Source organism: Bacillus paramycoides (assembly GCF_038971285.1).
GTDB lineage: Bacteria > Bacillota > Bacilli > Bacillales > Bacillaceae_G > Bacillus_A.
Genome location: NZ_CP152427.1, coordinates 3,797,115 through 3,854,785, shown reverse-complemented (window position 1 = coordinate 3,854,785; position 57,671 = coordinate 3,797,115). Strand labels below are relative to the sequence as shown.

The 57,671-nt window shown below is 36.8% G+C and carries 60 protein-coding genes and 1 other annotated feature (2 of these 61 cut by a window edge); of the genes, 52 read left to right on the top strand and 8 right to left on the bottom strand.

The features are described from left to right. A protein-coding gene (locus AAG068_RS19750; protein ID WP_342715556.1) for a YugN family protein crosses the window boundary here: on the bottom strand, positions 1-85 show its beginning. It extends 281 nt beyond the left edge of the window; 85 of the gene's 366 nt are visible here — the first part of the coding sequence; the start codon lies at positions 83-85; its stop codon lies beyond the left edge, outside the window. A 207-nt stretch (positions 86-292) separates the two neighbouring features. On the opposite strand from AAG068_RS19750, the gene AAG068_RS19745 reads away from it, so the two are divergent. From AAG068_RS19745 to AAG068_RS19720, 6 genes are all read left to right on the top strand, one after another. Next, entirely contained in the window at positions 293-1,327 is a 1,035-nt protein-coding gene (locus AAG068_RS19745) for a CAP domain-containing protein (protein WP_342715555.1), read from the top strand. Between the two features lie 186 nt (positions 1,328-1,513). Further along, on the top strand, positions 1,514-1,963 hold the full coding sequence (locus AAG068_RS19740; protein WP_306183479.1) for a YlbD family protein: 450 nt from the start codon (positions 1,514-1,516) through the stop codon (positions 1,961-1,963). Between the two features lie 11 nt (positions 1,964-1,974). Next, positions 1,975-2,220, top strand: coding sequence for a YlbE-like family protein (locus AAG068_RS19735; RefSeq protein ID WP_001200991.1), 246 nt, complete (start codon positions 1,975-1,977; stop codon positions 2,218-2,220). Positions 2,221-2,302: 82 nt separating this feature from the next. Then, positions 2,303-2,875, top strand: a complete 573-nt coding sequence (locus AAG068_RS19730; protein ID WP_342719791.1) for a histidine phosphatase family protein — start codon at positions 2,303-2,305, stop codon at positions 2,873-2,875. Positions 2,876-2,991: 116 nt separating this feature from the next. After that, complete coding sequence (locus AAG068_RS19725; protein WP_342715554.1) at positions 2,992-3,441, top strand: YlbF family regulator; 450 nt, start codon at positions 2,992-2,994, stop codon at positions 3,439-3,441. A 119-nt stretch (positions 3,442-3,560) separates the two neighbouring features. Continuing rightward, positions 3,561-3,827, top strand: a complete 267-nt coding sequence (locus AAG068_RS19720) for a YlbG family protein (RefSeq protein ID WP_002080814.1) — start codon at positions 3,561-3,563, stop codon at positions 3,825-3,827. Positions 3,828-3,881: 54 nt separating this feature from the next. Here the strand turns inward: AAG068_RS19720 and AAG068_RS19715 are convergent, their stop codons facing one another. Beyond that, positions 3,882-4,271, bottom strand: coding sequence for a DUF7147 family protein (locus tag AAG068_RS19715; protein ID WP_342715553.1), 390 nt, complete (start codon positions 4,269-4,271; stop codon positions 3,882-3,884). Between the two features lie 503 nt (positions 4,272-4,774). On the opposite strand from AAG068_RS19715, the gene rsmD reads away from it, so the two are divergent. Both rsmD and coaD read left to right on the top strand, forming a co-directional pair. Further along, positions 4,775-5,341: a 16S rRNA (guanine(966)-N(2))-methyltransferase RsmD gene (rsmD, locus tag AAG068_RS19710; RefSeq protein ID WP_342715552.1), complete on the top strand. Its 567-nt coding sequence runs from the start codon at positions 4,775-4,777 to the stop codon at positions 5,339-5,341. Beyond that, positions 5,338-5,829: a pantetheine-phosphate adenylyltransferase gene (gene coaD, locus AAG068_RS19705; protein ID WP_000200598.1), complete on the top strand. Its 492-nt coding sequence runs from the start codon at positions 5,338-5,340 to the stop codon at positions 5,827-5,829. Before rsmD ends, coaD begins: the two co-directional genes overlap by 4 nt. Here the strand turns inward: coaD and ylbJ are convergent. Further along, positions 5,821-7,050 (bottom strand): sporulation integral membrane protein YlbJ, encoded by a 1,230-nt coding sequence (gene ylbJ, locus AAG068_RS19700; RefSeq protein ID WP_342715550.1) that lies wholly within the window; start codon positions 7,048-7,050, stop codon positions 5,821-5,823. The two genes, coaD and ylbJ, sit on opposite strands and share 9 nt — an antisense overlap. Positions 7,051-7,163: 113 nt before the next feature. Here ylbJ and AAG068_RS19695 point away from each other — a divergent pair, with 113 nt between their 5' ends. Further along, positions 7,164-7,955, top strand: a complete 792-nt coding sequence (locus tag AAG068_RS19695) for a patatin-like phospholipase family protein (RefSeq protein WP_342715549.1) — start codon at positions 7,164-7,166, stop codon at positions 7,953-7,955. Next, positions 7,948-8,970: a SepM family pheromone-processing serine protease gene (locus AAG068_RS19690; RefSeq protein WP_342715548.1), complete on the top strand. Its 1,023-nt coding sequence runs from the start codon at positions 7,948-7,950 to the stop codon at positions 8,968-8,970. The genes AAG068_RS19695 and AAG068_RS19690 overlap by 8 nt, the downstream gene beginning before the upstream one ends. A gap of 27 nt (positions 8,971-8,997) precedes the next feature. On the opposite strand, the gene AAG068_RS19685 is transcribed toward AAG068_RS19690, so the two are convergent. Further along, positions 8,998-10,239, bottom strand: a complete 1,242-nt coding sequence (locus tag AAG068_RS19685) for a nucleotidyltransferase (RefSeq protein ID WP_342719790.1) — start codon at positions 10,237-10,239, stop codon at positions 8,998-9,000. Between the two features lie 153 nt (positions 10,240-10,392). On the opposite strand from AAG068_RS19685, the gene AAG068_RS19680 reads away from it, so the two are divergent. The 3 genes from AAG068_RS19680 (at position 10,393) to AAG068_RS19670 (ending at position 11,764) form a co-directional block, all read left to right on the top strand. Continuing rightward, complete coding sequence (locus AAG068_RS19680; protein WP_000872145.1) at positions 10,393-10,893, top strand: YceD family protein; 501 nt, start codon at positions 10,393-10,395, stop codon at positions 10,891-10,893. 61 nt (positions 10,894-10,954) lie between these two features. Beyond that, positions 10,955-11,128 (top strand): 50S ribosomal protein L32, encoded by a 174-nt coding sequence (gene rpmF, locus AAG068_RS19675; RefSeq protein WP_001984764.1) that lies wholly within the window; start codon positions 10,955-10,957, stop codon positions 11,126-11,128. Positions 11,129-11,257: 129 nt separating this feature from the next. Beyond that, a complete protein-coding gene (locus AAG068_RS19670) occupies positions 11,258-11,764 on the top strand; it encodes an RsfA family transcriptional regulator (RefSeq protein WP_342715547.1) in 507 nt (168 codons plus the stop codon). Between the two features lie 34 nt (positions 11,765-11,798). Here AAG068_RS19670 and AAG068_RS19665 read toward each other — a convergent pair whose 3' ends face one another. Then, the gene (locus tag AAG068_RS19665; RefSeq protein WP_342715546.1) at positions 11,799-12,272 is read right to left on the bottom strand and encodes an N-acetyltransferase; all 474 of its coding nucleotides are present in this window, start codon (positions 12,270-12,272) and stop codon (positions 11,799-11,801) included. Between the two features lie 295 nt (positions 12,273-12,567). Here AAG068_RS19665 and panE point away from each other — a divergent pair, with 295 nt between their 5' ends. From panE to pyrE, 39 genes are all read left to right on the top strand, one after another. Beyond that, positions 12,568-13,458, top strand: a complete 891-nt coding sequence (gene panE / locus AAG068_RS19660; RefSeq protein WP_342715545.1) for a 2-dehydropantoate 2-reductase — start codon at positions 12,568-12,570, stop codon at positions 13,456-13,458. Between the two features lie 79 nt (positions 13,459-13,537). Then, a complete protein-coding gene (gene bshC, locus AAG068_RS19655) occupies positions 13,538-15,154 on the top strand; it encodes a bacillithiol biosynthesis cysteine-adding enzyme BshC (protein ID WP_342715544.1) in 1,617 nt (538 codons plus the stop codon). A 368-nt stretch (positions 15,155-15,522) separates the two neighbouring features. Beyond that, a complete protein-coding gene (rsmH, locus tag AAG068_RS19650; RefSeq protein ID WP_166701987.1) occupies positions 15,523-16,455 on the top strand; it encodes a 16S rRNA (cytosine(1402)-N(4))-methyltransferase RsmH in 933 nt (310 codons plus the stop codon). Between the two features lie 15 nt (positions 16,456-16,470). After that, entirely contained in the window at positions 16,471-16,833 is a 363-nt protein-coding gene (ftsL, locus tag AAG068_RS19645) for a cell division protein FtsL (protein ID WP_342715543.1), read from the top strand. A 72-nt stretch (positions 16,834-16,905) separates the two neighbouring features. After that, positions 16,906-19,005, top strand: coding sequence for a penicillin-binding protein (locus AAG068_RS19640; RefSeq protein WP_342719789.1), 2,100 nt, complete (start codon positions 16,906-16,908; stop codon positions 19,003-19,005). Between the two features lie 81 nt (positions 19,006-19,086). After that, positions 19,087-21,003: a stage V sporulation protein D gene (locus AAG068_RS19635; RefSeq protein WP_342715542.1), complete on the top strand. Its 1,917-nt coding sequence runs from the start codon at positions 19,087-19,089 to the stop codon at positions 21,001-21,003. Between the two features lie 208 nt (positions 21,004-21,211). Next, positions 21,212-22,687: a UDP-N-acetylmuramoyl-L-alanyl-D-glutamate--2,6-diaminopimelate ligase gene (murE, locus tag AAG068_RS19630; protein ID WP_342715541.1), complete on the top strand. Its 1,476-nt coding sequence runs from the start codon at positions 21,212-21,214 to the stop codon at positions 22,685-22,687. Between the two features lie 22 nt (positions 22,688-22,709). Further along, positions 22,710-23,684 (top strand): phospho-N-acetylmuramoyl-pentapeptide-transferase, encoded by a 975-nt coding sequence (mraY, locus tag AAG068_RS19625; protein ID WP_000893058.1) that lies wholly within the window; start codon positions 22,710-22,712, stop codon positions 23,682-23,684. Further along, positions 23,685-25,037 carry a UDP-N-acetylmuramoyl-L-alanine--D-glutamate ligase gene (murD, locus tag AAG068_RS19620; RefSeq protein WP_342715540.1) on the top strand — a complete coding sequence of 451 codons (1,353 nt, stop codon included), beginning with the start codon at positions 23,685-23,687 and terminating at the stop codon, positions 25,035-25,037. It abuts the gene before it with no gap. A 90-nt stretch (positions 25,038-25,127) separates the two neighbouring features. Then, complete coding sequence (gene spoVE / locus AAG068_RS19615) at positions 25,128-26,219, top strand: stage V sporulation protein E (RefSeq protein WP_078419030.1); 1,092 nt, start codon at positions 25,128-25,130, stop codon at positions 26,217-26,219. Between the two features lie 105 nt (positions 26,220-26,324). Then, positions 26,325-27,419: an undecaprenyldiphospho-muramoylpentapeptide beta-N-acetylglucosaminyltransferase gene (murG, locus tag AAG068_RS19610; protein WP_342715539.1), complete on the top strand. Its 1,095-nt coding sequence runs from the start codon at positions 26,325-26,327 to the stop codon at positions 27,417-27,419. A gap of 61 nt (positions 27,420-27,480) precedes the next feature. After that, the gene (gene murB / locus AAG068_RS19605) at positions 27,481-28,386 is read left to right on the top strand and encodes a UDP-N-acetylmuramate dehydrogenase (RefSeq protein ID WP_342715538.1); all 906 of its coding nucleotides are present in this window, start codon (positions 27,481-27,483) and stop codon (positions 28,384-28,386) included. A 98-nt stretch (positions 28,387-28,484) separates the two neighbouring features. Next, positions 28,485-29,255: a cell division protein DivIB gene (gene divIB / locus AAG068_RS19600; RefSeq protein WP_000798232.1), complete on the top strand. Its 771-nt coding sequence runs from the start codon at positions 28,485-28,487 to the stop codon at positions 29,253-29,255. A 400-nt stretch (positions 29,256-29,655) separates the two neighbouring features. Beyond that, on the top strand, positions 29,656-30,963 hold the full coding sequence (gene ftsA / locus AAG068_RS19595; RefSeq protein ID WP_001087553.1) for a cell division protein FtsA: 1,308 nt from the start codon (positions 29,656-29,658) through the stop codon (positions 30,961-30,963). Between the two features lie 39 nt (positions 30,964-31,002). Beyond that, the gene (gene ftsZ / locus AAG068_RS19590; protein WP_098667524.1) at positions 31,003-32,157 is read left to right on the top strand and encodes a cell division protein FtsZ; all 1,155 of its coding nucleotides are present in this window, start codon (positions 31,003-31,005) and stop codon (positions 32,155-32,157) included. A gap of 413 nt (positions 32,158-32,570) precedes the next feature. Further along, positions 32,571-33,488, top strand: coding sequence for a sigma-E processing peptidase SpoIIGA (gene spoIIGA / locus AAG068_RS19585; RefSeq protein WP_342715537.1), 918 nt, complete (start codon positions 32,571-32,573; stop codon positions 33,486-33,488). A 19-nt stretch (positions 33,489-33,507) separates the two neighbouring features. Then, entirely contained in the window at positions 33,508-34,227 is a 720-nt protein-coding gene (sigE, locus tag AAG068_RS19580; protein ID WP_000976948.1) for an RNA polymerase sporulation sigma factor SigE, read from the top strand. 157 nt (positions 34,228-34,384) lie between these two features. Continuing rightward, positions 34,385-35,164: an RNA polymerase sporulation sigma factor SigG gene (sigG, locus tag AAG068_RS19575; protein WP_000197753.1), complete on the top strand. Its 780-nt coding sequence runs from the start codon at positions 34,385-34,387 to the stop codon at positions 35,162-35,164. 161 nt (positions 35,165-35,325) lie between these two features. After that, on the top strand, positions 35,326-35,610 hold the full coding sequence (locus AAG068_RS19570; protein ID WP_342715536.1) for a YlmC/YmxH family sporulation protein: 285 nt from the start codon (positions 35,326-35,328) through the stop codon (positions 35,608-35,610). 118 nt (positions 35,611-35,728) lie between these two features. Continuing rightward, positions 35,729-36,547 (top strand): peptidoglycan editing factor PgeF, encoded by an 819-nt coding sequence (pgeF, locus tag AAG068_RS19565; protein WP_342715535.1) that lies wholly within the window; start codon positions 35,729-35,731, stop codon positions 36,545-36,547. Beyond that, the gene (locus tag AAG068_RS19560) at positions 36,544-37,218 is read left to right on the top strand and encodes a YggS family pyridoxal phosphate-dependent enzyme (protein WP_342715534.1); all 675 of its coding nucleotides are present in this window, start codon (positions 36,544-36,546) and stop codon (positions 37,216-37,218) included. The genes pgeF and AAG068_RS19560 overlap by 4 nt, the downstream gene beginning before the upstream one ends. A gap of 19 nt (positions 37,219-37,237) precedes the next feature. Further along, on the top strand, positions 37,238-37,708 hold the full coding sequence (locus tag AAG068_RS19555) for a cell division protein SepF (RefSeq protein ID WP_097904417.1): 471 nt from the start codon (positions 37,238-37,240) through the stop codon (positions 37,706-37,708). A gap of 6 nt (positions 37,709-37,714) precedes the next feature. Beyond that, positions 37,715-37,978 carry a YggT family protein gene (locus AAG068_RS19550; RefSeq protein WP_029439626.1) on the top strand — a complete coding sequence of 88 codons (264 nt, stop codon included), beginning with the start codon at positions 37,715-37,717 and terminating at the stop codon, positions 37,976-37,978. A 15-nt stretch (positions 37,979-37,993) separates the two neighbouring features. Continuing rightward, positions 37,994-38,761 carry an RNA-binding protein gene (locus tag AAG068_RS19545; RefSeq protein ID WP_342715533.1) on the top strand — a complete coding sequence of 256 codons (768 nt, stop codon included), beginning with the start codon at positions 37,994-37,996 and terminating at the stop codon, positions 38,759-38,761. Positions 38,762-38,850: 89 nt separating this feature from the next. Next, positions 38,851-39,357, top strand: coding sequence for a septum site-determining protein DivIVA (gene divIVA / locus AAG068_RS19540; RefSeq protein WP_001131611.1), 507 nt, complete (start codon positions 38,851-38,853; stop codon positions 39,355-39,357). A 51-nt stretch (positions 39,358-39,408) separates the two neighbouring features. Next, positions 39,409-39,633, top strand: a binding site (T-box leader). A gap of 71 nt (positions 39,634-39,704) precedes the next feature. Next, entirely contained in the window at positions 39,705-42,470 is a 2,766-nt protein-coding gene (ileS2, locus tag AAG068_RS19535) for an isoleucine--tRNA ligase (RefSeq protein ID WP_342715532.1), read from the top strand. Positions 42,471-42,626: 156 nt separating this feature from the next. Continuing rightward, entirely contained in the window at positions 42,627-42,956 is a 330-nt protein-coding gene (locus AAG068_RS19530; RefSeq protein WP_342715531.1) for a molecular chaperone DnaK, read from the top strand. 124 nt (positions 42,957-43,080) lie between these two features. Then, complete coding sequence (gene lspA, locus AAG068_RS19525; RefSeq protein WP_001980603.1) at positions 43,081-43,539, top strand: lipoprotein signal peptidase LspA; 459 nt, start codon at positions 43,081-43,083, stop codon at positions 43,537-43,539. Between the two features lie 4 nt (positions 43,540-43,543). Then, complete coding sequence (locus AAG068_RS19520) at positions 43,544-44,452, top strand: RluA family pseudouridine synthase (RefSeq protein WP_000005838.1); 909 nt, start codon at positions 43,544-43,546, stop codon at positions 44,450-44,452. Positions 44,453-44,654: 202 nt separating this feature from the next. Continuing rightward, positions 44,655-45,197, top strand: coding sequence for a bifunctional pyrimidine operon transcriptional regulator/uracil phosphoribosyltransferase (pyrR, locus tag AAG068_RS19515; protein ID WP_001156491.1), 543 nt, complete (start codon positions 44,655-44,657; stop codon positions 45,195-45,197). A 146-nt stretch (positions 45,198-45,343) separates the two neighbouring features. Beyond that, positions 45,344-46,627, top strand: a complete 1,284-nt coding sequence (gene uraA, locus AAG068_RS19510; protein ID WP_342715528.1) for a uracil permease — start codon at positions 45,344-45,346, stop codon at positions 46,625-46,627. 148 nt (positions 46,628-46,775) lie between these two features. Continuing rightward, the gene (gene pyrB / locus AAG068_RS19505; RefSeq protein WP_342715527.1) at positions 46,776-47,690 is read left to right on the top strand and encodes an aspartate carbamoyltransferase; all 915 of its coding nucleotides are present in this window, start codon (positions 46,776-46,778) and stop codon (positions 47,688-47,690) included. Beyond that, positions 47,674-48,960: a dihydroorotase gene (pyrC, locus tag AAG068_RS19500; protein WP_342715526.1), complete on the top strand. Its 1,287-nt coding sequence runs from the start codon at positions 47,674-47,676 to the stop codon at positions 48,958-48,960. Before pyrB ends, pyrC begins: the two co-directional genes overlap by 17 nt. Next, positions 48,957-50,054 carry a carbamoyl phosphate synthase small subunit gene (locus tag AAG068_RS19495; protein ID WP_000828682.1) on the top strand — a complete coding sequence of 366 codons (1,098 nt, stop codon included), beginning with the start codon at positions 48,957-48,959 and terminating at the stop codon, positions 50,052-50,054. Before pyrC ends, AAG068_RS19495 begins: the two co-directional genes overlap by 4 nt. Further along, positions 50,039-53,257 (top strand): carbamoyl-phosphate synthase large subunit, encoded by a 3,219-nt coding sequence (carB, locus tag AAG068_RS19490; RefSeq protein ID WP_342715525.1) that lies wholly within the window; start codon positions 50,039-50,041, stop codon positions 53,255-53,257. Before AAG068_RS19495 ends, carB begins: the two co-directional genes overlap by 16 nt. Continuing rightward, positions 53,254-54,033, top strand: a complete 780-nt coding sequence (gene pyrK / locus AAG068_RS19485; protein WP_000983359.1) for a dihydroorotate oxidase B electron transfer subunit — start codon at positions 53,254-53,256, stop codon at positions 54,031-54,033. Before carB ends, pyrK begins: the two co-directional genes overlap by 4 nt. Further along, entirely contained in the window at positions 54,030-54,959 is a 930-nt protein-coding gene (pyrD, locus tag AAG068_RS19480) for a dihydroorotate oxidase B catalytic subunit (RefSeq protein ID WP_001081057.1), read from the top strand. Before pyrK ends, pyrD begins: the two co-directional genes overlap by 4 nt. Continuing rightward, positions 54,944-55,660: an orotidine-5'-phosphate decarboxylase gene (gene pyrF, locus AAG068_RS19475; protein WP_342715523.1), complete on the top strand. Its 717-nt coding sequence runs from the start codon at positions 54,944-54,946 to the stop codon at positions 55,658-55,660. Before pyrD ends, pyrF begins: the two co-directional genes overlap by 16 nt. Then, positions 55,657-56,289 (top strand): orotate phosphoribosyltransferase, encoded by a 633-nt coding sequence (gene pyrE, locus AAG068_RS19470; RefSeq protein ID WP_048530575.1) that lies wholly within the window; start codon positions 55,657-55,659, stop codon positions 56,287-56,289. Before pyrF ends, pyrE begins: the two co-directional genes overlap by 4 nt. 41 nt (positions 56,290-56,330) lie before the next feature. On the opposite strand, the gene AAG068_RS19465 is transcribed toward pyrE, so the two are convergent. The 3 genes from AAG068_RS19465 to AAG068_RS19455 all read right to left on the bottom strand — a co-directional run. Then, on the bottom strand, positions 56,331-57,008 hold the full coding sequence (locus tag AAG068_RS19465; RefSeq protein WP_342715522.1) for an HAD family hydrolase: 678 nt from the start codon (positions 57,006-57,008) through the stop codon (positions 56,331-56,333). A gap of 22 nt (positions 57,009-57,030) precedes the next feature. Continuing rightward, the gene (locus AAG068_RS19460) at positions 57,031-57,285 is read right to left on the bottom strand and encodes a YbeF family protein (protein ID WP_342715521.1); all 255 of its coding nucleotides are present in this window, start codon (positions 57,283-57,285) and stop codon (positions 57,031-57,033) included. A gap of 166 nt (positions 57,286-57,451) precedes the next feature. Further along, positions 57,452-57,671 carry the 3' end of a hypothetical protein gene (locus AAG068_RS19455; protein WP_342715520.1) on the bottom strand. Its footprint extends 1,166 nt past the window's final position, so the window shows 220 of its 1,386 coding nt (coding positions 1,167-1,386); the start codon falls outside the window, past its right edge; the stop codon is at positions 57,452-57,454.

Sequence of the window (57,671 nt, the reverse complement as noted above, 5' to 3'; positions counted from 1 at the left end):
GTACAAAATGGTTTTTCTCCATAATCTCTGTTAATAGTGTTAAATCAACGACTGCCCCATTAAATTTCGTATTTGTAAATTGCATATAATACCTCCTTTTTTAATGTTACATCATTATTTTTATAATAGTATGAATAATAAGAAAGTGCAATTCATATTGAGAGAAAAGGGATAATACAGACTTTTTTTGCAAAAATATGATATAGTGAAAAGAGTACGGTACACACAAAAAAAGGAAAGAAAAGGATTTGTGTATATCTCAATTTTATGTTTTGTGCAGGAGGTATATCGATTGAAGAAATTATTGCGTATCGTAATGATTACATTTTTAATTTTAGCTGTTGATTTATACGGGAAATTACTCGTTTCACAATATATATTAACCCCATCTCAATCAAAGCAAGAAAATAAAATTGTGAAAAAGAAAAAGCAAGTAAACGAAGACTCTTCCGATACTGTTTTAAATATGATTGGCGGGGACTCTGAAAATTTATTAGCAAAATGGGGAGAACCTTCTCGAATAGAGCCATCTGCTTACGGGTATGAATGGTGGGTATACAATCAAGATTTAGCTCAGTATGTTCAATTTGGGGTTGCTGAACGTAAAGTTGTAACGGCGTATGTTGCTGGTGAAGAAGTTAAGGTGCCACCTTATTATATAAATGAAAAGTATGAAGATGTGTATAAAAAGAATCCACTCTCTCATGAGATTTCGTTAAAAAGAGGAAAGAATAGTTATCAATTTGAGTTATCTGATACCGAAGTGATGGAGCAACCATTAATACCTGTAGAAGATGGCTGGGCACAATTATATTTTGATCATTTTACACATGAGCTTGTTGGCGTTCGTTATATGGATGACGAAACGTTGTTACGCCAAAGGCCTTATCAGCTTGTTTATTCAGGTGAATTACTAGCTGAACAACCATTGACTCCAGATAAAATGAAACAAATAGAGAATGGGAATATGCAACAAATTTTTGATTTAACAAATATTATTCGAAGTCGTCATGAGTTGCCGTTGTTAACATGGGATCAACAAACGGCAAATGTGGCTATCGGTCATAGTAAAGATATGAAGGATAATAATTACTTTTCACATGATTCACCTACATTAGGTACGTTAGGAGATCGTTTGCAGCGCGGGAAAGTAGGATTTCAACTTGCTGGTGAGAATATAGCGGCGCAACATAGTGACGGAATTGCGGCGTTGCAAGGTTGGTTAAATAGTGAAGGACATCGAAAGAATTTATTGAATGAACAATTTACAGGATTAGGTGTTGGCGTATACGATAAGTTTTATACACAAAATTTTATTCGGAAATAAAGTGAACCTGTAAGTTGTGGATGGAACACTTCCTAGATATTTACTTCATTTTCAATGAATTATAGATAGGAATCTGAACCTATGCAAATAGTAAGGAAAAAAGGTGCATGAATCGTCTAAAAATAGGCGAACCATGCGCCTTTTTTTTCTTATTATATAGTAGATATACATGAAGAGGTGAGGATTATGCCGACAACAAAAGGACCGTTACATCCATCGGTTCAACAGTTTAAAGAGTTTGTAAACCATCACCCTAAAATGGTTCATGAAGTTAGAAGTGGTCATAAAACTTGGCAACAGTTTTATGAAGAATGGTACTTACTTGGTGAAGAAGATCCGATATGGGCAACTTTTAGACCGGATGGAGCACCTGCTTTTTCTTCGGTAAAAGAAAAGAAAACAGAAAAAGGAAAAGAAAAAGATACTCGAACTGAAGAAGAAAAAACTGCTGATGTAATGGGACAAATGCTTTCTTTCTTTAAGAAGCTAGATGTGGAACAAATGCAACATCATTTAGCCAATGTGACAAGTGCTATCGGTAGTGTTCAACAAGTTTTTCAACAATTTCAAGGAAAACGCACGCAGCAAGAAGAGAGTACTTCCGAAAATAATCCATTTTTCTTTCAGAAGGATTAGGGGGAAAGCGGATGAGAGCAGAAATTATGGAGTTTATAAAGGCAGATGAGGATTTATCTCGCTATATTAGGGAGCAACCGTACTGGTATAGAAAGCTAACGCGAAACCCTGAAGAAAAAGAGGCGTTTGAGTTAGCGGCTATGCAACATTTCAAAAAAACGATACCAGATAAAGTTGAGAAATTCCAAAATCAATTGGCAGTTGCCTCCATTATGATTGATATGTTTCAGTATATGAAGCAGCAAAATACAACATAATTGGAAGGGAAAACTATGTCCGTCATGCAGAACTTTTGATACAATAGAAGCGGATTATTTAAAAAGGAGTTGCAGCATGAGCATGACGGAAATTTGTTTAGTTCGACATGGACAAACTGATTGGAATTTTCAAGAGATTATTCAGGGACGTGAAGATATTCCGCTGAATGAAGTGGGGAAGAAGCAAGCGAGTCAAAGTGCAGCTGCTTTGCAAACGGAGGCATGGGATGTAATTATAAGTAGCCCACTAACTAGAGCACAAGAAACAGCTAAAGAAATTGCAGGGGCAACTGGATTACAATCAATTTTATTAGATGAGCGATTTGTGGAACGTAATTTTGGTGAAGCTTCTGGGAAGCCGGTTGCGACTGTTAGGGAATTAATTGCAGCAGGGGAAGTAGAAGGTATGGAGCAAGATGAAGAGATTGTAGCTCGTTGTTTTGCTGCTGTAAAAGATGTTGCAGAAACTCATTCTGGCAAACGTATTATCATTGTAGCCCATTCACATGCGATAAAAGCAATTTTACATGCAATTGCTCCGGAAGATATTTCATTTAAGACCCCGTTAAAAAATGCATGTATTAGCTATGTGAAGGAAAATAGTGGGAAATGGGATGTTCTTAAATATAATATTGCAGAACATATTAATGTATAAATTTGTGTGGACATTATATAAAAAATAGTTAGAATGATTTCTTTCTGTTTAGTGAGACACTTCAATTAGTAGTTCTATTCTAAATGTGGTATGATGAATACTCGGAGGTGTCACTCATGATTGTAGCGACGCTGGAAAGCGTATTAATATTAGATAAGGCAGAGCAGCTTGCAAAAGCGATTATCTGTTCAGATATAGCAGAAGATTATCGTAAGTGTTATAAAGAATTGCATGAAGATATGGAAGTTCAGACGTTGATTCAGCAATTTACAGCGATGAAAGAACGATATGAGGAAGTACAACGTTTCGGTAAACACCATCCTGACTATACTTTCGTTTCGACGAAAATGAGGGAGTTAAAGCGTTCTGTAGACTTACATGATAAGATTGCAGCTTTTAAACGAGTAGAAACGGCTTTACAAAAGCTGTTAGATGAAGTTAGTGTAGCAATCGGTTCTGAGGTGTCTTCTTCCATCAAAGTTCCAACAGGAAATCCATTTTTCGATGCTGGTGGCTGTGGTGGCGGTTGTGGTACCGGCGGAGGTTGCGGCTGTAAAACGGGGTAAATCACCCCGTTTTTTAGAAGATAGAAGAAAACGTATACAGAGTTTGTCCTGTAATGTCATAAATTTTTGATTGGTTTTCATAAAATATATGTTTTTAAAAGGAGAAGATGGAGAAGATTATGTTCGGGCAACGACAAAGTATGATTGTTTATTTACATTCATTGAAACATGCCAAGATTTTAAGAAAATATGGTAACATACATTACATATCAAAACGTTTAAAATATGCAGTAGTATATTGTGATATGGAACAAATTGAGCATATGATGCAAAAGTTGAACAAACTTCCTTTTGTGAAAAAGATAGAACAGTCGTACCGCCCGTATTTAAAAACGGAATTTGAAAATTCACGTCCTGATCGGGCAAAAGAATACGATTATAGCTAATAGAAAAATCCCCTGCTAATTTTAGCGGGGGATTTTTCACTTGAAAATAACACTTTATTTCATTGGAGGAATGAAATTATTCATTCGTAAAATACCAATTAAATGATTGAAAAATAGTTCTTTTTCTGGGAAAGTTGTAGATGGTTTTACCGTAAAGGTAGTTACTTTTTTTCCAAGTTGTTCTGCTGTGTCTTCAAATAAGATGACGCGTTTACTTTTTTTATTTTCAAGTACAGGAATGCCTTCGCGACATATGTATAATGGTTGGAAATCACCAGTAGTAGTTGGTTTTAATATTACAACAAGTGAGCACACTTTTTTTTCGTTTTTAATCGTTTCAAATTGTAACATATGTGTTATACGTTCTTGATTTGCTTTGGCAATTTCAAGTAATTCATATAAATCAGAGTAGCCTTCTCCGAGTTCTATAAAGCGTTGAATCATATTTTTTCCTCCTCTTTCTTTTACTGTACCATCTCAATTTTTAAATGAAAAGTAGACAACGAAAAAAAACCCTGCAAAGCAGGGCCCTTCTTATACTAGCATGTACTAGTAAGAAGGAAAAGGGAGAGGAGAAACCGGAGGAAGAACTTATGGGGAAACGTAAGTCTTCTCCGCGGTTGGCAACAACATCGAAGGTGATGTTGTTATAATTATTTATGTCCAATCTAAATGAAGATATACATTATGAAATTAAATTTTATGTTGGGCTTTTTATTTTTCTTTTTTTTATTTTATGATAGGATAAAAAAGGTAAAGTGAAACGAATAGTTCGTGTTAGCGAATGGTGAGATGGATACATAAAAATACGGAGCGATTATTTTAAGTTAAGTTCTTCTAGTGTTCGTTGAAAGATGAATGGAATCGTATAGTTTGGTAGCGGTTACTGAGTGGAGAAAGGTTTTCAATAATTGCTCCATAGATTGAAATAAAGGTAGTGACAACAGATGAGAGTAGTTTCAGGAAAATGTAAAGGACACCCGCTTAAAGCGGTGCCAGGTAATACAACACGTCCAACGACAGATAAAGTAAAAGAATCAATTTTTAATATGATAGGCCCTTATTTTGATGGTGGTATCGCGCTTGATTTATTTGGCGGTAGCGGTGGTCTTGGAATCGAAGCTATAAGTAGAGGGATTGATAAAGCGATTTTTGTTGATCGAGACAATAAAGCGATAAAGGTAATCCATCAAAATTTAGAAAGTTGTAGAATACAGGAACAAGCTGAAGTATATCGAAATGATGCAGAACGTGCGATAAAAGCGCTTATAAAACGTGAAATGTCATTCAATCTTATACTAATTGATCCTCCATATAAAGATCAAAAAATTATATCTTTAATCAGTGTAATGGATCAACATGGATTGCTACATAACGATGGTTTAATTATGGCAGAGCATGGTAATGATGTAGTTTTACCCGAGTCAATAGGAAGACTTGTAAAAGTACGAGCTGAAAATTACGGCATTACAGCAATATCGATTTATAAGTATGAAGGTGAGGGGACGGAATGACAAGTATAGCTATTTCTTCGGGAAGTTTTGATCCAATTACCCTTGGGCATCTAGATATTATTAAAAGGGGAGCAAAAGTATTTGACGAGGTATACGTAGTAGTTTTAAACAACTCGTCAAAAAAACCTTTCTTTTCAGTTGAAGAGCGCTTAGATTTAATTCGAGAAGCAACAAAGGATATCCCGAATGTAAAAGTAGATTCACATAGTGGACTACTAGTCGAGTATGCGAAAATGCGTAATGCGAACGCGATTTTACGTGGGTTACGAGCGGTTTCTGATTTTGAATATGAGATGCAAATTACTTCTATGAATCGAAAATTAGATGAAAACATTGAAACCTTTTTTATTATGACAAATAACCAATATTCATTTTTAAGTTCGAGCATTGTGAAAGAAGTTGCGAGATATGGAGGAAGTGTAGTAGACCTTGTACCTCCTGTTGTAGAACGTGCTTTAAAAGAAAAGTTTCAAACCCCGTTAAAGTGAACGGGGTTTTTCTTTGTTGTTCCGAAAAAATAATAAGATGACATATACATATAAACAAAATAATGTAAATATTGGTCCGTAGTGTACAAAAGATGTCCAAATTTCATGCAGTATAGAAGAATGATTCGATAAAAAGACGGGGATATCTTTTTGCATAGGTGAAAAAGAGCTTACTTTTTCATAAAATGGTTTCCAAAATATAAAGGTGAAAATAGGAGCAAGGATACTTTGGATAATTCGTGCGAAAAAATAGGGTTTAAATCGTATGTCTGTTTCAGCTAATATGCTAGCAACTTGCGCCTGAATAGAAAGGCCGCTAAATGCTAAAATAAAGCTTGTTACCATCGCTTGCTGCAGGAGGGGTGTTTCATTTATTTGACTAATCATTTGGCTGCCGAGTGTCATTTCAAAAATGCCAGATAATATCGGAATACTAAATTCGGTAGTTAGTTGGAAGAATGATAAAATATGTTGCATAATAAAAGAGAGAGCTGCTGTAATATGAAATACAGTAATCATTTTATTTAAAACAGAGAATAAAATAATAAATCCACCAATCATAAGTAACGTTTGAATAGAAGAAACGATAGCGTCCCCAAGTAATTTTCCTATTGGTCTTTTTTCTTGCATACGTGTCTCGTGTAGGATTGAAAATGGGTTTTGAAAATGGCGTTTTTTAGTAGTATGTTTATCATGCATGGAAATGTTGTTATGACCGTAAAAACGCATCAGTAACCCGACGGCAAGGTTACTTACATAATGTGAAGCAGCTAATACAATTCCTAATTTCGGATTATTGAAAAAACCGATAGAAACAGCTCCAAAAATAAAAAGTGGATTGGATGAGTTTGTAAAAGATACGAGGCGCTCTGCTTCAATTTGTGTTAGTTGATTGCTTTTACGCAGTCTAGCGCTTAATTTTGCGCCAGCGGGGAATCCTGAAGCCATTCCCATTGCCCAAACAAATCCGCCTATCCCTGGCACGCGGAAAAGTGGTCGCATGAGTGGTTCTAATATAACGCCTATAAATTTTACAACACCAATACTAATGAGAAGTTCGGCAATGATGAAAAAAGGTAAAAGTGAAGGGAATACAACTTCCCACCATATATTTAACCCTCGAATGGAAGCTTGCAGAGCAGCTTGGGGGTGGAGTACAAGAGAAAAGGTTAAAAACAGTGTTGATATGGTAAGGAAAGCCGTTTTCCATTTTTCATACATGTAAGTAAATCCCCCTTTGTCCCAAAAAACGTTCATTTCAGTATACGTGGATACGTAGTGAATTTAGACCATAAGTATGAAAAAGGAATGAAAAAAATTAAAGGGTGAGAAAAATGAAAGAACCGAAAATTGGCTTAGCTCTTGGATCTGGGGGCGCAAAGGGTTTTGCTCATATTGGTGTTATAAAAGTTTTAAGGGAAAATGATATACCGATTCATATGATTGCAGGAAGTAGTATGGGGGCTTTAGTAGGTACATTTTATGCAGCTAGTTCAAACATTGAAAGACTGTATAAACTGGCAAATGTGTTTAAGCGGAAATATTATTTAGATTTTACGGTTCCGAAAATGGGATTTATTGCTGGAAAACGTGTCAAAGATATGATTAAAATGTTTACATATAATAAAAATTTAGAAGAGTTAGATATCCCGACGGCTGTTGTGGCTACTGACATCTTGAAGGGGGAAAAAGTAGTTTTTACAAGTGGTCCTGTTGCGGAGGCGGTGAGAGCTAGCATATCTGTACCTGGAGTGTTTGTACCAGAGAAAATAGATGGACGGTTATTGGTAGATGGCGGAGTAATTGATCGCATCCCGGTATCGGTTGTGAAAGAGTTAGGTGCCGATATTGTCATTGCTGTTGATGTATCCCCAATTAAAGTAAATGGAGAAGTTACGTCTATTTATGATGTAATTATGCAGAGTATTGAAATTATGCAACATGAGCTTGTGATGAATCGGCAAATTGCATCTGATTTAATGATGCGCCCAGCTGTGGAACAATTTAGTTCTCGTGCCTTTACGAACATTGAAGATATTATTCGGGTTGGAGAGGTAGAAGCGGAAAAACATGTTGCAAATATTCATTTATTAATTGAGCAGTGGAAGGAGAAACATAATGTTTAAGCGTTTTCGGTTTATATATGCAATTTTAATAGGGGTTATATTGGCGATATTACTTGTTTACGTACGTTTACCGTATTATGTAACAAAACCAGGAATGGCTGCCAAATTAGAGCCTTACGTTCAAGTTGAAGGGGGAACGAAAGAATCTGGTGATTTTATGCTTGTTACGGTTTCGATGGGACCGGCAAATGTGGTCAATTTAATAGCGGCACAGTTTAATAAATATACACATATTTCAAAAGCGGAAGAAATATTGCAAAAAGGTGAAAGTGATGAAGAATATCAATTTCGTCAAAATTATGCGATGAAAGATTCGCAAAATGCGGCGATTTATAATGCTTATAAACGTGCAAATCGTACTGTTTCTTTTGAAAATAAAGGTGTATTGGTTGCTGGTGTAGCGAAAGGGATGCCGTCAGAAGGGAAGCTTAAACTTGGAGATGTCATCATTGCCGTTGATGGAAAAACATTTGAAAAGACGGAGCAATTTATTGAATATATGACAGGGAAAAAAGAAGGAGATACAGTAAATATTGAATATAAGAGGAATGGAAAACAGCTAAAAGAAAATTTAAATGTAAAGACTATTCCGAATGGAAATGGTCGTGTTGGTATAGGTGTTTCTATCGTTACGGAAAGAGAATTAGTGGTTGATCCGAAAGTGAAAATTGACTCTCATGAAATAGGCGGGCCATCGGCAGGTTTAATGTTTACATTAGAAATATATAATCAACTGGTGGAAGAGGATCTAACAAGAGGGCATGAAATAGCTGGAACAGGTACGATTAATGAAAAGGGAGAAATTGGCCCGATTGGTGGTATTCAGCAAAAAGTGGTCGCTGCGAGTGATGCGGGTGCTGAAGTGTTCTTTGCACCAAATGAAAAAGGTGCGGAGAAATCGAATTATAAAGATGCACTTGAGGCTGCGAAAGATATTAAAACAAAAATGAAGGTTGTACCAGTTGATACGCTGGATGATGCATTAATGTATTTGGAAAAAATGGGCAAGAAATAAAAACCTCTCTGAAAAAGAGAGGTTTTTTTATAGGAATTTTGCAGTTGTTTCATCATACCGAATTGGATGGTATGTTGCATCTTGTTTTAGTAGTTGTGTTCGTAACGGTTCTTGCATGATGGAGAAATATACAGAATTGGCTTTTCGCTCAATGTGTAAAGTAGGATGATCAAATGTTTTTGTATGGGTAAGGATTGGAAGCTCTATTTTTTTCTTGTTTTTTGAAAGGTAAGTTTGTCCTTTTTGTGACATGCCTAGTAGACGAATGTACGGTGCATGCTGTTCAATATTTGCGCTATGTATTTCTTCTTTTGTTGTATTTGTTAAAATGTGTGTACAAGCTCTTTGCAGTCTAGTCCACGTATAACGCTTCGTTTTTAATGCTTCCATGAATGAATGGAAGGAGGAACTGCTTTGTATTTTTGATAAAATACGATGCTCTAAACCTTCTTCAATTTCATATATATGTCGTAAGTCGTCTGGAGACATCGTCATAAGTTTGTATTTGAAAAATGAAAAATATTGTTCCCAATTATGTAATGTCCCGTAGTTTTGTTTATAATTTGCTAAAAGAGAAGCAGTCGCTTCGGGGATAAAAGGCTCAATTTCTGTAAAGGAACTATTTTCGCTAAAAAGTTGTTTGCGAATACTTGTTGCGCTTGCAATATGTTGGTCGTTAAAAGTTTCATCATGATAATGAGATGCGAATCTTTTTATCGTTTGTGCTTGCATAGAACTATTTTGCGACAGAATTGCTTTCATGTACTGAAAGCCTAAAATGTTATTTGGTTGTGACATGTCTATGTTTTTTTCGGAAGGTAAAATGTGGCGGAAAGCTTCAGAGGTAGCTTTTGCGTAACTATTACCTGCGTTCATAAATTGCTTTACAAGACGATTGTAAGTTTCTTCTTCATTTTTTTGCACAGAGATCGTGTTATAAAAATTTTTGATTTGTCCATCTTCACTACCGAAACAAATTTCAGAAACGTGTAGGGCGTTTAAAATAGAAATAGCGCCATTTGCAAAGGTTTCAGCCTTTTGTGTTGAGAAGGCATAAGGAAGCTCTACAACGAGGTCTACACCGCATGCTAAGGCCATTTTGGTGCGATACCATTTGGATACGAGTGCCGGCTCACCACGTTGTAAAAAAGGGCCACTCATAACAGCGATTGTTATATCAGTGTGTGTTAACTTTTTTGTTTGTTGCACATGATAATCATGACCGTTATGAAAAGGGTTATATTCAACGACAATACCACTGGCTTTTATGGTAATCTCTCCTTTCGATGTAGCATCTTTTTGAAAAACGTGATACTCTATATATTATTTACTATGATGACTTCATTATAGTGTAAAGAAAAAACATTGACAAATATAAAATGGCTAGCTATAATTTTGTTTGTTGCCTTGAGGTGATATGATATGAAATGGTCCATCCATCAATTGAATAAATTGAGAAATAAAGGATTGACATTGGATGAGATGGTAGATGTAAGTGAGCTAAAAGAGGTCGAGAAAGATATTCGTGAAATTAATCCTGTTCACGTAACAGGAAGAGTTGATTTTGGCTCCGGTAAGTTTACGTTCCATCTACATATAACTGGAAGCATGGTTTTACCATGTTCTCGCTCTTTAGTAGATGTGACATTACCATTTGACATTAAAACAACTGAGGTGTTCCAAACTTCACAAGAAGAATTTGAAACTGAAGCTGAAATTCATTGTTTAGAAGGAGAAGTACTTGACTTACTGCCCGTAATCAAGGAAAATATACTTTTGGAGATTCCAATGCAAATTTTCAGTGATGATGTTTCTGGTGGAGCACCGACGCAAGGTCAAGACTGGCAAGTGATTTCGGAAGAAGACAAAGAAAAGCCTGTTGATCCAAGGTTGGCAGGACTTGCAAAGTTTTTTGACAAATAATCGGAAGACTGGTTCAGGCCTTCATATGAAAATAACTATTTCTTTTAAGGAGGTGGGAAGAATGGCTGTACCTTTTAGAAGAACTTCTAAAACAGTAAAAAGAAAGCGTCGTACGCATTTCAAATTATCAGTACCTGGTATGGTAGAGTGCCCAAGCTGTGGTGAAGCGAAATTAGCTCACCGTGTATGTAAAGCATGCGGTACTTACAAAGGTAAAGAAGTAATCAGCAAGTAATTGCGGGAAATAAACGTAGAAGATATCTTCTACGTTTATTTTTTTTTGTCTTATTCTTCATTTGATGTATTCTATCTTTTCTAGTAACTGCATATGTTTAATAAAAAATGCATAGGGAGGACTAGAGAGATGGCGACAACAAGACAAGATGCTTGGACTGATGATGAAGATTTGCTTCTGGCAGAAGTAGTACTCCGGCATATTCGAGAAGGTGGAACGCAATTATCTGCCTTTAAAGAAGTGGGAAGACATTTATCTCGTACACCAGCAGCATGTGGATTTAGATGGAATTCTTACGTTAGAAAGCAATACAAAGAACGTATTGAAGAAGCAAAGCAACTGCGTAAAGTGGAAAATTATGAAGTGAAAGAGACGAAGGTGCTAGAGCCTGCGTCAATTACATTGAATGATGTTATTGATTTCTTGCAAAATTATAAAGATGAAAACTCTTTAATGGTGTTGCAACAGCAAATTGAATCGTTACAAACGGAGAAAGAGAGCCTGTTGGAGCGATTGTCAGTATATGAGGAAGAATATAGAACACTGCTTGATTATATCGATCAAAAAAGAAGTGTAATGGTAGCAGAAAGAAATAGTGCTCGTTCGAATGGAAAATTAGAGAAGTTAAAGAAATAAAAAAACAGCTGCTATGTAGCTGTTTTTTTATTTCTTATGCAGACTCTTCGTTTGTAACCGCATTCAAATTTGTCTCTGGGTTCCAAACATAAAAATCACCATCAGGTACTGATACAGGTTGGAAATTTAATTTATCCCAAAAACCAGCTGAATGGATACGTGCAATCGTTTTAATTGGGAATTGAAGCCCCTTCGCATAATTTACAAGCATTTCTCCGAATCCTTGTTTTTGGAAAGTTGGTAATACTTCAAGTTTATAGAGTTCTAGGTAAGTACCTGTAATTTCGAATGGTTCTCCGCCGTCCCTTTTCATGTATAGACTCATACGTGCAATGAGTGATCCGCCATAATAAATACCGTAGAATGGAGATTCACTATCGTTTTCAATAATATTTGCTTGTAATTCTTCTAACATGGAGAGTTCTTGAGCTCCGCAACCTTTAAATTTTTTAAACTCGTCTAATGTTTTATAATTGATGAGCAAGCGCTCAACTTTTGGGAATCCCATAACATCACATCCTTTTTTTGTCTCGTTGAATGCAGAAAAGTAAAAATATTTATAATAATATTATAACTCATTTTTTTATTTTTATGAAGATGATAGTATATTTCTTTTATTATTTTTTTGAGGATTTGCTAAACTAAGAGTAGGAGCATATTAATAAGTAGTATATACATATTGGAAGAAGAGGTGGCGTTTGTTCCTCTTTAGTTAATTATGAGTCCGTACCAATCGGGTGATTGCGGGATAAAAAGGGAGGGGAAAAAGGGACTTATGTATCGTGTTTATATGAGTTCCTTGTGTGAAAATGAAAATCGGAGTTGTGGGACCAGGAGCTATCGGTCTATTATATGCATTTTATTTACAAAAAAGTAATCAAGATGTTACGTTGTTTACAAGGACAGCTAGCCAGGCTGGCGAATTGAATATAACGGGTGTAACTTGTATTAGGGAGGGGAAACGCGAAACGGTATTCCCGCCTGTTTTACCAATAGAAAGTATGCTAGACCAACAGCTAGACTATATATTTATTGCTGTTAAGCAATATCATATAACTGACATACTACCTTTTGTACGAGGGGAATCCTCATTAATCTTTTTGCAAAACGGAATGTCACATCTTCATGCTATGCAGAAAATAGAGAATGAAAATATTGCAGTTGGAATTGTAGAGCATGGTGCGAAAAAAGAAGAAAGACATACCGTTTATCATACTGGGATAGGTGTAACAAAGTTTGGAATTGTGCACGGCCGGTCTAAACATTTTGAAAAAATGTTTAATTGCTTCCCTTTTCCTCATTTTCCGATTCAAATAGAAGATGATTGGAAGGGTGTTATGCACAAAAAATTAGTAGTAAATGTATGTATTAATCCATTAACAGCGTTATTACAAGTCAAGAACGGAGATTTGATTACGAACCCATTTTTTTATCAGATGATGGAGCAAGTATTTCACGAAGTCGTTTTTCTTGTTAAAGAAGAAAAAGAAATAGTATGGGAAATGGTACGTCACGTATGTGAAAGAACGTCTCATAATACATCATCTATGCTGGCAGATGTAAGAGCGAATAGACAAACGGAAATTGGTGCGATTGTTGGATATGTATTAGAAGAAGCTAGGAAACAGCGAAGATCCGTTCCGACACTCCAATTTTTGTTTGATGCAATAAAAGGGTTGGAAGTAAAAGTATAAGTGTAATTCTTTGCTTTTACGTGAAACATTGACTACAATGTGGATTGGTGAGAGAACAGGATACGAAAGGAAGAATTATATGGAGATAAAAGAAATCTCTGTTCCGCAACAAGGTGTTGTAGCGGACTATATGAACGGTAAAAAAGAGATACAGTCGTGTTTTGATTATATGTTAACAGAAGATGCTTTTAAACAGCGTGTACAAGATTTGCGTGAGAGGGAGTTTTTCCGCCAAGATTTAGTAACGCATTTATTAGAATATAATACGAAATTACAAGCGGGAGAAGCTACAATTCAAAATGTAAAAGAGCTTGGAGATGAAAATACATATGTTGTAATAGCTGGACAACAAGCTGGGTTATTAACAGGACCACTTTATACGATTCATAAAATCATTTCAGTTTTACAGCTTGCGAAGGAAAAGGAAGAAAGTTTAGGTGTGAAAGTTGTTCCTGTTTTCTGGATTGCTGGTGAAGATCATGATATGGATGAAATTAATCATACTTTCGTAACAAAGAATAAAAAAATAAAAAAGACTATTTTTCATGATCGTAATCCGAAAAAGGCGAGTGCTTCAGAGTCTGAGCTTTCTTTGGAAGACTGTAGAAAGTGGATTGAAGAAATTTTCAAAACATACCCTGAAACGAATTTCACAAAGGACGTACTTCGATTTATTGATGATTCTTTGGGGAAATCGAATACGTATGTAGATTTCTTTGGTCATCTTATTATGAAAATGTTCGTGAATTCTGGTTTAATTCTTGTCGATTCGCATCATCCTGAATTAAGAAAATTAGAAGTGCCGTTTTTTAAACAAATTGTAGGTAAGTATAAAGACGTACAAGAGGGACTTCATAACCAACAGGAAGTAATTAAAAAATTAGGATATAAACCAATTATTGAAACAAAGTCTAATGCAATACATATATTCATGGAAATTGATAATGAGCGAGTGTTGCTTGAAGACGATCAAGGAAGGTTTGTTGGGAAGGATGGAGCGTATTCCTTTTCATATGAGGAATTGATTGAAGAGATGGAAAGAAGCCCGGAGCGCTTTAGTAATAATGTTGTAACGCGTCCTCTTATGCAAGAGTATGTATTTCCTACGTTGGCGTTTATTGGAGGTCCAGGAGAATTAGCTTACTGGAGTGAATTACAACAAGTCTTCCATACTATCGGTTTCCGAATGCCGCCTGTCGTTCCGCGTATTACAATTACTTATATAGAGAGGGATATAGCGACAGATTTGCATGATTTACAATTGCAAGAGAGTGATCCGTTTTTAAATAACGTAGATAAGTTGCGTGATGATTGGTTATCTAATCAAATAGAGGAACCGATAGATGACCGATTTGTAGAGGCGAAAAAAGAAATAATTAATATTCATACGTCATTACAACAGTTTGTGAAGAAAATAGATCCAGGGTTAAGTGCGTTTGCAGGGAAAAATGAATTCAAAATTAATGAACAAATTGAACTGTTGGAAAGAATGTTGAAAAGAAATGTTGAGAAAAAACATGAAGTGCAACTAAACAAATTCCGTCGTATACAATTTGCACTCCGTCCATCAGGAGCGCCGCAAGAGCGTGTGTGGAATATATGTTACTATTTAAATCAGTACGGTTTAGATTTCGTTGATCGTGTAATGGAAAAACCGTTTTCTTGGAACGGAAAACATCATGTTATAAAACTATAGAATCTTGCTCTTAGGAGCAGGATTTTATTTTTATCTCGTTGAATTTACTGTGAAGTGAAATTTTTCTGAATTATCAATTTGAAAACAGTGAATATCGCAATTATGCAGGATACTTAAATATATGACAAAATAGCACAAAATGTAAACGTATTATTATCTTTTTCGACAGTTTTTTATTTAAATTCCCGCAAAAGATGATAAAATTTAGTATATAATAAAAGAAAATAGCGATTTGTATAGTATGCTGCCGTTGTAGGCAAGTTAAATGAGTCGTTCTTTCATAGTATTTCGTTTTCTAATCGTGAAACATGCGTTTAGAAGGAGAGATACATTCAACATAATTAATTGGAAAAAGAGTAGGTGCAACAATGTTTAAACACGTAACAGTGCTTTTGAAGGAAACAGTAGACGGCTTAGATATAAAGCCAGATGGTACATATGTAGATTGTACACTGGGGGGGGGAGGACATAGTTCTTATTTATTATCCCAATTAACTGAAGGCGGAAGATTAATCGCGTTTGATCAAGATGAGATAGCAATTCAAAATGCGAAAGAAAAATTCTCTTCATACGGTGAGCAGTTCATAACAGTAAAGAGTAATTTCCGATATTTATCTGAAAAACTACAGGAATTAGGTATAACAGAAGTAGACGGTATTCTATTTGATTTAGGTGTTTCATCCCCGCAATTAGATACACCAGAGCGTGGCTTTAGTTATCATCATGATGCACCGTTAGATATGCGAATGGATCAAGATGCCCCATTAACAGCATATGATGTTGTAAATAGCTGGTCATATGAACAACTTGTAAGAATTTTCTTCCAGTATGGTGAAGAGAAATTTTCAAAACAAATAGCAAGGAAAATCGAAGCATATCGTGAGAATAAAGCTATTGAAACGACAGGAGAATTAGTAGAACTAATTAAAGAGGGGATTCCAGCTCCTGCTCGTAGAACGGGTGGACATCCTGCGAAGCGAGTATTCCAAGCAATTCGTATTGCGGTAAATGATGAATTGAAAGTATTTGAAGAAGCGTTGGAATCTGCAATTGAGATGGTCAAGCCAGGCGGGAGAGTTAGTGTTATAACATTCCATTCTTTAGAAGACCGTATTTGTAAAACGACGTTTAAGCGAAATAGTACAACGCCACAATTGCCGCCAGGATTACCAATTATTCCTGACGAATTTAAGCCGAAATTAAAGCTTATTACGAGAAAACCGATTTTACCTTCTGATATAGAGTTAGAAGAAAATAATCGAGCGCGTTCTGCGAAATTGAGAATCGCTGAAAAACGATAAAAAGGGGAGAGAGGTATGAGTAACTTAGCTGTAAAGTACAAACAACAAGCACAAGAAGAGGTTCAGATTCAAACGCCCCCACAGCAGATGGTTCAGCCAAAAGCTAAAGCGAAGATTACAAGAATCGAAAAACTGTTGTATGTAGCGTTTATTGGCTTTTTATTGTATGCCTGTGTAGCGTTTATTGGAAATAAAGCAGGCCTTTATCAAGTTAATGTAGAAGCTGCGACGATAGAACAAAAAATTGTACAGCAGCAAAAAGAAAATCAAGAATTAAAGGCTGAAGTAGAGAAGTTAAGTCGTTATGAACGCATCTCTGAAGTTGCAAAAAAACACGGGCTAGAAATTAATGCGAATAATGTGAAAGGCCTCAAATAAGGCAATAGGTGTGAAGGGAAAATGAAGAGAACTATGACTAAATTTCATACCAATAAGGGAGCAGGGTATTTTATGATTTTATTCCTCCTGCTCTTTTTGCTGTTATTAGCCCGATTTTTTTACATACAAGCAACAGGATCAGTCCATAATCAAGACTTGGATGAACTTGCTAAGCAAAAACATAGTAAAACAGGAGTTCTGGAAGCAAATCGTGGGACGATTTATGACCAAAATGGTCATGTGTTAGCGCAAGACGCAAACTCTTATAAACTTGTAGCGGAATTAAAAGGCGCGAATCAGGTTGATGATAAAGAGGATACTGCAAAGAAAATTGCGGGAGTGCTCGGAACAGATGAAGAGAAGATTTTAGCTACGTTAAATAAAGAAGGCAGAAGTCAAGTAGAATTCGGGAAATTAGGTAGGGGCTTGACAAAAGAACAGAAAGATCAAATAGAAGCATTAAAATTGCCAGGTATATCTTTTATTACTGAAAATGCAAGGGTATATCCAAACGGTGATTTCGCATCTTATGTCGTAGGTCATGCGAGACCTGATGATAAGGGGATTGCTAAAGGGCAATTTGGTTTAGAAAAGAGTTTAGATAAGTATTTAGGAGCCTCTAACGGAAAAGTAGCTTATACAGGTGATCGTAAAGGTGTGTCTCTTGATGGTGGGAAAGTGAATGTAGAGGCACCTAAAAATGGAGATAATGTATATGTAACGCTTGACCAGCGTATTCAAAGTTATTTAGAAGACGCAATGAAAGAAGCGAGTAAACATTATGAACCAGAAAGTTTAATAGCAATTGTTGCGGATCCAAAAACAGGGAAAATATTAGGGATGTCTAGTAAGCCTAGTTATGATCCGAACCAAGAGAATAATAAGTATTTTTATAATGACGCAATTGCAAATGCATTTGAACCTGGATCAACAATGAAAATATTCACGCTAGCAGCAGCTATTAATGAAGGTGTGTATAAGGGACAAGATTATTATCAGTCTGGTACTTATCAAGTCGGAAACCGAAAAATAAAAGATCATAATGGAGGCGCTGGATGGGGATCTATCACATTTGATGAAGGGGTAGAGCGTTCTTCCAACGTAGCGTTTGCAATTTTAGGGGATCAAAAACTTGGCCCAGAACGTTTCCGAAAATATATTCATAGTTTTGGATTAGATGAAAAAACGAACATTGATTTACCTGGTGAAGGTTCAAATACAATTGTATTCGATCAGCAAATACAGCAAGTAACAACAGCTTTTGGACAAGGTTCTACTGTAACACCAATTCAGCTTGTGCAAGCTGCAACGGCGATTGCAAATGATGGAAAAATGATGAAACCTTATACAATTGACAAAATTGTAGATCCAATAACAGGGGAAGTAAAATTAGAACATAAGCCAGAAGAAGTGGGAAAACCTGTTACAAAAGAAACAGCAGCGCAAGTAAGACAGTTATTAGAACGCGTTGTTACATCACCAAAAGGAACAGGAACTGCTTATAAAGTCGATGGATATTCAGTTGGTGGTAAAACAGGAACAGCGCAAATTCCGGATGGAAAAGGTGGCTATATGACGGGAAGAGAGAATTATATATTCTCGTTCTTAGGTATGGCACCTATGGACGATCCGCAACTTGTTGTGTATCTAGCTGTTAAACAGCCAAAATTGAAAGATGATGAGAGCGGCGCGCAACCTTTAGCTGATATTTTTAAATATGTAACGAAGAATAGTTTAGAGTATTTAAAGATTAAGCCTAATGAAGTGAAAGATCCGAAGAAATATGTGAAAGAGCAGCAAACTGCTGTTCCAGATGTAACCGGAAAAACGATGGAAGAAGCGAAAAAAACTATTGATAAAGCAAAACTTCGTCCGATCGTATTAGGTGAAGGGAAAGTACAGCAACAAGTACCGAAAGCGACTGAACAAACATTGAAGGGTGACCGAGTCTTCTTAGTGGGAGATAAACCTACAATGCCAAATATACAAGGCTGGGCACTTCGTGATGTTATGAATTTAGCAAAAACATTAAAGCTTAACCTAAAACCTACTGGTACAGGATATGTAACCGAACAAAGTGTGCCAGAAGGAACATTGTTACAACCGGGTACAGAGTTAGGTGTAACACTTGTACCGCCACTTGAACCACAACAAGAAGCAGAAAAGCCGTAATGGTAAAAGAGAAGAAGTTCTAATTAAATAAGTACAAGCATATATTGGAACAAGCTAGACGTAAGGGAGGCTTGTTCCAAAATGCGTGTATCAAATGTAACAGTTAGAAAACGACTTATTTTTATACTTATATCAGGTATACTTATTTTCACTATCATTGATATTCGTCTTGGATATGTGCAATTTTTTCTTGGGAATATGTTAACGGATCGTGCGAAAGATTCATGGAGTCGTAATATTACTTTTGAACCTGAACGTGGGAAGATTTTAGACCGAAATGGTGTGGAACTTGCCACGAATAAAAGTGCTCCAACTGTCTTTGTTGTACCGAGGCAAATTGAAAAACCAGCAGAGACTGCAGAGAAGTTAGCTGCAGTATTAGGTGTGGAAAAAGATGAGATTTATAAGAGAATTACAAAAAAAGAATCGATTGTAAGGTTAGATAAAGGCGGAAGGAAAATATCACATGATAAAGCGAAAGAGGTACGAGGATTAAGTTTGAAAGGTGTTTATATCGCAGAGGACTCTATCCGGTACTATCCATTTGGTAACTTTTTATCACACGTATTAGGGTTTGCTGGTAGTGATAACCAAGGTCTTATGGGACTAGAAAAATATTATGATAAAGAGCTAAATGGTGATGAAGGTCATGTGCGTTTTTTTGCAGATGCAAAAGGGCAAAGGATGCCTAATGTTGGCGATGATTTCAAAAAACCAGAAGCTGGTTTGAATTTAGGCTTAACAATTGATGCACGTATTAATAGAATTATGGAAAGAGAAATGAATATCGCAGAGTCGACATATAATCCAGATGGTATGATTGCGATTGCGATGAATCCGAAAAATGGTGAAATTTTAGGTATGTCGAGTCGACCGAGTTTTGATCCGGCAGATTTTCAAAGTGTTTCTCCAGAAGTGTATAATAGAAATTTACCAGTATGGAGTACGTATGAGCCGGGTTCAACATTTAAAATCATTACGTTAGCCGCAGCTTTGAATGAAAATTTAGTAGACTTAGAGAAAGATACGTTTTATGATGATGGAGCAGCTGAAGTTGGCGGAGCAAGATTGAAATGCTGGAAAGCAGGAGGCCATGGTAGCCAAACGTTTTTAGAAGTAGTTCAAAACTCTTGTAACCCAGGATTTATCGAGCTGGGTGATCGTCTTGGTAAAGACCGATTGTTTAAATACATTCGTAATTTCGGCTTTGGACAGAAGACCGGAATTGATCTGCAAGGTGAAGGTAGTGGGATTTTATTTAATTTAGATAAAGTCGGTCCAGTCGAGCAAGCAACAACTTCATTCGGTCAAGGTGTTTCTGTTACGCCAATTCAACAAGTAGCGGCAGTAGCAGCGGCTGTAAATGGTGGAACTTTGTATCAACCGTATATAGCTAAAGAATTTATTGATCCGAAAAACAATCAAGTTGTAAGCAAAAAGACACCTGTAGCAAAAAGGAAAGTTATTTCCAAGGAAACTTCAGAAAAAGTTCGGTATGCATTAGAGAATGTTGTAGCAAAAGGATCTGGTAAAGGTGCTTTCATTGATGGGTATCGTGTAGGTGGAAAAACAGGTACGGCTCAAAAAGTGAAAGATGGTAAATATTTAGAGAATAATTATATTGTATCTTTTATCGGTTTTGCTCCAGCAGATGATCCGGAAATTGTTGTTTATGTTGCTGTTGATAATCCGAAAGGTGTAACGCAATTTGGTGGAGTAGTGGCAGCTCCAATTGTTGGAAATATTCTTCGGGATGCACTTCCTGTTATGGGAGTGAAACCGAGAACAAAACAAGTTGAAAGAGAATATAAATGGGGCGATATACCAACTGTGGAAGTTCCAAATTTAATTGGTATGAAAAAGAAAGACTTACAGACGCAACTCGTCGATTTGAAGCTTGATATAAGCGGAGACGGAGAGAAAGTCATTAAACAGTCCCCAGAAGCAGGAGCTAAAGTGAAAGAAGGCTCAAAAATTAGAATTTACTTCGGGAATTAAAGGTAACCTAGTACGTTTTATGGTACAATTGGTGGAAGTGAGTTCTCTAAAGAAGAGTTACTTAATTTGAGGCCGTAAGAGTCTCATTTATAAATAGGTCTATTTATTAGACGATAGTAGCACGTACCTCCTGTTTTACTTAATTAGGAGGTAGCGTGTTGCTTATTAAAAAAGAGATAAATACACAATGTAGAGAGGGTTTAGTGAAATGAAGTTGCATACACTTGTATCATGTTTGCATGATTTTCCAGTTGTTCCAAAAGAAAATCCAGAAATCACATCTATAGAAGCTGATTCACGTAAAGTGAAAGAGGGAAGCTTATTTGTATGTATGAAAGGATATACGGTTGATAGCCATGATTTTGCTAAGCAAGCAGCGGCACAAGGAGCGGCTGCTATTGTTGCGGAAAGACCAATTGATGTTGACGTTCCAGTTGTACTTGTGAAAAACACTTTTCGTTCGTTAGCGGTTTTAGCTGATTATTTTTATGGTCAACCAACACACAAGTTACATTTAATCGGGATTACAGGTACAAATGGAAAGACAACAACATCGCATATTATGGATGAAATTATGCGCGCACATGGTCATAAAACAGGGCTAATTGGAACGATTAATATGAAAATCGGTGATGAAACATTTGAGGTGAAAAATACAACGCCAGATGCACTAACACTTCAACAGACATTTTCAAAAATGGTTGAACACGGTGTGGATAGCACAGTAATGGAAGTTTCGTCACATGCTTTAGATCTTGGTCGTGTACACGGATGTGATTACGATGTAGCAGTGTTTACAAATTTAACACAAGATCATTTAGACTATCATAAAACGATGGAAGAATATAAACATGCAAAAGGGTTGCTATTTGCACAACTGGGAAATAGTTATAATCATAATCGTGAAAAATATGCGGTACTGAATAACGACGATGCTGTAACAGAGGAATATATGAGAAGTACTGCAGCAACTGTTGTAACGTATGGAATTGATACAACAAGTGATATTATGGCCAAAGATATCGTTATGACGAGTGGTGGAACTACATTTACGCTTGTAACGCCGTATGAAAGTGTAAATGTTACGATGAAATTGATTGGGAAATTTAATGTATATAACGTACTAGCGGCAACAGCGGCAGGACTTGTTTCTGGTGTAAGTTTAGAAACAATCCTTGATGTAATAAAGAAACTAGCTGGAGTTCCAGGACGTTTTGAAGTGGTTGATGGTGGACAGAATTATACAGTTATTGTTGATTATGCTCATACACCAGATAGTTTAGAGAATGTATTGAAAACAGCAAAGCAATTTGCAAAAGGCGACGTATATTGTATCGTCGGTTGTGGCGGCGATAGAGATCGAACGAAGAGACCGATCATGGCAAGTGTTGCAACAAAATATGCAACTCACGCAATTTACACTTCAGATAATCCAAGAAGTGAAGAGCCAGGGGCAATTTTAGATGATATGGTACAGGGTGCAAATGGAAATAATTATGAAGTAATTATTGATAGAAAAGAAGCGATATACCATGCAATTGCTAATGCGAAAGCTGAAGATATCATCATTATTGCTGGTAAGGGTCATGAAACATATCAAATTATTGGTAAAGACGTTCATCATTTTGACGATCGTGAAGTCGCTAAAGAAGCAATTACAGAGCGTTTAAACAACGAAGAGTAACAACGTGAGAGGAGGACTACATGTGCTTGAGCAAGGTTTATTAGTAACGGCTGGGGTAGCATTCTTAATTTCTGTTGCCCTTTCGCCATTGTTTATTCCATTTTTAAGAAAATTAAAGTTCGGACAGAGTATTCGTGATGAGGGACCAAAGTCGCATCAAAAAAAATCAGGGACACCGACAATGGGTGGTATCGTCATATACGTATCTATGATGGTCACTTCACTTATTATGGCGATTAAGTTTAATCATTTAGGTGCAGAGGTTTCATTATTACTATTAGTGACGTTTGGTTACGGATTGATTGGATTTTTAGATGACTACATAAAGGTAGTTAAGAAGAGAAATCTTGGTTTAACATCAAAACAAAAATTAGTAGGTCAGCTTGTTATTGCTATTGCGTTCTTTTTAATTGGAAAAGGGCAAGCGTTCCACACATACATCATGATTCCGGGAACGGATGTTAAGTTTGAATTAGGCTGGGCGTATTTTGTACTTGTACTATTTATGCTTATTGGTGGATCAAATGCAGTTAATTTAACTGACGGTTTAGATGGTTTATTATCAGGAACAGCTGCTATTGCATTTGGAGCGTTTAGTATTATTGCTGTAGCGCAAGAGCAATTTGGAGTAGCGATATTCTGTATGGCGGTTGTAGGAGCTGTACTTGGATTTTTAGTATTCAATGCGAATCCAGCGAAAGTGTTTATGGGAGATACAGGTTCTTTAGCTTTAGGTGGAGCCATTGCAGCTGTAGCAATTTTATTAAAACAAGAATTGCTACTTGTAATCATTGGTGGAGTATTCGTAATGGAAACTTTATCTGTTATTATTCAGGTTATTTCATTTAAAACAACAGGAAAACGTGTCTTTAAAATGAGTCCACTACACCATCATTATGAATTATGTGGTTGGTCAGAGTGGCGTGTTGTTGTGACGTTTTGGTCTGTAGGATTTTTATTAGCTGTGTTAGGAATTTATATCGGGGTGTGGATGTAATTGAAAACTGTAACTGAATTTCAAAATAAAAATATTCTTGTATTAGGCATTGCAAAAAGTGGTTATGCAGCAGCTACATTATTACAAAAATTAGGGGCGAATGTTATTGTAAATGACGGAAAGCCTTTAGCAGATAATGTACTTGCTGCAGAATTACAAGCAAAAGGAATGGACGTTGTATGTGGTGGTCATCCTTTAGAATTGTTAGAGAGAAATATTTCTCTTGTAGTAAAAAATCCAGGAATCCCGTATTCTAATCCAATATTAGTTGCTGCGAAAGAAAAGCAAATTCCGATTGTTACGGAAGTTGAATTAGCATATCGTATTTCAGAAGCGCCTTTTGTTGGGATTACGGGATCTAACGGTAAAACGACGACGACAATGCTTACATTTGAAATGCTAAAAGAAGGACAAAAGCATCCTATAATTGCAGGGAACATTGGAACTGTAGCGTGTGAAGTAGCACAGGATGCAAAAGAAAATGAAGTTGTAGTTACAGAACTTTCATCATTCCAACTGATGGGAGTAGAATTGTTCCAACCTAAAATTGCTGCGTTTTTAAATTTATTTGAGGCCCACTTAGATTATCATGGGACGAAGAAAGAATATGGTTTAGCAAAAGCAAATATTTTTAAGAACCAAACAGAAAATGATTATAGTGTAATAAATGCAGATGATGCAGATGTTATGGCTTTATCTGCTTATAGTAAAGGACAAAAAATACTATTTTCAACAACGAAAGAAATTGAAGATGGCGCGTATATAAAAGATAATGCTCTTTATTTTAAAGGTGAAAAAGTTGTTGAAGTAGGTGATATCGTTTTACCTGGTCAACATAATTTAGAGAATATTTTAGCGGCGATGAGTATCGCAAAATTATTGGGTGTTTCTAATGAAGCGATTACGGCGGTGCTAAAACGTTTTACAGGTGTAAAACATCGTTTAGAATATGTAACAACTATTAATAACCGTAAGTTTTATAATGACTCAAAAGCAACGAATATGTTAGCGACAGAGAAAGCTTTATCTGCGTTTACACAACCGACTGTGTTATTAGCGGGTGGGCTCGATCGTGGAAATGAATTCGATGATTTAATTCCATATTTCAAAAATGTTAAAGCGATTGTAACATTTGGACAAACAGCTCCAAAATTAGTAAGAGCTGCAGAAAAAGCGGGATTAGATACAATTGAAAGTGTCGATACTTTAGATGAAGCGGTAGTGAAAGCTTATGCTCATTCTACAGATGGCGATGTAATTCTTCTTTCTCCAGCATGTGCAAGCTGGGATCAATTTAAAACATTTGAAGAAAGAGGAGACATTTTTATACAAGCTGTGCATAAACTTATATAAAGTAAATCAAAACATCAGTAGGCTAACACCTACTGATGTTTTGTTACATAGGGCAAAAGTTTCTGCCTAAAGAGGTGGTGTTTATGGGGAATGAAGAAAACGCCTGATTTTATTCTCATCATCGTTACACTTGCGTTGTTAACAATTGGAATGGTTATGGTGTATAGTGCGAGTGCGGTTTGGGCCTCTTATAAAATGGGGGACTCATTCTTTTTTGCAAAAAGACAATTATTATTTGCAGGTCTTGGTGTAGTGGCTATGTTTTTAATTATGAAAATTGATTATTGGGTGTGGCGTACGTACTCAAAAGTAATTTTGCTAGTTTGCTTCATTCTTCTTATTCTCGTTCTTATTCCTGGTGTAGGACTTGTTCGAGGAGGAGCGCGAAGTTGGATTGGAATTGGAGCATTTTCCATTCAACCGTCTGAATTTATGAAGTTTGCGATGATTATTTTTTTAGCGAAATTTTTAGCGGAACGACAAAAATTAATTACCTCTTTTAAACGTGGTTTACTACCAGCTCTAAGTTTTGTATTTCTTGCTTTCGGAATGATTATGTTACAGCCAGATCTTGGTACAGGAACGGTAATGGTTGGGACATGTATCATTATGATATTTATCTCGGGAGCAAGGGTCTTTCACTTTGCGATGTTTGGTTTGCTTGGTGTAGCAGGATTTGTAGGGCTAATTGCATCAGCACCGTATCGAATGAAACGTATAACATCATATTTAGACCCGTGGTCAGATCCGCTTGGAAGTGGATTTCAAATTATTCAATCGTTACTCGCAATTGGACCGGGTGGATTATTCGGGCTTGGACTTGGACAAAGTAGACAAAAGTTTCTTTATTTACCTGAACCGCAAACAGACTTTATATTTGCAATCTTATCCGAGGAATTAGGTTTTATTGGTGGTTCATTTGTGTTATTATTATTTAGTCTATTATTATGGCGTGGGATTCGTATAGCTTTAGGAGCGCCAGATTTATATGGTACGTTTTTAGCAGTAGGTATTGTGGCGATGATTGCGATTCAAGTAATGATTAATGTTGGTGTTGTAACAGGGTTGATGCCTGTTACGGGTATTACTTTACCGTTTTTAAGTTATGGTGGATCAAGTTTGACATTAATGTTAATGGCAGTAGGTGTATTATTAAATATAAGTCGCCATTCTCGCTACTAAACCCTGTTTTATAAGACAGGGTTTTTCATATGTGTGCGAAGAAACAATATGTATATAGAAATAAATACGACTGAAATAAGAAAAAGAGAAGCGGAGGAGTTAGTAGTGCGTGTATTAGTAAGTGGTGGGGGCACTGGAGGTCATATTTATCCGGCTCTTGCTTTAATAAGAGAAATAAAAAAATTAAATCCGGAAGCAAGGTTTTTATATATTGGTACGGAGAATGGATTAGAGAGTACAATCGTGCCAAAAGCAGGTATACCGTTTCAATCTATTGTTATAAGTGGATTTAAGCGTAAAATATCGCTAGATAACGTGAAAACGGTGATGCGTTTCCTAAAAGGTGTACAAGATAGTAAGCGATATATTCGTCGTTTTAATCCAGATATTGTAATTGGAACGGGTGGATATGTATGTGGACCTGTTGTATATGCTGCGGCAAAATTAGGTATTCCAACTATTGTACATGAACAAAATAGTGTACCTGGTGTAACGAATAAATTTTTAAGCCGCTATGTTGATAAAGTTGCGGTTTGTTTTGAAGCGGCTGCAGAACATTTTCCACAGTCAAAAGTAGTCATGACAGGAAATCCACGAGCGTCAGAAGTAATGGATCAAAATGGAATGAAAGGAAAACGTTCAGTAGGTTTATCTCTTCCTAAAAAATCTGTGCTTATTTTTGGTGGAAGCCGTGGAGCTAGACCGATTAACGATGCTTTCGTAGAGGCAATTGAACAGTTTGGAAATAAAAGTTATGAAATATTGTATGTAACAGGTGAAGTTCATTACGACAAAGTGATGGAAGCAGTGAAGCAAAAAGGAAATCCGAGTAATGTTATTATTAAACCTTTCATTCATAATATGCCAGAGGTCCTTACAGGTGTAGATCTTGTTGTTTCAAGAGCTGGGGCAACAACACTTGCAGAATTAACAGCGTTAGGTAAGCCAAGTGTGTTAATTCCGAGTCCTTACGTAACAAACAACCATCAGGAAAAAAATGCACGTTCTGTTGTCGATAAAGGAGCAGCAAAAATGTTGCTTGAAAAAGATTTAACAGCTGAAACGCTTATTCGTGATATTGATGAGATTTTATTAGATGCACAAACATTACAAAATATGAAGTTGGCTGCCGGGCAATTAGGTATTCCAGATGCAGCAAATAAGCTATATGAAGTAATGAATAAGCTTGTAAAAAAATAACGTTAGGTAAACGCCCTGCATACTACTGTAATAAGGATACTTAGTATGGGGGAGATTGTTTATGGAGCAATTAGTAAATGAGCTTATAGAAGCCAATGTTGGCCGCGTGTTAGTAGATGAACCGTTAGCGCGTTATACGACTATGAAAATAGGTGGGCCAGCTGATATTTTAATTGTGCCAAAGCATGTTGCCGGTATTGAAAAAACGTTGCAGTTAGTAAAAAAATATAAAACAAAGTGGAATGTAATTGGGCGTGGTTCGAACCTTCTTGTATCTGATTTAGGTATAGAAGGTGTCGTTATTCGTTTAGGAGAAGGATTAGATCACTTAGAAGTCGAAAAACATAGAGTAAGAGTTGGTGGTGGGTATCCCCTTATTAAATTATCAACTTTACTTAGTCGTCAAGGGTTAGCCGGTCTGGAGTTTGCAAGTGGTATTCCAGGAAGTGTTGGTGGTGCAGTATACATGAATGCAGGAGCACATAAATCGGATATATCAAACATATTATCAAAAGCTCTTATTTTGTTTGAAGATGGAACAATTGACTGGTTAACGCATGAAGAAATGGAATTTTCCTATCGTACATCTGTATTGCAAAGGAAACGTCCTGGTATTGTTTTGGAAGCTGAGTTTCAATTACAGATAGGAGAGCGTGAGGGAATTGTAAGTGTCATGCAAAAGAATAAAGATTATCGCCGTGAAACGCAGCCATGGAATCATCCTTGTGCAGGAAGTGTGTTTCGGAATCCAATTCCATACTTTGCAGGAGATTTAATAGAAAAAGCGGGGCTTCGTGGTTATCAAATAGGTGGAGCTCAAATTTCTGAAATGCATGGGAATTTTATTATCAATACTGGTGGAGCCAGTGCGCAAGATGTATTATCTTTAATTGCATTAGTAAAGCAAACAATCAAGGATAAATTTAGCGTAGAAATGCATACAGAAGTAGAAATCATTGGAAGATAACGGTTATTCGTTCCGCTCATTATCATTTATGTTATAATAAGAAGATAAGAACGGCATGAGGAACATGCCGTTCTTTATGTTACGTAGGGGGATCGTACATGAAAAATAGTAAAGTGATTAAACTACAGGATCGTGTACCAAAGTTAAAAAATCAACAGAAAAAAAACAAGAAAAATGTTAATCATCGGTTGATTTTATACATATCAATTTTATTTTTATTAGTGCTCTTTTTAATTTATTTTCGGTCTCCGCTTAGCAATATAAAAAAGATAAGTGTGTTTGGAAATCATTATATGACAGATGAACAAGTGATGAAGGAATCAGGTGTGACATATGATACAAGTTATTTCCGAGTGACAGCACATAAAGCAGAAGAAAACTTAACGAAGCGAAAAGAAATTAAAGCAGTAAATGTAAAGAAACGTTTTCCAAATAAAATCGATGTTCATATTGAAGAATATTTAACGATTGGTTATATAAACAAAGATGGGAAATTACAACCGTTATTAGAGAATGGGAAAACACTTGATGTACTCCCGAACGGAAAACTGCCTGTTGCAGCGCCGATTTTTGAACCTTTTAAAGAGGAGAAAATGAAGGAGTTAATTGCTGAGCTTGAAAAATTAACACCAACTATTTTAAGGTCTATTTCTGAAATTCGTTATTCACCGACGAATGCCAATGAAGACCACCTTACTTTATATATGAATGAAGGGTATGAAGTGAGCACTACGATTCAAAATTTCGCAAAACGTATGGAAGCTTATCCACTTATCTTAAAAACAATTGAGCCGGGTAAAAAGGTATTAATTGACTTAGAAGTAGGGGCGTATACGAAAGAATTAGGAGCGGAAGAAAAAAAAGAATAGAATGATAGTTTTCACTACGTTATCGTAGAAAAAACGAAACGAATGTTCTGCTTGATGCATAGGGATTTACAAGAATGGTTCATTTGATGAAAAATATGTAAAAATTCTTAGATTCATACTAGGATTGGGACAAGTTTCACTTTTCTATGAGTACATCTTAGTGTAGACTTATACTTGGCGGTAATCTTTACACTTGAAATAGAATTATTTCAAGATAAGCAGTTATTCACAGTTTACTGCGATATTCTTAAATGAATGTTAAATAAAAATAAGAAAAATATAGGGTTAAAAAAGGGAAACGTATAAAGACGTTGAATATTTTTCTTATAAATAGTAAAGTTGCGATTGTTGTTCCATATATTGAGTTGTATGGTATAAATAAAGAAGGAGGTGCCAAAGAATGAACAGCAATGAAATATATGTTAGTCTTGACATCGGTACATCCAATGTTAAAGTCATCATTGGTGAAATGGTTAATGACAGCTTAAACATTATTGGTGTTGGAAATGTAAAATCAAATGGTTTAAAGAAGGGATCGATAGTTGATATAGACGAGACTGTTCGATCAATTAAAAAAGCAATTGAACAAGCTGAGCGCATGGTGGGAATCCACATTGAGCAAGTTGTAGTAGGTGTCAATGCAAACCAGGTACAGCTACTTCCTTGTCACGGAGTAGTCGCTGTTTCAAATGAAGATCGTGAAATCGGGAATGAAGATGTCTTACGCGTTCTAGATGCAGCACAAGTTGTGTCAATTGCTCCAGAACGTGAGTTTATTGATGTGGTACCTCGACAGTTCATTGTAGACGGTCTTGACGAGATTAACGATCCACGTGGGATGATCGGTGTAAGATTAGAAATGGAAGGTACACTTATAACAGGGTCGAGAACTTTACTACATAACCTACTTCGTTGTGTAGAAAAAGCAGGTCTTGAAATTGTTGATATTTGTCTTCAACCTTTAGCGGCTGCAACAGTTGCTATATCTTCAGATGAAAAAAATAGAGGAGTAGCCCTTGTTGATATGGGGGGAGGATCTACAACTTTATCTATTTTTAAAGATGGAGAGTTACAGGCGACGAGCGTATTGCCATTAGGTGGAGACCATATAACGAAGGATATTGCGATTGGGTTGAAAACTTCAACAGAAAATGCAGATCAAATTAAGTTAAAATATGGACATGCTTTTTATGATACAGCATCTGAAGAAGAGATGTTTACGGTTCCTATTATGGGAAGCGATCAAACAGAACAATATTCTCAATTGGAATTATCGGATATAATAGAGGCTCGTGTAGAAGAAATTTTAATGTTTGTTCAAGATGAAGTACGTAAGTTAGGAGTAAAACAAGTAGCTTCTGGTTATGTACTAACAGGTGGAATTGCTTCTATGCCAGGTGTTCTTGATCTTGCATATGATATTTTACATGAAAATGTTCGTATAGCAACTCCTGATTATATTGGTGTGCGTGAGCCCCAATATACAAGTGGAGTGGGATTAATTAAACATTCTTATCAAAAAGCTAAATTACGTGGGAAAAATGTGCAGGAGAAGCAAGAGCATTTTGAACCAGTACCAGCACCAGCACCAACGCCGGTACAACAGCAACCTGCAAAACAAAAAACTCGTAATCAAAACAATAATAATCAAAATGATGACCGTATGATGTCAAAAGTAAAACGTGTATTCCGTTATTTATGGGATTAAAATTGGACACGAAAAATGAGGTTCTAGGGGGATTTCGACATGTTAGAGTTTGATACTACTCAAGATCAATTAGCGAATATAAAAGTTATCGGTGTCGGCGGTGGCGGAAACAATGCTGTAAACCGTATGATTGAACACGGTGTACAAGGTGTAGACTTTATCGCTGTGAATACTGATGCACAAGCATTAAATCTATCAAAAGCTGAAACAAAAATGCAAATTGGTGGAAAATTAACACGTGGACTTGGTGCAGGTGCAAACCCTGAAGTAGGGAAAAAAGCTGCAGAAGAAAGTAAAGAACAGATCCAAGAAGCACTTCGTGGTGCTGATATGGTATTCGTAACTGCTGGTATGGGCGGCGGAACTGGAACTGGTGCAGCTCCAGTTGTTGCTCAAGTTGCAAAAGAATTAGGTGCATTAACAGTTGGTGTTGTAACACGTCCATTTACATTTGAAGGACGTAAGCGTGCAACACAAGCGGCATCTGGTATTGCTGCATTTAAAGAAAATGTAGATACGCTTATTGTAATTCCAAACGATCGCTTATTAGAGATTGTTGATAAAAACACGCCGATGTTAGAAGCATTCCGTGAAGCAGATAACGTATTACGTCAAGGTGTACAAGGTATTTCTGATTTAATTGCAACACCAGGTTTAATTAACTTAGACTTCGCAGACGTAAAGACAATTATGTCTAATAGAGGTTCTGCTTTAATGGGTATTGGTTCTGGTAATGGAGAAAATCGTGCTGCTGAAGCTGCGAAAAAAGCGATTTCTAGTCCATTATTAGAAACATCTATTGATGGAGCTCAAGGTGTTATCATGAACATTACGGGTGGAGCTAACTTAAGCTTATATGAAGTACAAGAAGCGGCAGACATTGTAGCTTCAGCTTCAGATCCAGAAGTAAATATGATCTTCGGTTCGGTTATTAATGAAGGACTAAAAGATGATATCGTTGTAACTGTAATTGCAACTGGTTTTGATGATACAATTGCAACTCAACCACCGAAACCAATTATTCGTCCGAATGCGAATTACACGCAACAACAGCAACAGCCAGTAGCTCAGCCTCCAAAACAACGTGAAGTAAAACGTGAAATGAAGCGTGAAGAGCCGGTTGTACATGAGCGTCATTCAGATTCAGATGATATCGATATTCCAGCATTTTTACGTAATCGTCGTAGACGATAAAAGAAAAAGGAGCTTTCATGCTCCTTTTTTGTTTTATAAAGGGAAAAGATCTGCTAAGCAGGTCTTTTTTTATTTTATCCCGCTTTAATGGGCAGTAAGACCCCCTACCTCAAAATTCAGCGAAAGCAAAGAATTTAGGTGGGGGTCGGGCTGCCCATTAAAGTCCGATTGGTGAGGGCTAATAATCAGTGGAGGATGAAGAAAATCCCCACTGATTAAAGTTTCACTTTATATATTTCAATTAATATGTAAGCAAAAAAGTATAGTATTCTATGAAACATATACTTTTATTTTTTACCGACAGATTATGTCTAGAAAGCACAAAATAACAAAAAAACACCTCCGCAAATTGACACACTTTCCTATTGGATATGCATTATACTAGTCTCAACTTAAAAAAAGAGGTGAATTGTTTGGTTGTTTACGCCGACGTTGTTTGGTTGTTAAACGCCTGCATTGATTTTCTTTTACTTTTATTAACAGCCACCGTGTTAAAAAAGAAGATCAAAAGATGGAGGCTTGTGTTAGGGGCATTTATAGGTTCAACCATTGTTATTTTTGCCTTTACTCCTTTTGCTTCTATGATGACACATCCAATTATGAAACTACTGTACTCGTTACTTATTGTGTATACAGCATTTGGGTTTACAACGTTTAGAAATTATGCACAAACTGTTTTTACTTTTTACTTTGTTACCTTTATGGTTGGTGGAGGGTTAATGGGCACTCATTTCTTTTTGCAAACGAATGAAATGGTAAATGGGTTGGTTCAATCTCAATCAATTTCTTATGGTGACCCCATTAGCTGGTTATTTGTAATTTTTGGTTTTCCAGTAATTTATTATTTTTCTAAAAAGCGTATTGAAAGCGTAGAGGTTACAAAAATACACTATGATCAAATTGTGAAATTGAAAGTTCGATTAGCTGAAGAGGAGTTGGAACTCGCAGGTTTAATTGATAGTGGGAACCAACTTTACGACCCGTTGACGAAAACACCTGTTATGATTATGCATATTTCATCATTAGAACATTGTTTGCCAGCTTGGTTAACAGAACAAATTTATTCCAAAACAGAGATTCCTCAAATACCAGAAAATGATTCTGGATGGGCGACAAAATTACGCTTAATTCCTTTCCGGGCAGTGGGAGTAGAGAGTCAATTTTTATGGGCAATTAAGCCAGACAGTGTACAAATTTATCATGAAGGAAGTTCTATTGTCGTGAACAAAGTATTGATTGGATTAAATACACAACAGTTGTCAACCAATGGAGAGTATCAATGTATTGTGCATCCGAAAATGTTAATTTCACAAAAAATGGTAATTGCTTAATAATGGGAGGCGGGATAATATGATGAAATTAAAATTTTATTTAGTATACCTTTGGTATAAAGTATTGCTGAAATTAGGAATTAAGACCGATGAAATTTATTACATTGGTGGAAGTGAAGCGTTACCACCGCCGTTAACGAAAGAAGAAGAGGAAGTTCTTTTAAATAAATTGCCAAAAGGAGATCAGGCGGCAAGATCGTTACTGATTGAACGCAACTTACGGCTAGTCGTATATATAGCAAGAAAATTTGAAAATACAGGGATAAATATTGAAGATTTGATTAGCATTGGAACAATTGGTCTTATTAAAGCGGTGAATACATTCAATCCAGAAAAGAAAATAAAATTAGCAACATATGCCTCACGTTGTATTGAAAATGAAATTTTAATGCATTTGCGCAGGAATAATAAAAATCGTTCAGAAGTTTCTTTTGATGAACCGCTTAACATCGATTGGGATGGAAATGAACTTTTATTATCAGATGTATTAGGTACAGACGATGATATTATTACAAAAGATTTAGAAGCAACTGTGGATCGTCATCTTCTAATGAAAGCATTACATCAATTAAATGATCGTGAAAAACAAATTATGGAACTTAGGTTTGGGCTTGCTGGTGGAGAGGAAAAGACACAAAAAGATGTGGCGGATATGCTTGGGATTTCACAGTCATACATTTCGCGTTTAGAAAAAAGAATCATAAAAAGATTACGAAAAGAATTTAATAAAATGGTGTAAAGAATAAGACCAGCCGTTATCTAGGCTGGTCTTATTCTATTTAGTTGTATCAGGAAAGACAACTAAAATGAAAAATGAAGAGAAAACCGCATGCATAAAATCCCCTTCAAAGGAAATACTTTACACTGTACAGCAACTCCCGATAGGAGGGAACACTTTGACGAGAAACAAAGTAGAAATTTGCGGTGTTGATACAGCTAAACTTCCCGTACTAAAAAATGATGAAATGCGTAAATTATTTCGTGAAATGCAAAGTGGAGAGATAAGCGCAAGAGAGAAATTAGTGAATGGAAACTTACGTCTTGTACTGAGCGTCATCCAAAGATTTAATAACAGAGGAGAATATGTTGACGATTTATTTCAAGTTGGTTGTATCGGACTTATGAAATCCATTGATAACTTTGATTTAGGCCAAAATGTAAAATTTTCAACGTATGCTGTGCCGATGATTATTGGGGAAATACGCAGATATTTGCGTGATAACAATCCGATTCGCGTATCTCGCTCCTTACGAGATATTGCGTATAAAGCGTTACAAGTAAGGGAAAAGTTGATTGCAGAAAATTCCAAAGAACCAACAGCGATGGATATTGCAAAAGTGCTTGAAGTAACCCATGAAGAAATTGTTTTCGCTTTAGATGCGATTCAAGATCCAGTTTCATTATTTGAGCCGATTTATAACGATGGGGGAGATCCTATTTTTGTTATGGACCAGTTAAGTGATGAAAAACAAAAGGACGAGCAGTGGGTTGAAGAGTTAGCACTAAAAGAAGGAATGAAGCGTTTAAATGATCGTGAGAAAATGATTATTCGAAAACGATTCTTCCAAGGAAAAACACAAATGGAAGTTGCAGAAGAAATTGGGATTTCTCAAGCACAAGTGTCACGTTTAGAGAAATCAGCTATTAAACAAATGAATAAAACGATTCAAGGGTAAGGTTTCACCATTTATGGTGAAACCTTTTTATATGTAACATAGTTTGTTTGCGCTCATAGTAGGAAAGGGATGTTCATATAATGAAAATAATATGTGGTTAGTAGGGTACTTCCTGTTCATTTAAGAAACAGTTTTTCAATTCGTCATATATAAGGGAGAGGATGAAAGTGATAAGAATTTCGGAATTGCAGATGAAAGATATAATAAATGTTTCAGATGGAAAAAGGCTTGGGAATATTGGAGATATTGAAATTGATATGAACACAGGGAAGATCAAATCTATAATTATTTCCAAACAGGCACGTATGTTAGGTATTTTTGGGAAAGATGTAGAAATTGTAATTCTTTGGAAGGAAATTGTGAAAATTGGGGAGGATGTCATACTTGTTAGAGTAAATACTGTTAATTCTGTAACAGAAACAATACAAACACCGACAATTTCATAAAGAATATTACAAATTCCTCTTTTTTTTCTGTTGGCATTATGAAAAAATAAAAGTATGGTAAAATAGACAGGAAGTACCATGCTTTTTTATGTTATTTTAATTAAAAGGAGCCGCTGTTATGATAGAACCATTTAAATATGTGGACGGTATACTGTATTTACAAGCGTGGAAAGAACTTGGAAACATTACTGCTGGATTTACGACAAAAGATGGTGGGGTAAGTACGGGCTCCTTTCATGCGATGAATTTAGGATTACATGTGAATGATATCGTGGAGAACGTTCATGAAAATAGACGCATTTTAGCAAATAAGTTACAGAAGCCATTAGAAAACTGGATTTGCTCTGAACAAGTTCATGATCATCATGTTGAAAAAGTAGGACAACAGGAAAAAGGAAGTGGCGTCTATTCATATGAAGACGGCATTTCAAAAACAGATGGCATTTATACGACTAATAATGATGTTCTTTTAACATCTTGTTACGCGGATTGTGTTCCACTCTATTTTTATGCGCCATCACATGGTATGATAGGACTTGCGCATGCTGGATGGAAAGGGACTGTAAAAGAAATTGCAAAGGAAATGATTCAAAAATGGAATGCAGAAGGCATTTCGAGGGATGAAATTCATGTTGCAATCGGACCAGCAATTGGATCTTGTTGTTACGTTGTTGATGATCGAGTATTAACAGCAGCAGAGCAAGTGGTAAACGGTTCTGTCCCTTATAAAAAAATTTCTGATGGGCAGTACGCAATTAATTTAAAAGAAATTAATCGTATATTATGTGTACAAGCAGGCATAAAAGAAGAGAATATTGTAATGTCATCTCTTTGTACAAGCTGTGAAGAGCAACTATTTTTCTCGCATCGCCGTGATCAAGGTAAGACAGGGAGAATGTTGAGTTTCATAGGTTTTAAGGAGGAAGAAAGCAAGTGACAGTACAAAAAAATTTAACAACTGTAAACGAAGCAATTAAACAATCTTGTGCACGAGCAGGACGTTCGTTGCAAGATATTAAACTCGTTGCGGTTACAAAAACGGTAGGAATTGAAAAAACAAACGAAGTAATTGAAGCTGGAATTATCGATTTAGGTGAAAATAGAAATGAAGGTTTCTTACAGAAGTACGAACATTTCGGTTCAAAAGTGAATTGGCATTTTATTGGGTCATTACAAACGAGAAAAGTAAAAGAAATCATTAATGAAATTGATTACTTACATTCGTTAGATCGTCTTTCACTTGCAAAAGAAATTCAAAAACGTGCGAATAAGAAAGTGAAATGTTTTATTCAAGTGAAAACATCATCTGAAGAATCAAAGCAAGGGTTGGCAATAGAAGAAACCGTTCCTTTTATTCAAAGTTTGCAAGAATTGGATAAGATTGAAGTGGTAGGACTAATGACAATGGCTCCGTTTACAGAAGAAGAGGAAGAAATCAGACGCTGTTTTAAGGAGTTACGTATGCTACAAACAGAGGTGCAGGAGCTAGAATTATTACATGCGCCATGTAAAGAATTATCAATGGGAATGTCTAATGATTACACGATTGCAATTGAAGAAGGTGCTACATATATTCGTTTGGGGACGATTTTAGTAGGAAAAGCGTAAAAGGAAGGAGAATCTTATTATGAGTTGGTCAAAAGTAAAATACTTCTTTTTTGATACACCTGAAGAAAAAGAAGCAGCTCAATATAGTTATGAAAAGGAGCAAACAGACATGAAGAAGCAGCAAGATCCGCCAGAACAACAAGATGTTACGTTTCCAAAAGCGCAAACGAAACAAAATGTTGTGAGCATTGAAACAGCAAAGCAATCTTCAAAAGTTGTTTTATTAGAACCACGCACATATTCGGAAGCGCAAGGGATTGCGGACCATTTAAAAGGCAGACGAGCTGTTGTGATTAATTTACAACGAATGTCTACTGATCAAGCTGTACGTATCGTTGACTTTTTAAGTGGTACTGTATACGCTATAGGCGGGGACATTCAAAAAATAGGACCGAAAACATTTATGTGTACGCCTGAAAATGTAGATATTGTTGGTGCAATTTCAGAGTTATTCGGTGAAGAAGAAGAAACAAATATAAAGAGGTGGTAATACGCCATGGATACAGTTTTAAGGATTTTAGTTACTGCTATCGAAATATACTCGTGGGCACTTATTATTTACATTCTCCTATCATGGTTCCCAGGTGCAAAGGAATCAACTTTCGGAGACTTTCTTGCCCGTATTTGTGAACCGTATTTAGAACCATTTCGCAGATTTATTCCACCGCTTGGTATGATTGACATCTCACCACTCGTTGCGATTTTTGCGTTGAGACTTGCTACAAGTGGTTTAGTAACTTTATTCGGCTATTTCTTATAGTAAGAGGTTATATGAATGAGCATCTATGAGCATTTCAGACCCGATGAAGAGGTCTTTGTGGATAAGGTGTTAGAGTGGAAGCGGGCGGCAGAGTACCATCAAGTGAAGTTAACAGACTTTCTTGATCCAAGACAACAACAAATTGTCACTATGGTAATAGGGCAAGGAGATGTTGCTGTACAATTTGAAGGTGCAACGCCTCATGCAGAACGCAAAAGAGCACTCATTTATCCGGACTATCTAGTAGTAAATGAAGAGGAATTTCAAGTAGAAGTATTGGAAATTGACTATCCTTCCAAGTTTTATACGCTAGAACATAGGAAAATATTAGGAACATTCATGTCTCTCGGTTTAACGAGAGAAAAATGTGGTGATATTTTGCTTCAAGAAGATCGTGCCCAAATCGTAGTCGCAAAAGAAGTTGTATCTTATATTGAGATGAACTTACAATCTATAGGGAAAGTGAAAGTCTCCTTATCGCCAGTGCAAGGAGAAAAAATTCTACAGATACAAGAAACGTGGGGAGAGAAATCTGGAACGGTTTCTTCACTCCGTTTAGATGTTATGTTAGCTGAAATGTTACATATATCCCGACAGAAAGTACAACCTTTCATAAAAAATGGACTAGTAAAAGTGAATTGGAAAACTGTGGAGCAAACTTCATATGAATGTTATCCAGGAGATGTTTTTTCAGTGAGAGGGTATGGACGAAGTAAATTGTTTTCTGTAGAAGGTAGAACAAAGCGCGACAAATGGAGAATTTTGTATGGTATACTAAAATGATTGGTTTTTTAGAAGGAAATCCTCCTATTTTGTCGAAGAAAAGATATAATTGAAAGAGGAAATTTAGATAACTACTTGGAGGTGGCGTTGTGCCGTTAACACCATTAGATATTCATAACAAAGAATTTGGTCGCGGATTCCGTGGCTATGATGAAGATCAAGTAAATGAGTTTCTTGATCAAATTATCAAAGATTATGAATTAGTCATTCGTGAGAAAAAAGCTTTAGAAGAAAAAGTTGCGCAATTAGAAGGGAAGTTAGATCATTTCTCTAATATTGAAGATACGTTAAACAAATCTATCGTTGTTGCACAAGAAGCAGCAGAGGAAGTAAAACGTAATGCGCAAAAAGAAGCAAAATTAATTGTACGTGAAGCTGAAAAGAATGCAGACCGTATTATTAACGAAGCGTTAGTAAAATCAAGAAAAGTTGCTTTTGATATTGAAGAGCTAAAGAAACAAGCGAAAGTATTCCGCACTCGTTTCCGTATGTTATTAGAAACGCAGCTTGAAATGTTAAACAACGATGATTGGGATAAACTAATTGAGTTAGAAGACGAAGTAGACGAGCTGTTGAAAAAAGAAGAAACAGTGTAAGCTTGACGTTTTTCTCATTATTACATATAATTTTAAACAACATATTTATTAAGAAAAACGAAGATAGGGATAAGTACCTTTTTCATACCTTATATAGCGAACTGAGGATGGTGTAAGCTCAGGATAAGGAGATAATGGGAATATCACCCTGGAGTTCCGCGCTGAACAAATAGAGTAAGCGTAGGCGTATATTCGCGTTAAGAATATAAAGAGGATTGTATACATATGTATAGGATCTACTAGGGTGGTACCGCGGGAGACTTTCTCGTCCCTTTTTGGGATGAGAAGGTCTCTTTTTTATTCCGTTTTTTAAGTATTTCTTTTATACATGTAAGGAGGAATTGAGCATGGAGTACAAAAATACATTACTAATGCCAAAAACAGAGTTCCCAATGCGTGGGAATTTACCAAAACGTGAGCCTGCAATGCAAGAACAGTGGGCTGAAATGAATATTTATGAAAAGGTACAAGAACATACGAAAGGTCGTCCTTTATTCGTACTGCATGATGGACCTCCATATGCGAATGGTGATATTCATATGGGACATGCATTAAATAAGGTATTAAAAGACTTTATCGTTCGTTATAAATCAATGACTGGTTACTGTGCACCATATGTGCCAGGTTGGGATACGCACGGTTTACCAATTGAGCAAGCTTTAACAAATAAAGGTGTAAAGCGTAAAGAAATGACAGTTGCTGAGTTCCGTAAGTTATGTGCAGAGTATGCATATGAACAAGTAGAACGTCAACGTGAGCAATTTAAGCGTTTAGGTGTACGTGCTGATTGGGATAACCCATATATTACTTTAGAGCCAGCTTATGAAGCACAACAAATTAAAGTGTTTGGTGATATGGCGAAAAAAGGTTATATCTATAAAGGACAAAAACCAGTTTACTGGTCTCCAACGAGTGAATCAGCTTTAGCAGAAGCTGAAATTGAATACCAAGATAAAAAATCAGCATCTATTTACGTAGCATTCCCTGTAAAAGACGGAAAGAACGTATTAGAAGGTGATGAGAAATACATTATCTGGACAACAACACCTTGGACATTACCTGCAAACTTAGGTATTTCTGTTCACCCAGAACTTGAATACGCTATTGTAAAAGTAAATGATGAAAAATATATTATTGCTTCTGAACTATTTGAGACAGTTGCAAAAACGTTAGATTGGGAAAATGCTGAAGTTGTGAAAACGGTAAAAGGTAGCGAACTTGAGTATACAGTTGCAAAACATCCATTCTACGAGCGTGATTCATTAGTTATGCTAGGTGATCACGTAACAATAGATGCAGGTACAGGTTGTGTTCATACAGCACCAGGACACGGGGAAGATGACTTCGTTGTTGGTAAAAAGTATGGATTAGAAGTACTTTGCCCAGTTGATGATAAAGGTGTATTAACAAATGAAGCACCTGGATTTGAAGGCTTATTCTATGATAAAGCTAACAAGCCAATTACAGAAAAATTAGAAGAAGTAGGCGCATTACTGAAACTAACATTCATTACGCATTCATATCCACATGATTGGAGAACGAAAAAACCAATTATTTTCCGTGCAACAGCACAGTGGTTTGCATCTATTGAAGCATTCCGTAAAGAGTTATTAGAAGCTGTTGCGGAAACAAAATGGGTACCAGCATGGGGCGAAACTCGTCTTCATAACATGGTTCGTGACCGTGGTGACTGGTGTATTTCTCGTCAGCGTGCATGGGGTGTGCCAATTCCTGTATTCTATGCAGAGAATGGTGATCCAATTATTACGGATGAAACAATTAACCATGTAGCAGATTTATTCCGTGAACACGGTTCTAACGTATGGTTTGAGCGTGAAGCGAAAGATCTATTACCAGAAGGATTTACACATCCAGGTAGCCCAAATGGTGAATTCCGTAAAGAAACAGACATCATGGATGTATGGTTCGACTCAGGTTCTTCTCACCAAGCGGTATTAGAAGAGCGCGATGATTTACAACGCCCAGCTGATTTATATTTAGAAGGATCTGACCAATATCGTGGTTGGTTTAACTCTTCATTATCAACAGCAGTTGCTGTAACAGGTAAAGCTCCATATAAAGGCGTACTAAGCCACGGTTTCGTATTAGATGGTGAAGGGCGTAAAATGAGTAAGTCGATTGGAAACATCGTCGTACCGAAAAAAATTATGGATCAATTAGGCGGAGACATTTTACGTTTATGGGTATCTTCTGTTGACTATCAATCTGACGTACGTATTTCAGATGATATTTTAAAACAAGTAGCAGAAGTGTATCGTAAAATCCGTAATACATTCCGTTTCTTATTAGGAAACTTAGACGACTTTAAGCCGAGTGAAAATACAGTACCTGTAGCTGAACTTCGTGAAGTGGATCGTTACATGTTAGTGAAATTAAATGACTTAATTACAAAAGTAAAAGAAGCATATGAGACATACGACTTCGCTGCTGTATATCATGCAATTCATAATTTCTGTACAATTGATTTAAGTTCATTCTATTTAGACTTTGCAAAAGACATTTTATACATTGAAGGTGCAAACCATGAAGATCGTCGTGCAATTCAAACTGTATTATATGATGTTCTTGTTGCATTGACGAAACTTGTAACACCAATCTTACCGCATACAGCTGATGAAGTATGGCCATACATTCCAGGTGTAACAGAAGAAAGTGTACAATTAACTGATATGCCAGAAGCTGTACAATTAGATGATGCAGAAGCATTAAAAACAAAATGGGATGCATTTATGACATTGCGTGATGACGTATTAAAAGCGTTAGAAGTAGCTCGTAATGAAAAAGTAATCGGTAAGTCATTAAATGCAAGCATTACGCTATATCCAACTGCGGAAATGAAAGATATGTTAGAGTCTATTAACGAAGACTTAAAACAATTATTCATCGTTTCTGAGTACAAACTTGGTGGCATGATGGAAGAAGCGCCAGCAGATGCACCAAAGTATGAGCATACAACGGTTGTTGTTGCTCAAGCAACTGGTGAAACATGTGAACGTTGTTGGGTAGTTTCAGAAACAATTGGTAAAGATGCTGAACATGAAACATTATGTGAGCGTTGTGCAACAGTTGTTAAAGAAAACTATGTAAAATAATAAAAAACTGACTGTGCGTAAGTGCAGTCAGTTTTTTTATTGACGATATATTGAAATAACTTTCACTCTCTTTCCTATGAAGGAAAAATGTGTGTGAGGTAAGCATAGAAATTTCGGACACACTAATCGTACATTGCAGCTGGGAGGAATGTACACGTGAATGAAATCTATATGGAAATTAAAGAAGAATTACAATTGATGCGAAAAGAGTTACAAGAGAGGCTCGCTAAAGAGGTCATGCACAAATATGATACAGAGTTTAGCGAAGAGCTTGGATATGAAATTAAGGAAGAGATAAAGAAAAAACTGTTATTACATGATATAAAAGAGGATTTAAAAGATGTAGAACGTGCATTATTCAAAATGGAAATAGATATGTATGGTATTTGTGAAGAAACAGGGAGAATAATTTCGGTAAAGCAAATGAAGACGATGCCGACTGCTCGTACCATTCATGAATTTTTCTATGAAAAAGTAAATGTATAAATGTGCACAACGATATTATATTACCTTTTTTTAATTTATTTTATTCTTCTATAAAGGTTCATTGTGAAAAGGTTGCAGCTATGCTAAAATTTTGAGGTACACTGTCTTTGTGGGGGAAATGAAAATGATATATTATGTAATAGCGTTATTTGTCATTGCCATCGATCAAATATCGAAATGGCTAATTGTAAAGAACATGGAATTGGGTACGAGCATTCCGATTATCGATAATGTATTATACATAACATCACATCGAAATAGAGGAGCTGCCTGGGGCATTTTAGAAAATAAAATGTGGTTTTTCTACATTATTACAGTTGTCTTTGTAGTATTTATTGTAATGTATATGAAAAAGTACGCAAAAACAGACAAGCTTCTAGGAATTTCATTAGGTCTAATTTTAGGCGGAGCAATTGGTAATTTTATTGATCGTGTATTTAGACAAGAAGTAGTGGATTTCATTCACGTGTATATTTTCTCGTACAACTATCCAGTATTCAATATCGCTGATTCAGCATTATGTATTGGTGTTGTATTAATTATTATTCAAACATTATTAGAAGGCAAGAAAACGAAGGAGTAATTGAATGAGTGAAGTAGTACAAGTAACAGTTGCAGAAGAACAAAAAAATGAGCGGATTGATAAATTCGTTGCAGGAATAAATAATGAATGGTCACGTACACAAGTACAGCAATGGATTAAAGATGACGTTGTGACAGTTAATGGAAAAGCTGTAAAAGGGAATTATAAAGTTAGGGAAAATGATGAAATTACAGTGACGATTCCTGAGCCAGAAGAGTTAGATATTCAACCAGAAGATATGAACTTAGAAATTTATTATGAAGATGCAGATGTACTTGTTGTTAATAAGCCGCGTGGTATGGTTGTACATCCAGCACCAGGTCATACAAGTGGTACACTTGTGAACGGTCTTATGCACCATTGTACAGACTTATCAGGCATTAATGGTGTGATGCGTCCGGGTATCGTACATCGTATTGATAAAGATACGTCTGGTCTATTAATGGTTGCTAAAAATGATATGGCACACGAATCACTTGTAAATCAACTTGTAGCAAAAACAGTAACAAGACGTTACAAAGCGATTGTACACGGTGTTATTCCGCACGATAAGGGAACGATTGATGCTCCGATTGCTCGTGATAAGAAAGAACGCCAAAGTATGACGGTTGATGAAAATGGTAAGCATGCTGTTACGCATTTCCAAGTGTTAGAACGATTCAAAGATTTCACACTTGTAGAATGTCGCTTAGAAACGGGGCGTACACACCAAATTCGTGTTCATATGAAGTATATTGGCTATCCACTTGCAGGAGATCCAAAGTATGGACCGAAGAAAACATTAGACATGAATGGACAAGCACTTCATGCAGGTATTTTAGGATTTGACCATCCTCGCACTGGTGAGTATATTCAGTTTGAGGCACCGATTCCAGAAGTGTTTGAAGATGCATTAAATATTTTACGAAAATAGTATTGACAAATCATAAGAAAACTGAGATACTGACAACAGTTAAATAATGATCCTTTAACACAGCCCCGTGAGGTTGAGAAGGTAACGGTTTGAAATACATAGGGTATGCTGTACCCTTTTTCAAAAGTCCTCTCGCACACGCTGAGAGGACTTTTTTTATACCATTACTCTCACGCAAGAAAAAAGCTTGGAGGTGTAGAGCATGCAAGAGAAAGCTGTCGTTTTAGATGACCAAATGATTCGCCGCGCTTTAACACGAATTAGTCATGAAATCGTGGAACGAAATAAAGGTGTCGATAATTGTGTTCTTGTCGGAATTAAAACTCGTGGAATTTTTATTGCACAACGTTTGGCAGAACGAATTGGTCAAATTGAAGGAAAAGAAATGGAAGTTGGAGAGTTAGACATTACGTTATATCGTGATGATTTAACACTACAATCAAAAAATAAAGAACCACTTGTAAAAGGTTCTGATATCCCTGTAGATATTACGAAGAAAAAAGTTATCCTTGTGGATGATGTATTATATACAGGCAGAACAGTTCGAGCAGCAATGGATGCTCTTATGGATTTAGGTAGACCATCTCAAATCCAACTGGCGGTTCTTGTTGATAGAGGTCATCGTGAACTACCAATTCGCGCTGATTATGTAGGAAAGAACATCCCAACATCAAGTGAAGAGCGTATTGAAGTTGATTTGCAAGAGACAGATCAACAAGATCGAGTAAGCATATACGATAAGTAAAGCCCTTTTAAATGTAGTCCTGTGAGGCTGACAAAGGGTCTTGGCTTTCATATGTCAAATTTGGCATACGAAAGTGTAGGACTCTTTGTGCACAGGCACAAAGAGTTTTTTTATTGCAAAGATTTAAACTGAAGGAGGATGTAACAATGGAACAAAAGCCAGTGTTAGACGTTAATGAAGTACCGAAACCGGGAAAATGGTTATTTTTAAGTATACAACATTTGTTCGCGATGTTTGGATCAACAGTGCTTGTTCCGTTTTTAACAGGATTGAATCCATCAGTAGCATTAATATCAAGTGGATTAGGAACGTTAGCGTTTCTTCTTATAACGAAAGGTCAAGTACCTGCCTATCTAGGATCATCATTCGCCTTTATCGCACCGATTTTAACAGCAAAAACGGCAGGTGGACCGGGAGCAGCAATGCTTGGTGGTTTGCTAGCAGGACTTGTGTACATCTTAATCTCACTCGGAATTAAGAAATCAGGATCAGAGTGGATTATGAAATTACTACCACCAATCGTAGTTGGTCCGGTAGTAATGGTAATCGGTTTAGCTTTAGCACACACAGCAGTTAATATGGCGATGAACGGTGCGGATGGCAAATATAGCTTTACACACTTTTCAGTAGCATTAGTAACATTAGCAATTACAATTATCTGCTCTATATTTGGAAGAGGATTTTTTAGTATCATACCAGTGTTACTTGGCATTATCGGCGGATATATTTTCGCTTATTTCCAAGGGCTAGTAGACTTAAAGCCGGTAGCTGAGGCGAAATGGTTTGTTGTACCAGATTTCACAGTACCATTCGTAACATACACACCAGAGTTTTCATGGAAGATTGTACTCTTGATGGTACCAGTTGCACTAGTAACAATTTCAGAACATATCGGACATCAAATTGTACTAGGAAATGTTATTAAAAGAGATTTGATTGAAAAACCAGGTTTACACCGTTCAATCTTCGGTGATGGAGTAGCAACATTAATTGCATCATTAATCGGTGGACCACCGAATACGACGTATGGTGAAAACATCGGTGTGCTAGCAATTACGAGAGCGTATAGTGTATACTTATTCATCGGTTCAGCAGTGTTCGCAATCATGTTCGGATTTATCGGTAAGATTTCTGCACTGATTCATTCGATCCCAACACCAGTTATGGGTGGTGTATCAATCTTACTATTCGGTGTAATCGCATCAAGTGGATTACGTATGATGGTAGATGATAAAACGGACCTAAGTGACAAACGAAACTTAATGATTGCATCAGTAATACTAGTAATAGGTATTGGTGGAGCGGTACTGCACGTAGGAGAATCGTTCCAAGTAGAAGGAATGGCACTAGCAGCAATTGTAGGTGTACTGTTAAATTTACTACTACCAGAAACGAAACAAATAAAACAATCTAAGCAGATTGCTTCATAATAATAACCTTTTAATTCAGTCCTGTGAGATTGGAAAGGGTGGCTTCTTTCTTGCACCCTAGTCTCACATGACTAGGGTATTTTTATGCAAGGGTTGTTATAAAAATACGAAAGTGGTAACATAAAAATCAGAAAGATGAGGGATGACGATGAGCCATTTGTTAACGATGAGTGAATTATCGGAAGTAGAAATTTCAGAAATCCTAAAAGACGCAGAAGATTTTGCGAATGGGAAAGAGAGCAAAACGACAGAGCAAACTTTTATTGCGAACTTGTTCTTTGAGAATAGTACGAGAACGCGATTTAGCTTTGAAGTTGCTGAGAAGAGATTAGGACTTGATGTTTTAAACTTTTCAGCGGATGCATCTAGCGTACAAAAAGGAGAAACATTATACGATACGATAAGAACACTAGAATCAATCGGAACAAAAGCAGTAGTCATCCGCCACGAGCAAGATCGCTACTTCGATGAACTAAAAGATCAGGTGAATATCCCGATCTTAAACGCTGGAGATGGATGTGGAAACCACCCAACGCAGTGCTTACTCGACCTTCTTACAATTAAACAAGAGTTTGGAAGATTTGAAGGATTGAAGATTGCAATAGTAGGAGATGTTCGTCATAGCCGAGTAGCACGTTCGAATGCAGAAGCATTAACGAAACTGGGTGCAACAATTTACTTTGCAAGTCCAGAAGAGTGGAAAGATGAAGACAACACATTTGGAACATACAAACCATTGGATGAGCTTGTTCCAGAAGTGGATGTAATGATGTTACTTCGTGTACAACATGAGCGTCATGATCATTATGAAACAGACATTATGAAAGAGTATCATGAGAAACACGGATTAACAGTGGAAAGAGAACAGCGTATGAAAGAAGGAAGCATTATTATGCATCCAGCTCCTGTAAACCGAGATGTTGAAATTGCAAGTGAACTTGTTGAGTGTGAGCGTTCACGCATATTTAAACAAATGGAAAATGGAGTTTACGTAAGAATGGCTGTACTAAAACGCGCCTTACCAAATGTATTAGGAGGAATGAAACATGAATTACTTGTTTAAAAATGGTCGTTATATGAATGAAGAAGGAAAAATCGTAGCAACAGATCTTCTCGTACAAGACGGTAAAATCGCTAAGGTAGCAGAAAATATTACGGCAGATAATGCTGAAGTAATCGATGTGAACGGAAAGTTAATCGCACCTGGATTAGTAGATGTACACGTACATCTTCGCGAACCAGGTGGTGAACATAAAGAAACAATTGAAACAGGTACACTAGCAGCAGCAAAAGGTGGATTCACTACAATTTGTGCAATGCCAAATACACGCCCAGTACCAGATTGCAGAGAACATATGCAAGATCTGCAAAATCGTATTAAAGAAAAAGCGCATGTCAATGTACTACCATACGGAGCAATTACAGTACGCCAAGCGGGTTCTGAAATGACAGATTTCGAAACTTTAAAAGAACTTGGAGCATTTGCTTTCACAGATGACGGTGTAGGCGTACAAGATGCTAGCATGATGTTGGCTGCTATGAAGCGTGCAGCGAAATTAAATATGGCAGTAGTTGCGCACTGTGAAGAGAATACTCTTATTAATAAAGGTTGTGTACATGAAGGGAAGTTTTCTGAGAAACACGGATTAAACGGTATCCCATCAGTATGTGAATCTGTACATATCGCAAGGGATATACTGCTTGCTGAAGCGGCAGATTGTCACTATCACGTATGTCACGTAAGTACGAAAGGCTCAGTACGCGTAATTCGCGATGCAAAGCGCGCTGGAATTAAAGTAACAGCAGAGGTAACACCTCATCACTTAGTGTTATGTGAAGATGATATCCCATCAGCTGATCCTAACTTTAAAATGAACCCACCGCTTCGTGGAAAAGAAGATCATGCAGCATTAATTGAAGGTTTATTAGATGGAACGATCGATATGATCGCAACTGATCATGCACCGCATACAGCGGAAGAGAAGGCACAAGGAATTGAAAGAGCACCATTCGGAATTACTGGTTTTGAAACAGCATTCCCACTTCTATACACAAACCTTGTGAAAAAAGGAATTATTACATTAGAGCAATTAATTCAATTCTTAACAGAAAAGCCAGCTGATACATTCGGTTTAGAAGCAGGGCGCCTGAAAGAAGGTAGAACAGCTGATATTACAATCATTGATTTAGAACAAGAAGAAGAGATTGATCCAACAACATTCTTATCAAAAGGGAAAAACACACCATTCGCAGGTTGGAAATGCCAAGGATGGCCGGTAATGACAATCGTTGGTGGTAAGATCGCATGGCAAAAGGAGAGTGCATTAGTATGAAAAGACAACTTATCTTAGAAGATGGAACAGTATTAATTGGAACAGGTTTCGGAGGAGAAATCGAAAAGTCAGGTGAGGTTGTATTTACAACAGGAATGACTGGATATCAAGAAACATTATCTGATCCATCATATTGCGGTCAAATTGTAACATTCACGTACCCATTAATCGGAAACTACGGCATCAACCGAGACGATTTCGAATCGATTCACCCTTCTGTAAATGGTTTAATCGTAAACGAAATTTGTGATCACCCATCAAACTTCCGTAATGAAATTTCGCTAAATGACTACTTAAAAGAAAGAAACATCCCAGGATTAGCAGGGATTGATACGAGAAAATTAACGAGAAAAATTCGTCAATACGGTACATTACGCGGACGTCTTTGTAACATGGATGCAGATGTAGAATACATCGTGAGCCAATTAAAAGCGACAGTATTTACAGATCATGTAAAACGCGTATCAACGAAAGATCCATATCCAAGCCCAGGCCGCGGACATCGCGTTGTACTAGTAGACTTCGGTATGAAACATGGTATTTTACGAGAGTTAAATAAACGTGATTGTGATGTAATTGTAGTTCCTTACAACACAACAGCTGAAGAAATTTTACGCCTTAGCCCAGATGGAATTATGTTAAGTAACGGACCTGGGGATCCAAAAGATGTACCAGAAGCAATTGAAATGTTAAAAGACATTATCGGTAAAGTTCCTTTATTCGGAATTTGCCTAGGACATCAATTGTTCGCTCTAGCATCTGGTGCGAATACAAGTAAGTTGAAATTCGGTCACCGTGGTTTAAACCATCCAGTAAAAAATCTTGCAACTGGAAAAGTAGCAATTACATCTCAAAACCATGGTTACGCAGTAGAAGAAGAATCAGTTGAAAATACAGAACTTGAAATTACACATGTTGCTTTAAATGATGGAACAGTAGAAGGTCTTCGTCATAAGAAGTTCCCAGCATTTACAGTTCAATACCATCCAGAAGCTTCAGCAGGACCAGAAGATGCAAATGATTTATTCGAAGATTTCTTAACAATGATTGAAAACTTCAAGAAAGAAGGGGAAGAGTTATGCCAAAACGCCTAGACATTAACACAATTTTAGTAATCGGATCAGGACCAATTGTAATTGGGCAAGCAGCGGAGTTTGACTACTCTGGAACACAAGCTTGTCAATCTCTTAAAGAGGAAGGTTACAAAGTAATCCTTGTTAACTCTAACCCAGCAACAATTATGACAGACACTGCAACAGCAGATAAAGTATACATTGAGCCTTTAACATTAGAATTCGTAAGCCGAATCATTCGTAAAGAACGTCCAGATGCAATCTTACCAACATTAGGTGGTCAAACAGGTCTAAATATGGCTGTTGAACTTGCAAAATCAGGCGTACTTGATGAGTGCGGAGTTGCAATTTTAGGAACAAAATTATCAGCAATTGAGCAAGCGGAAGATCGTGATTTATTCCGTACATTAATGCAAGATTTAAATGAACCAACACCACCAAGTGAAATCATTCATAACCTTGATGAAGCATATGGCTTTGTAAATGAAATTGGTTATCCAGTAATCGTTCGTCCAGCATTCACATTAGGCGGAACGGGCGGCGGAATTTGCCATAACGAAGAAGAGTTAATTGAAATCGTAACAAGTGGTTTAAAACATAGCCCAGTAACACAATGTTTATTAGAGAAAAGTATCGCTGGCTGTAAAGAAATTGAATACGAAGTAATGCGTGATTCAAATGATAACGCGATTGTAGTATGTAATATGGAAAACATCGATCCAGTTGGTGTTCATACAGGGGATTCAATCGTTGTAGCACCGAGCCAAACGTTAAGCGACCGTGAATACCAAATGTTACGTAACACTTCATTACGAATTATTCGTGCACTAGGAATTGAAGGTGGATGTAACGTTCAGCTTGCACTAGATCCATATAGCTTCCAATACTATGTAATCGAAGTAAACCCACGTGTAAGTCGTTCATCTGCACTAGCATCTAAAGCAACTGGATATCCAATTGCGAAATTAGCAGCGAAAATTGCAGTCGGTTTAACATTAGATGAAATCGTAAACCCAGTAACACAAAAAACGTATGCTTGCTTCGAGCCAGCATTAGACTATGTTGTTTCAAAAATTCCACGCTGGCCATTTGATAAGTTTGAATCAGCGAACAGAACACTTGGAACGCAAATGAAAGCAACTGGTGAAGTTATGTCAATCGGACGTAACTTAGAAGAATCATTATTAAAAGCGGTTCGTTCTTTAGAACTTGGCATTTATCACCTAGAATTAGACCACTTAAAAGAACTTGATAAAGAAACAATGAAAAAACGCATTATTAAAGCAGATGATGAGCGACTGTTTATCGTAGCTGAAGCGATTCGTCAAGGTGTAACGAAAGAAGAAATTAACGAATGGTGTGAAATGGACTTCTTCTTCTTACAAAAAGTTGAAAACATCGTAAATATGGAACGCGAAGTAAAAGCAAATGTAGGAAATATGGAAGTACTACAAACTGCGAAAGAAATGGGCTTCAGCGATCATTACATTGCAGCAGCTTGGAACAAAACGGAGCGCGAAATTTATGATATGCGTAAAGAAAATAATATGACGCCAGTATTCAAAATGGTAGATACTTGTGCGGCAGAGTTTGAATCTGCAACACCGTATTACTACAGCACATACGCTGATGAGAACGAATCAATTGTAACAGATCGTAAGAGTGTAGTAGTTCTAGGATCTGGTCCAATCCGCATTGGTCAAGGTGTTGAGTTTGACTATGCAACAGTTCACTCAGTATGGGCAATTAAAGAAGCTGGATATGAAGCAATTATCATTAACAATAACCCAGAAACTGTTTCAACAGACTTCAGTATTTCTGACAAATTATACTTTGAACCATTAACAATCGAAGATGTAATGCACATCATTGATTTAGAAAAACCAGAAGGTGTTATCGTTCAATTCGGTGGACAAACGGCAATTAACTTAGCGGCGAAATTAGAAGAACATGGTGTGAAGATTTTAGGAACATCACTTGAAGACTTAGACCGTGCAGAAGATCGTGATAAATTCGAAGCTGCTTTAACAAAACTTGGTATCCCACAACCAGTTGGTAAAACAGCAACGACTGTAGAACAAGCGGTAGCAATCGCTGAAGAAATTGGTTACCCAGTATTAGTAAGACCATCTTACGTACTAGGTGGACGTGCGATGGAAATCGTATACCGTCAAGAAGAACTACTGCACTACATGAAAAATGCAGTTAAAGTTCACGCAGATCACCCAGTATTAATCGACCGTTACATGGTTGGTAAAGAAATTGAAGTAGATGCAATTTCAGACGGTGAGAATGTATTCATTCCAGGTATTATGGAACATATTGAACGCGCTGGAGTTCACTCTGGTGACTCAATTGGAGTATATCCACCACAAAGCTTATCTGAAAAATTAAAAGAACAAATTATTGAACATACAATTGCACTTGGAAAAGGATTAAACATTGTTGGATTACTAAATATCCAGTTTGTAGTATTCGAAGATCAAGTGTACGTAATTGAAGTAAATCCACGTGCGAGCCGTACAGTACCATTCTTAAGTAAAATTACTGGTGTACCAATGGCAAACGTTGCAACGAAAGTTATTCTAGGGCAAGACCTAGTAGAGCAAGGATACGGAACGGGCTATCACCCAGAAGAGAAAGAAGTATATGTAAAAGCTCCGGTATTCTCATTCGCGAAACTACGCTCAGTTGATACAACATTAGGACCTGAAATGAAATCAACAGGGGAAGTAATGGGTAAAGATTTAACGCTTGAAAAAGCATTATACAAAGGGCTAGTTGCTTCTGGAATTAACATCCCAACGCACGGATCAGTAATCATTACTGTAGCGGATAAAGATAAAGAAGAGGCGATGGAAATTGCAAAACGTTTCAATGAAATCGGCTATAACTTATTAGCAACAGCTGGAACAGCACAATCGTTAGAAGAGAAAAATATTCCAGTACAAGTTGTAAACAAAATTGATTCTGAAGAATACAACTTACTAGATATTATCCGTCAAGGAAAAGCACAGTTTGTAATCAATACGCTAACAAAAGGTAAACAACCAGCGCGTGATGGTTTCCGCATTCGCCGTGAATCAGTAGAAAATGGTGTAGCTTGCTTAACATCACTTGATACAACGAGAGCAATCTTACGAGTATTAGAATCTATGACATTCTCAGCTCATTCAATGAAAGAAATTACGCAAACAAAGCGTCACGAGGTGGTACATGCATGATGCAAAAGCAAAATATGATCGTCGTTAATCAAAAAGAAATCGCAAAAAACATTTACGAATTAGTGCTTCAAGGAACATTAGTACAGCAAATGAACGAACCAGGGCAGTTTGTACACATTAAGGTAGCAGAGGGCATTGCGCCCCTTCTACGCCGCCCGATTAGTATTTGTAATGTAGATCAAGAGAAGAACGAATTTACAATGCTATACCGTGCGGAAGGACAAGGGACAAAAACATTAGCAACTAGAAAACAAGGGGAAATGGTAGATGTACTAGGACCATTAGGACACGGTTTTCCTGTAGAAGAAGCAGAAGCTGGTCAAACAGCTTTACTCGTAGGCGGGGGAATTGGTGTACCACCACTTTATGAATTATCGCAGCGCCTCGTTGCAAAAGGTGTACGTGTTATTCACATCTTAGGTTTCCAAACGAAAGATGTAGTTTTCTATGAAGAAAAATTTGCAGAGCTTGGTGATACGTACGTTGCGACAGTAGACGGTACACACGGTACAAAAGGATTTGTCACAGATGTAATTGATAATTATGGAATTGACTTTGATATTCTTTATTCATGTGGTCCGTTAGCGATGCTTCGTGCATTAGAAGGACGTTACAAAGAGAAAAAAGCCTATATTTCATTAGAAGAACGTATGGGCTGTGGTATTGGAGCTTGTTTCGCATGTGTATGCCACTTACAAGAAGATCCAAGTGGACATTCTTACAAGAAGGTGTGTAGCGACGGACCAGTATTTCCAATCGGGGAGGTTGTACTATGAACAGATTGCAAGTTGAATTACCGGGATTATCATTAAAAAATCCAATTATACCGGCATCTGGATGCTTTGGATTTGGTCGTGAATATGCACAGTTTTACGATTTAAGTGTACTAGGATCAATCATGATTAAAGCGACGACAGAACAACCACGTTATGGAAATCCGACGCCTCGTGTTGCTGAAACACCGGGCGGCATGTTAAATGCAATCGGACTTCAAAACCCAGGATTAGAAAAAGTAATGAATTCTGAATTACCATGGTTAGAACAATTTGACCTTCCAATCATTGCGAACGTTGCAGGCTCACAAGCTGAGGATTACGTAGCGGTTGCAAAGGAAATTTCTAAAGCGCCTAATGTCCATGCACTAGAATTAAATATTTCTTGTCCGAACGTAAAAACAGGTGGTATCGCCTTTGGTACAAATCCTGAAATTGCTGCTGATTTAACGAAGCGAGTAAAAGAGGTTTCTGAAGTACCTGTATACGTGAAGTTGTCACCGAACGTGGCAAACATTGTGGAAATCGCAAAAGCGATTGAAAATGCAGGTGCCGATGGTTTAACGATGATTAATACATTGCTTGGTATGCGTCTAGATTTAAAAACAGCTAAACCAATTTTAGCAAACCGTACAGGTGGATTATCAGGTCCTGCGATTAAGCCAGTAGCAATTCGTATGGTACATGAAGTAAGCCAAGCGGTTAACATTCCAATTATCGGAATGGGTGGTATTGAAACAGCGGAAGATGTAATTGAATTCTTCTACGCTGGCGCAAGCGCAGTTGCAGTAGGGACAGCGAACTTTATCGATCCGTTCGTATGTCCGACAATTATTGAAGAGTTACCAGCATTACTAGATGAATTAGGATTTGATCACATTTCGGAATGTCAAGGAAGGAGCTGGAAGCAAACATGTCACAGTCGTTAATCGTTGCACTAGATTTTCCAGGGAAACAAGATGTAGAACAATTCTTGCACCACTTTGAAGGAGAAGAGTTATTTGTCAAAGTTGGTATGGAGTTATTTTACAAAGAAGGCCCTGCAATTATTACGTACTTAAAAGAAAAAGGACATAAGATTTTTCTAGATTTAAAACTTCATGATATTCCGAATACAGTAAAAAGCGCTATGTGTAGCCTAGCTAGTCTAGATGTTGATATGGTAAATGTTCATGCTGCTGGGGGAAGCAGTATGATGAAAGCTGCGATTGAGGGATTAGAGGAAGGTAAGCAAGAAGGAAAAGAGAGACCGATTTGTATTGCAGTTACACAACTAACAAGCACTTCGGAAGCTATGATGAAAAAAGAGATCGGCATTGAGAAAACGTTAGAAGAAGCGGTTGCTCATTATGCAAAATTAACGAAAGAAAGTGGACTTGATGGCGTTGTTTGTTCAACGCTTGAAGTTCCAAAATTACGTGAAGTATGCGGAAATGAATTTGTAACAGTAACACCGGGGATTCGTCTTGCAAGCGATGATGTAAATGACCAGGTGCGCGTAGCAACACCGAAACGTGCGAGGGAACTTGGCTCAAGCTACATCGTAGTTGGACGTAGTATTACAAAAGCAGAAAATCCGCTTGAAGCGTATAAAACAGTAAAACAACAGTGGGAAGGTGTAACAGTATGAAAAAAGAAATCGCATCGCATTTATTAGAAATTGGAGCGGTATTTTTACAACCGAATGATCCATTCACATGGTCTTCAGGTATGAAATCACCAATTTATTGTGATAACCGTTTAACTTTATCTTATCCAAAAGTACGTCAAGCGATTGCAGCTGGATTAGAAGAGTTAATTAAAGAGCACTTCCCAACTGTAGAAGTTATTGCAGGAACAGCAACTGCTGGTATTGCGCACGCTGCATGGGTAAGCGATCGTATGGATTTACCAATGTGCTACGTACGTAGTAAAGCAAAAGGTCACGGTAAAGGGAACCAAATCGAAGGAAAAGCTGAAAAAGGTCAAAAAGTAGTAGTAGTAGAAGATTTAATTTCAACTGGCGGTAGTGCAATTACATGCGTAGAAGCACTTCGCGAAGCTGGTTGCGAAGTATTAGGAATCGTATCAATCTTCACATACGAGCTTGAAACAGGCAAAACAAAACTAGAAGCAGCGAACGTAGCATCATACTCTTTAAGCGACTACAGTGCATTAACTGAAGTTGCAGCAGAAAAAGGTATGATTGGACAAGCTGAAACGAAAAAATTACAAGAGTGGCGTAAAAATCCAGCTGACGAAGCTTGGATCACAGCGTAACACGAAAAAAGACGACTGCGGGGGAACGCGGTCGTCTTTTTTTATAGCACTGTTAAAACTTCATGTAAAGAACATATAGTAGGAATATCGTACTTGAGTTGCGATTTATCCCGATTTAACCATATCCCTTGCATCCCAGCTGCTGTACTACTTATCGCATCAGTCTCTAATCGATCACCAATATAATAGCAATCTTTCATTTCAAGATTTGATTGTAATACAGTTCGTTGAAAAATTTGAGAATCTGGTTTTGATATACCAATTTCACTAGAAGTAAATATGTATTTGAAATATTGTAGAATGTTTAGAGCAGTTAACTTTTCGACTTGTTGCTCATATTCACCGTTGCTAATGATACCTAATGAGTGCCCTTCTTGCTGTAAAGTCTGCAATGTATAGTGTACATCTTCAAATGCTGCCCAGTTGTTCTTATATAGTTCTATATATTGATTGAATTTATGCTGAGATTCCTCGGGTGATAAGTTTACTCCATATGTTTTAAATAAATGGTACATTCGCATTCTTTGTTGTTTTTGAAAAGATAATTCTTTGGATAAAAATTTGTTGAAATATTCTTCTGATAATTCATGCCAGACTTTTGTGGCCTCTGATTCATTGCCCGAAAAAATAGTATTATATATTTGAAAAAAATCTATAATACCATTTCTTTCAGCAGTCTCATAATCAAGTAAAGTTCCATCAATATCAAAGAAAATCATATGACAATCTCCTTGCTAACAACTATTTAGTGTTTTCTGCAACCTCATATCCTCTCACAAACAATAGCGTCATATAAGAAACAATAAATGAGAAGATGCTGTACATGCCAACCCAAAAGAAGAATTTTGGAGTGAAGGCGATAACACCTATTATTAAAAAACTAGCAAACGTTACAATCGGCATTACGTAATACGTTTTCGTCTTGCGCGTTCCAATAACAGAAACGATAAAGATAAGTAATGGACAAATTAATAAGACGAAAATCAATTCATTCATAGTTATGTCTCCTTTTCTAATGGAAGTAATCTGTTTCTCGTAAACGTTTTAAAATAAATACTCTCTTAATATAACTTCGCTAACATGTACATAATCCCTTTGGAAAGTCAGTAATAAATGCTGGATCTCACAATAAAAAACGTAAGCAAGAGAAAACTTGCTTACATTATAGAATAAACATTGCAACGATTGTGGTGACAATTAAACCAATTACAACTGGTAAAAAGTTTCGGCGTGCAAGTTCAAATGGATCCACTTTACAAATGGCAGCGGCAGGAATAAGTGCCCAAGGAATTAACGTCCCGCCCCCGGTCCAGATCGCAGCAATTTGCCCGAGTGCTGTTAATGTAGCTGTTCCATGCCCAAGTGCTGTTCCGAAAAGATTG

Excerpts from the sequence above, each read along its gene's own strand:
- spoVE (WP_078419030.1), top strand. The coding sequence starts at position 25,128 with ATGAAGAAAACGCCTGATTTTATTCTCATCATCGTTACACTTGCGTTG.
- pyrE (WP_048530575.1), top strand. The coding sequence starts at position 55,657 with ATGAAAAAAGAAATCGCATCGCATTTATTAGAAATTGGAGCGGTATTT.
- murB (WP_342715538.1), top strand. The coding sequence starts at position 27,481 with ATGGAGCAATTAGTAAATGAGCTTATAGAAGCCAATGTTGGCCGCGTG.
- AAG068_RS19640 (WP_342719789.1), top strand. The coding sequence starts at position 16,906 with ATGATTTTATTCCTCCTGCTCTTTTTGCTGTTATTAGCCCGATTTTTT.
- pyrB (WP_342715527.1), top strand. The coding sequence starts at position 46,776 with ATGAGCCATTTGTTAACGATGAGTGAATTATCGGAAGTAGAAATTTCA.
- AAG068_RS19460 (WP_342715521.1), bottom strand. The coding sequence starts at position 57,285 with ATGAATGAATTGATTTTCGTCTTATTAATTTGTCCATTACTTATCTTT.
- lspA (WP_001980603.1), top strand. The coding sequence starts at position 43,081 with ATGATATATTATGTAATAGCGTTATTTGTCATTGCCATCGATCAAATA.
- AAG068_RS19730 (WP_342719791.1), top strand. The coding sequence starts at position 2,303 with ATGACGGAAATTTGTTTAGTTCGACATGGACAAACTGATTGGAATTTT.
- AAG068_RS19465 (WP_342715522.1), bottom strand. The coding sequence starts at position 57,008 with ATGATTTTCTTTGATATTGATGGAACTTTACTTGATTATGAGACTGCT.
- AAG068_RS19680 (WP_000872145.1), top strand. The coding sequence starts at position 10,393 with ATGAAATGGTCCATCCATCAATTGAATAAATTGAGAAATAAAGGATTG.
- coaD (WP_000200598.1), top strand. The coding sequence starts at position 5,338 with ATGACAAGTATAGCTATTTCTTCGGGAAGTTTTGATCCAATTACCCTT.
- AAG068_RS19665 (WP_342715546.1), bottom strand. The coding sequence starts at position 12,272 with ATGGGATTCCCAAAAGTTGAGCGCTTGCTCATCAATTATAAAACATTA.
- bshC (WP_342715544.1), top strand. The coding sequence starts at position 13,538 with ATGGAGATAAAAGAAATCTCTGTTCCGCAACAAGGTGTTGTAGCGGAC.
- rsmH (WP_166701987.1), top strand. The coding sequence starts at position 15,523 with ATGTTTAAACACGTAACAGTGCTTTTGAAGGAAACAGTAGACGGCTTA.
- AAG068_RS19555 (WP_097904417.1), top strand. The coding sequence starts at position 37,238 with ATGAGTTGGTCAAAAGTAAAATACTTCTTTTTTGATACACCTGAAGAA.
- pyrK (WP_000983359.1), top strand. The coding sequence starts at position 53,254 with ATGATGCAAAAGCAAAATATGATCGTCGTTAATCAAAAAGAAATCGCA.
- AAG068_RS19570 (WP_342715536.1), top strand. The coding sequence starts at position 35,326 with ATGAAAGTGATAAGAATTTCGGAATTGCAGATGAAAGATATAATAAAT.
- uraA (WP_342715528.1), top strand. The coding sequence starts at position 45,344 with ATGGAACAAAAGCCAGTGTTAGACGTTAATGAAGTACCGAAACCGGGA.
- ylbJ (WP_342715550.1), bottom strand. The coding sequence starts at position 7,050 with ATGTATGAAAAATGGAAAACGGCTTTCCTTACCATATCAACACTGTTT.
- ftsA (WP_001087553.1), top strand. The coding sequence starts at position 29,656 with ATGAACAGCAATGAAATATATGTTAGTCTTGACATCGGTACATCCAAT.
- AAG068_RS19740 (WP_306183479.1), top strand. The coding sequence starts at position 1,514 with ATGCCGACAACAAAAGGACCGTTACATCCATCGGTTCAACAGTTTAAA.
- rpmF (WP_001984764.1), top strand. The coding sequence starts at position 10,955 with ATGGCTGTACCTTTTAGAAGAACTTCTAAAACAGTAAAAAGAAAGCGT.
- pyrC (WP_342715526.1), top strand. The coding sequence starts at position 47,674 with ATGAATTACTTGTTTAAAAATGGTCGTTATATGAATGAAGAAGGAAAA.
- AAG068_RS19725 (WP_342715554.1), top strand. The coding sequence starts at position 2,992 with ATGATTGTAGCGACGCTGGAAAGCGTATTAATATTAGATAAGGCAGAG.
- AAG068_RS19635 (WP_342715542.1), top strand. The coding sequence starts at position 19,087 with ATGCGTGTATCAAATGTAACAGTTAGAAAACGACTTATTTTTATACTT.
- pyrF (WP_342715523.1), top strand. The coding sequence starts at position 54,944 with ATGTCACAGTCGTTAATCGTTGCACTAGATTTTCCAGGGAAACAAGAT.
- pgeF (WP_342715535.1), top strand. The coding sequence starts at position 35,729 with ATGATAGAACCATTTAAATATGTGGACGGTATACTGTATTTACAAGCG.
- sigE (WP_000976948.1), top strand. The coding sequence starts at position 33,508 with ATGATGAAATTAAAATTTTATTTAGTATACCTTTGGTATAAAGTATTG.
- AAG068_RS19690 (WP_342715548.1), top strand. The coding sequence starts at position 7,948 with ATGTTTAAGCGTTTTCGGTTTATATATGCAATTTTAATAGGGGTTATA.
- divIB (WP_000798232.1), top strand. The coding sequence starts at position 28,485 with ATGAAAAATAGTAAAGTGATTAAACTACAGGATCGTGTACCAAAGTTA.
- pyrD (WP_001081057.1), top strand. The coding sequence starts at position 54,030 with ATGAACAGATTGCAAGTTGAATTACCGGGATTATCATTAAAAAATCCA.
- AAG068_RS19520 (WP_000005838.1), top strand. The coding sequence starts at position 43,544 with ATGAGTGAAGTAGTACAAGTAACAGTTGCAGAAGAACAAAAAAATGAG.
- ftsZ (WP_098667524.1), top strand. The coding sequence starts at position 31,003 with ATGTTAGAGTTTGATACTACTCAAGATCAATTAGCGAATATAAAAGTT.
- ftsL (WP_342715543.1), top strand. The coding sequence starts at position 16,471 with ATGAGTAACTTAGCTGTAAAGTACAAACAACAAGCACAAGAAGAGGTT.
- murE (WP_342715541.1), top strand. The coding sequence starts at position 21,212 with ATGAAGTTGCATACACTTGTATCATGTTTGCATGATTTTCCAGTTGTT.
- AAG068_RS19550 (WP_029439626.1), top strand. The coding sequence starts at position 37,715 with ATGGATACAGTTTTAAGGATTTTAGTTACTGCTATCGAAATATACTCG.
- AAG068_RS19735 (WP_001200991.1), top strand. The coding sequence starts at position 1,975 with ATGAGAGCAGAAATTATGGAGTTTATAAAGGCAGATGAGGATTTATCT.
- AAG068_RS19715 (WP_342715553.1), bottom strand. The coding sequence starts at position 4,271 with ATGATTCAACGCTTTATAGAACTCGGAGAAGGCTACTCTGATTTATAT.
- AAG068_RS19695 (WP_342715549.1), top strand. The coding sequence starts at position 7,164 with ATGAAAGAACCGAAAATTGGCTTAGCTCTTGGATCTGGGGGCGCAAAG.
- AAG068_RS19670 (WP_342715547.1), top strand. The coding sequence starts at position 11,258 with ATGGCGACAACAAGACAAGATGCTTGGACTGATGATGAAGATTTGCTT.
- rsmD (WP_342715552.1), top strand. The coding sequence starts at position 4,775 with ATGAGAGTAGTTTCAGGAAAATGTAAAGGACACCCGCTTAAAGCGGTG.
- pyrR (WP_001156491.1), top strand. The coding sequence starts at position 44,655 with ATGCAAGAGAAAGCTGTCGTTTTAGATGACCAAATGATTCGCCGCGCT.
- AAG068_RS19495 (WP_000828682.1), top strand. The coding sequence starts at position 48,957 with ATGAAAAGACAACTTATCTTAGAAGATGGAACAGTATTAATTGGAACA.
- carB (WP_342715525.1), top strand. The coding sequence starts at position 50,039 with ATGCCAAAACGCCTAGACATTAACACAATTTTAGTAATCGGATCAGGA.
- AAG068_RS19720 (WP_002080814.1), top strand. The coding sequence starts at position 3,561 with ATGTTCGGGCAACGACAAAGTATGATTGTTTATTTACATTCATTGAAA.
- ileS2 (WP_342715532.1), top strand. The coding sequence starts at position 39,705 with ATGGAGTACAAAAATACATTACTAATGCCAAAAACAGAGTTCCCAATG.
- AAG068_RS19545 (WP_342715533.1), top strand. The coding sequence starts at position 37,994 with ATGAGCATCTATGAGCATTTCAGACCCGATGAAGAGGTCTTTGTGGAT.